52 protein-coding genes, 1 tRNA gene and 2 pseudogenes (2 of these 55 running past the window's edge) are annotated in these 57,671 nt (G+C 71.7%); 18 read left to right on the forward strand and 37 right to left on the reverse strand.

From position 1 onward, the window contains the following. Positions 1–618, reverse strand: partial view of a recombinase family protein gene (locus IW248_RS20690; protein WP_196928318.1) — the start only. 1,023 nt of this gene lie to the left of the window's left edge; 618 of the gene's 1,641 nt are visible here — the first part of the coding sequence; it begins with the start codon at positions 616–618; its stop codon lies beyond the left edge, outside the window. Between the two features lie 33 nt (positions 619–651). On the opposite strand from IW248_RS20690, the pseudogene IW248_RS20695 reads away from it, so the two are divergent. The 3 genes and pseudogenes from IW248_RS20695 to IW248_RS20705 form a co-directional block, all read left to right on the forward strand. Then, positions 652–729 (forward strand): annotated as a pseudogene (locus tag IW248_RS20695) (peptide-methionine (S)-S-oxide reductase MsrA); the annotation flags it as partial. Between the two features lie 372 nt (positions 730–1,101). Continuing rightward, a complete protein-coding gene (locus tag IW248_RS20700) occupies positions 1,102–2,031 on the forward strand; it encodes a ribonuclease Z (protein WP_196928319.1) in 930 nt (309 codons plus the stop codon). Next, positions 2,028–2,543, forward strand: a complete 516-nt coding sequence (locus IW248_RS20705; RefSeq protein WP_196928320.1) for a GNAT family N-acetyltransferase — start codon at positions 2,028–2,030, stop codon at positions 2,541–2,543. Before IW248_RS20700 ends, IW248_RS20705 begins: the two co-directional genes overlap by 4 nt. Positions 2,544–2,561: 18 nt before the next feature. On the opposite strand, the gene IW248_RS20710 is transcribed toward IW248_RS20705, so the two are convergent. Both IW248_RS20710 and IW248_RS20715 read right to left on the reverse strand, forming a co-directional pair. Further along, the gene (locus IW248_RS20710) at positions 2,562–3,932 is read right to left on the reverse strand and encodes a cystathionine beta-synthase (protein WP_196928321.1); all 1,371 of its coding nucleotides are present in this window, start codon (positions 3,930–3,932) and stop codon (positions 2,562–2,564) included. A 72-nt stretch (positions 3,933–4,004) separates the two neighbouring features. After that, a complete protein-coding gene (locus tag IW248_RS20715; RefSeq protein WP_091394216.1) occupies positions 4,005–4,361 on the reverse strand; it encodes a YkvA family protein in 357 nt (118 codons plus the stop codon). A gap of 150 nt (positions 4,362–4,511) precedes the next feature. Here IW248_RS20715 and IW248_RS20720 point away from each other — a divergent pair. The 3 genes and pseudogenes from IW248_RS20720 to IW248_RS20730 all read left to right on the forward strand — a co-directional run. Continuing rightward, positions 4,512–5,575, forward strand: a pseudogene (locus IW248_RS20720) (SGNH/GDSL hydrolase family protein); the annotation flags it as partial. Further along, a complete protein-coding gene (locus tag IW248_RS20725; RefSeq protein WP_196928323.1) occupies positions 5,561–6,373 on the forward strand; it encodes an SGNH/GDSL hydrolase family protein in 813 nt (270 codons plus the stop codon). The pseudogene IW248_RS20720 and the gene IW248_RS20725, both read left to right, overlap by 15 nt. Positions 6,374–6,452: 79 nt before the next feature. Further along, on the forward strand, positions 6,453–7,715 hold the full coding sequence (locus IW248_RS20730) for an acetyl-CoA C-acetyltransferase (RefSeq protein ID WP_196928324.1): 1,263 nt from the start codon (positions 6,453–6,455) through the stop codon (positions 7,713–7,715). Positions 7,716–7,717: 2 nt separating this feature from the next. Here IW248_RS20730 and IW248_RS20735 read toward each other — a convergent pair whose 3' ends face one another. From IW248_RS20735 to IW248_RS20750, 4 genes are all read right to left on the reverse strand, one after another. Continuing rightward, positions 7,718–8,038: a hypothetical protein gene (locus tag IW248_RS20735; RefSeq protein WP_196928325.1), complete on the reverse strand. Its 321-nt coding sequence runs from the start codon at positions 8,036–8,038 to the stop codon at positions 7,718–7,720. Between the two features lie 47 nt (positions 8,039–8,085). Continuing rightward, positions 8,086–8,844 (reverse strand): Bax inhibitor-1/YccA family protein, encoded by a 759-nt coding sequence (locus IW248_RS20740; protein WP_196928326.1) that lies wholly within the window; start codon positions 8,842–8,844, stop codon positions 8,086–8,088. A gap of 151 nt (positions 8,845–8,995) precedes the next feature. Continuing rightward, positions 8,996–9,811, reverse strand: coding sequence for a Bax inhibitor-1/YccA family protein (locus IW248_RS20745; RefSeq protein WP_124818044.1), 816 nt, complete (start codon positions 9,809–9,811; stop codon positions 8,996–8,998). A 106-nt stretch (positions 9,812–9,917) separates the two neighbouring features. Next, positions 9,918–9,998: transfer RNA gene (locus IW248_RS20750), tRNA-Leu, on the reverse strand. Positions 9,999–10,099: 101 nt separating this feature from the next. Here IW248_RS20750 and IW248_RS20755 point away from each other — a divergent pair. Beyond that, complete coding sequence (locus tag IW248_RS20755) at positions 10,100–11,959, forward strand: hypothetical protein (RefSeq protein WP_196928327.1); 1,860 nt, start codon at positions 10,100–10,102, stop codon at positions 11,957–11,959. 115 nt (positions 11,960–12,074) lie between these two features. On the opposite strand, the gene IW248_RS20760 is transcribed toward IW248_RS20755, so the two are convergent. The 13 genes from IW248_RS20760 to IW248_RS20820 all read right to left on the reverse strand — a co-directional run bounded on the left by IW248_RS20760 (position 12,075) and on the right by IW248_RS20820 (position 23,767). Then, complete coding sequence (locus IW248_RS20760) at positions 12,075–13,406, reverse strand: NAD(P)/FAD-dependent oxidoreductase (RefSeq protein ID WP_196928328.1); 1,332 nt, start codon at positions 13,404–13,406, stop codon at positions 12,075–12,077. Positions 13,407–13,508: 102 nt separating this feature from the next. Further along, positions 13,509–14,069, reverse strand: coding sequence for a hypothetical protein (locus IW248_RS33565; protein ID WP_196928329.1), 561 nt, complete (start codon positions 14,067–14,069; stop codon positions 13,509–13,511). Further along, complete coding sequence (locus tag IW248_RS20770) at positions 14,066–15,508, reverse strand: DUF58 domain-containing protein (RefSeq protein ID WP_196928330.1); 1,443 nt, start codon at positions 15,506–15,508, stop codon at positions 14,066–14,068. The genes IW248_RS33565 and IW248_RS20770 overlap by 4 nt, the downstream gene beginning before the upstream one ends. Continuing rightward, the gene (locus IW248_RS20775) at positions 15,508–16,515 is read right to left on the reverse strand and encodes an AAA family ATPase (protein WP_124818052.1); all 1,008 of its coding nucleotides are present in this window, start codon (positions 16,513–16,515) and stop codon (positions 15,508–15,510) included. Before IW248_RS20775 ends, IW248_RS20770 begins: the two co-directional genes overlap by 1 nt. Further along, on the reverse strand, positions 16,515–17,099 hold the full coding sequence (locus IW248_RS20780; RefSeq protein ID WP_196928331.1) for a hypothetical protein: 585 nt from the start codon (positions 17,097–17,099) through the stop codon (positions 16,515–16,517). Before IW248_RS20780 ends, IW248_RS20775 begins: the two co-directional genes overlap by 1 nt. Continuing rightward, positions 17,096–17,881, reverse strand: coding sequence for a DUF4129 domain-containing protein (locus IW248_RS20785; protein WP_196928332.1), 786 nt, complete (start codon positions 17,879–17,881; stop codon positions 17,096–17,098). Before IW248_RS20785 ends, IW248_RS20780 begins: the two co-directional genes overlap by 4 nt. Before the next feature lie 22 nt (positions 17,882–17,903). Beyond that, entirely contained in the window at positions 17,904–18,644 is a 741-nt protein-coding gene (locus IW248_RS20790; RefSeq protein ID WP_269155090.1) for a uracil-DNA glycosylase, read from the reverse strand. Beyond that, positions 18,637–19,323 (reverse strand): dienelactone hydrolase family protein, encoded by a 687-nt coding sequence (locus tag IW248_RS20795; protein ID WP_196928333.1) that lies wholly within the window; start codon positions 19,321–19,323, stop codon positions 18,637–18,639. Before IW248_RS20795 ends, IW248_RS20790 begins: the two co-directional genes overlap by 8 nt. Positions 19,324–19,523: 200 nt before the next feature. Beyond that, a complete protein-coding gene (locus tag IW248_RS20800; protein WP_307788107.1) occupies positions 19,524–20,159 on the reverse strand; it encodes an LppU/SCO3897 family protein in 636 nt (211 codons plus the stop codon). Between the two features lie 127 nt (positions 20,160–20,286). Then, entirely contained in the window at positions 20,287–21,294 is a 1,008-nt protein-coding gene (locus IW248_RS20805; protein WP_196928334.1) for an HAAS signaling domain-containing protein, read from the reverse strand. Continuing rightward, positions 21,291–21,623, reverse strand: a complete 333-nt coding sequence (locus tag IW248_RS20810; protein WP_088986312.1) for a PadR family transcriptional regulator — start codon at positions 21,621–21,623, stop codon at positions 21,291–21,293. The genes IW248_RS20805 and IW248_RS20810 overlap by 4 nt, the downstream gene beginning before the upstream one ends. Before the next feature lie 71 nt (positions 21,624–21,694). After that, positions 21,695–22,639: a Ppx/GppA phosphatase family protein gene (locus tag IW248_RS20815; RefSeq protein ID WP_196930291.1), complete on the reverse strand. Its 945-nt coding sequence runs from the start codon at positions 22,637–22,639 to the stop codon at positions 21,695–21,697. 120 nt (positions 22,640–22,759) lie between these two features. Continuing rightward, positions 22,760–23,767, reverse strand: coding sequence for an ArsR/SmtB family transcription factor (locus IW248_RS20820; protein WP_196928335.1), 1,008 nt, complete (start codon positions 23,765–23,767; stop codon positions 22,760–22,762). A gap of 109 nt (positions 23,768–23,876) precedes the next feature. Between IW248_RS20820 and IW248_RS20825 the strand changes: the two genes are divergently transcribed. Next, positions 23,877–24,755 carry a CE1 family esterase gene (locus tag IW248_RS20825; RefSeq protein WP_307788109.1) on the forward strand — a complete coding sequence of 293 codons (879 nt, stop codon included), beginning with the start codon at positions 23,877–23,879 and terminating at the stop codon, positions 24,753–24,755. Here the strand turns inward: IW248_RS20825 and IW248_RS20830 are convergent, their stop codons facing one another. Genes IW248_RS20830 through eno form a run of 4 tightly spaced genes read right to left on the reverse strand, consistent with a single transcriptional unit; the run spans position 24,756 to position 27,835 of the window. Further along, complete coding sequence (locus tag IW248_RS20830) at positions 24,756–25,253, reverse strand: amino-acid N-acetyltransferase (RefSeq protein WP_196930292.1); 498 nt, start codon at positions 25,251–25,253, stop codon at positions 24,756–24,758. It lies immediately after the preceding gene. Between the two features lie 35 nt (positions 25,254–25,288). Further along, complete coding sequence (locus tag IW248_RS20835) at positions 25,289–25,846, reverse strand: DUF501 domain-containing protein (RefSeq protein WP_196928337.1); 558 nt, start codon at positions 25,844–25,846, stop codon at positions 25,289–25,291. Positions 25,847–25,880: 34 nt separating this feature from the next. Then, positions 25,881–26,519, reverse strand: coding sequence for an FtsB family cell division protein (locus IW248_RS20840; RefSeq protein WP_196930293.1), 639 nt, complete (start codon positions 26,517–26,519; stop codon positions 25,881–25,883). A gap of 32 nt (positions 26,520–26,551) precedes the next feature. After that, the gene (eno, locus tag IW248_RS20845; protein ID WP_196928338.1) at positions 26,552–27,835 is read right to left on the reverse strand and encodes a phosphopyruvate hydratase; all 1,284 of its coding nucleotides are present in this window, start codon (positions 27,833–27,835) and stop codon (positions 26,552–26,554) included. A gap of 213 nt (positions 27,836–28,048) precedes the next feature. On the opposite strand from eno, the gene IW248_RS20850 reads away from it, so the two are divergent. Beyond that, positions 28,049–28,741 carry a hypothetical protein gene (locus IW248_RS20850; RefSeq protein WP_196928339.1) on the forward strand — a complete coding sequence of 231 codons (693 nt, stop codon included), beginning with the start codon at positions 28,049–28,051 and terminating at the stop codon, positions 28,739–28,741. Between the two features lie 46 nt (positions 28,742–28,787). Here the strand turns inward: IW248_RS20850 and IW248_RS20855 are convergent, their stop codons facing one another. From IW248_RS20855 to mfd, 4 genes are all read right to left on the reverse strand, one after another. Continuing rightward, positions 28,788–30,407, reverse strand: a complete 1,620-nt coding sequence (locus IW248_RS20855; protein WP_196928340.1) for a DUF885 domain-containing protein — start codon at positions 30,405–30,407, stop codon at positions 28,788–28,790. 109 nt (positions 30,408–30,516) lie between these two features. Continuing rightward, on the reverse strand, positions 30,517–31,497 hold the full coding sequence (locus tag IW248_RS20860; protein WP_196928341.1) for a nucleoside triphosphate pyrophosphohydrolase: 981 nt from the start codon (positions 31,495–31,497) through the stop codon (positions 30,517–30,519). 2 nt (positions 31,498–31,499) lie between these two features. Beyond that, positions 31,500–32,306, reverse strand: a complete 807-nt coding sequence (locus tag IW248_RS20865; protein WP_196928342.1) for a SurA N-terminal domain-containing protein — start codon at positions 32,304–32,306, stop codon at positions 31,500–31,502. Positions 32,307–32,369: 63 nt separating this feature from the next. Beyond that, positions 32,370–35,999 carry a transcription-repair coupling factor gene (gene mfd, locus IW248_RS20870; RefSeq protein ID WP_196928343.1) on the reverse strand — a complete coding sequence of 1,210 codons (3,630 nt, stop codon included), beginning with the start codon at positions 35,997–35,999 and terminating at the stop codon, positions 32,370–32,372. A gap of 304 nt (positions 36,000–36,303) precedes the next feature. On the opposite strand from mfd, the gene IW248_RS20875 reads away from it, so the two are divergent. From IW248_RS20875 to ppc, 3 genes are all read left to right on the forward strand, one after another. After that, positions 36,304–37,218, forward strand: a complete 915-nt coding sequence (locus IW248_RS20875; RefSeq protein ID WP_196928344.1) for a cyclase family protein — start codon at positions 36,304–36,306, stop codon at positions 37,216–37,218. A 115-nt stretch (positions 37,219–37,333) separates the two neighbouring features. After that, positions 37,334–38,365: a hypothetical protein gene (locus IW248_RS20880; protein ID WP_196928345.1), complete on the forward strand. Its 1,032-nt coding sequence runs from the start codon at positions 37,334–37,336 to the stop codon at positions 38,363–38,365. 129 nt (positions 38,366–38,494) lie between these two features. Beyond that, positions 38,495–41,281, forward strand: coding sequence for a phosphoenolpyruvate carboxylase (gene ppc / locus IW248_RS20885; protein ID WP_196928346.1), 2,787 nt, complete (start codon positions 38,495–38,497; stop codon positions 41,279–41,281). A 68-nt stretch (positions 41,282–41,349) separates the two neighbouring features. Here ppc and IW248_RS20890 read toward each other — a convergent pair whose 3' ends face one another. Beyond that, entirely contained in the window at positions 41,350–42,177 is an 828-nt protein-coding gene (locus IW248_RS20890) for a hypothetical protein (protein ID WP_196928347.1), read from the reverse strand. A gap of 54 nt (positions 42,178–42,231) precedes the next feature. Between IW248_RS20890 and IW248_RS20895 the strand changes: the two genes are divergently transcribed. Both IW248_RS20895 and IW248_RS20900 read left to right on the forward strand, forming a co-directional pair. Next, positions 42,232–43,392, forward strand: coding sequence for a DNA recombination protein RmuC (locus IW248_RS20895; protein WP_196928348.1), 1,161 nt, complete (start codon positions 42,232–42,234; stop codon positions 43,390–43,392). Positions 43,393–43,540: 148 nt separating this feature from the next. Continuing rightward, complete coding sequence (locus IW248_RS20900) at positions 43,541–46,837, forward strand: S8 family serine peptidase (protein ID WP_196928349.1); 3,297 nt, start codon at positions 43,541–43,543, stop codon at positions 46,835–46,837. A gap of 69 nt (positions 46,838–46,906) precedes the next feature. On the opposite strand, the gene IW248_RS20905 is transcribed toward IW248_RS20900, so the two are convergent. Both IW248_RS20905 and IW248_RS20910 read right to left on the reverse strand, forming a co-directional pair. Next, positions 46,907–47,341: a hypothetical protein gene (locus tag IW248_RS20905; protein ID WP_196928350.1), complete on the reverse strand. Its 435-nt coding sequence runs from the start codon at positions 47,339–47,341 to the stop codon at positions 46,907–46,909. 40 nt (positions 47,342–47,381) lie between these two features. Beyond that, positions 47,382–48,368: a 4-hydroxy-3-methylbut-2-enyl diphosphate reductase gene (locus IW248_RS20910; RefSeq protein ID WP_196928351.1), complete on the reverse strand. Its 987-nt coding sequence runs from the start codon at positions 48,366–48,368 to the stop codon at positions 47,382–47,384. Positions 48,369–48,577: 209 nt separating this feature from the next. Between IW248_RS20910 and xseA the strand changes: the two genes are divergently transcribed. Together xseA and IW248_RS20920 are read left to right on the forward strand one after the other, a co-directional pair. Beyond that, positions 48,578–49,804, forward strand: coding sequence for an exodeoxyribonuclease VII large subunit (xseA, locus tag IW248_RS20915; protein ID WP_196930294.1), 1,227 nt, complete (start codon positions 48,578–48,580; stop codon positions 49,802–49,804). A gap of 45 nt (positions 49,805–49,849) precedes the next feature. Next, positions 49,850–50,071, forward strand: a complete 222-nt coding sequence (locus IW248_RS20920) for an exodeoxyribonuclease VII small subunit (RefSeq protein ID WP_196928352.1) — start codon at positions 49,850–49,852, stop codon at positions 50,069–50,071. A gap of 48 nt (positions 50,072–50,119) precedes the next feature. Here the strand turns inward: IW248_RS20920 and IW248_RS20925 are convergent, their stop codons facing one another. After that, positions 50,120–50,965, reverse strand: a complete 846-nt coding sequence (locus IW248_RS20925; protein WP_124819564.1) for a hypothetical protein — start codon at positions 50,963–50,965, stop codon at positions 50,120–50,122. A gap of 206 nt (positions 50,966–51,171) precedes the next feature. Further along, positions 51,172–51,819, reverse strand: coding sequence for a DUF4245 domain-containing protein (locus IW248_RS20930; protein WP_196928353.1), 648 nt, complete (start codon positions 51,817–51,819; stop codon positions 51,172–51,174). Between the two features lie 159 nt (positions 51,820–51,978). Here IW248_RS20930 and glpX point away from each other — a divergent pair, with 159 nt between their 5' ends. Then, entirely contained in the window at positions 51,979–53,010 is a 1,032-nt protein-coding gene (gene glpX / locus IW248_RS20935) for a class II fructose-bisphosphatase (protein WP_091394313.1), read from the forward strand. Then, positions 53,007–53,978 carry a DMT family transporter gene (locus IW248_RS20940; RefSeq protein WP_307788111.1) on the forward strand — a complete coding sequence of 324 codons (972 nt, stop codon included), beginning with the start codon at positions 53,007–53,009 and terminating at the stop codon, positions 53,976–53,978. Before glpX ends, IW248_RS20940 begins: the two co-directional genes overlap by 4 nt. Before the next feature lie 18 nt (positions 53,979–53,996). Here the strand turns inward: IW248_RS20940 and IW248_RS20945 are convergent, their stop codons facing one another. The 4 genes from IW248_RS20945 to IW248_RS20960 all read right to left on the reverse strand — a co-directional run. Next, a complete protein-coding gene (locus IW248_RS20945; RefSeq protein WP_196928354.1) occupies positions 53,997–55,628 on the reverse strand; it encodes a hypothetical protein in 1,632 nt (543 codons plus the stop codon). Positions 55,629–55,693: 65 nt separating this feature from the next. Then, on the reverse strand, positions 55,694–56,662 hold the full coding sequence (locus IW248_RS20950) for an NAD(P)/FAD-dependent oxidoreductase (protein WP_124819570.1): 969 nt from the start codon (positions 56,660–56,662) through the stop codon (positions 55,694–55,696). Positions 56,663–56,768: 106 nt separating this feature from the next. After that, positions 56,769–57,422, reverse strand: a complete 654-nt coding sequence (locus IW248_RS20955) for a rhomboid family intramembrane serine protease (protein ID WP_124819572.1) — start codon at positions 57,420–57,422, stop codon at positions 56,769–56,771. A gap of 106 nt (positions 57,423–57,528) precedes the next feature. Next, a protein-coding gene (locus tag IW248_RS20960) for an aggregation-promoting factor C-terminal-like domain-containing protein (protein ID WP_124819575.1) crosses the window boundary here: on the reverse strand, positions 57,529–57,671 show its final stretch. It continues 535 nt past the right edge of the window; 143 of the gene's 678 nt are visible here — the last part of the coding sequence; its start codon lies beyond the right edge, outside the window; its stop codon occupies positions 57,529–57,531.

Below are 57,671 nucleotides of genomic sequence, written 5' to 3' on the forward strand. Positions count from 1 at the left end.
GAGCAGGACGGCGCGTGTTGCTACCCGCATTGTGCGGGCCTCGGCCTGGTCGACCACCAGGGCGCGCACGGCCACCGGGTCGCCATCGGGGGTCCGGGCCATCCGCTCAACGGTGGTAAATCCGTACGGCGCGTGCCCGACGTGACCACCGGCCGATCGGGCGAGCGCCTTTGCGGCTTTCACGGCGGCCGACTTGTTTTTGCTTTCGTTGTGCGCGGCGTCCATGCGCAACAGCAGATGGATTAGATCCATCGTGTTATCCGGGCCGAATGTGCCTTCCGTGATGCTGACAATCGTCAGACCACCGGCGAGCAGCGGCAGCCATTCGGCAAGCGCGATGCGCGGGTCTTGACGCGTCAGGCGGGACACGTAGAAGACGTACAGATGGGTGATCTCGCCAGCCTTGATCGCCGCTACCATCTGGTCGTACGCCTCACGCACAACGCCCGCTTGAAACCCTGACCGGTCGATGTCCTCGAACGTTCGGAGGGTCGCGCCGGGGTGGTCATGGTGGGCGCGTTCGGCGGTCGCGGTGCGCTGGGTGGCCGGGGAGGCTTCCGACTTGTTCGCGCGGGCGGACGACTGGCGGACGTACGCGGCGGGGCGAGCGGTGATCATGGGTCCACAGTAGTACACCGCTCGCTTGGGATCAAGAACCCGAACGGGTACTGCAACCACGGCCCGAACGGGCTGAGCTGCCCGGTCGGCGTGGCCCGGGTCGGCGGCTGACCAAGACGCACCACCCGCACACGCGTGATGCCCGGCCACCCCAGGAGGTGGTCGGGCATTCCCGTTCGGCCCTGTGATCGAAATCCGTTGCCGAGCCCGACGAGAACTCGATAACGTGGCCGTACACGTGAAAGGAGGTGGTCCAGACTTGTATAGCAATCGGACTCGTGAGGTGGCTGTCAGCTAGCCGCTGTCCTCGACAGTGATCGGCCCGCCGCGAGGTGGGCAAAAAGCACCATCGTCGAGACCGTGTGGCAGCGGTGCGGCGAATCCACGACAGCCACCCGACCCCCGGGGTGCCGGCCAAGTCCAGCCGGCCCGCGCACCTGCGCGGAGCGCCCCGGGGGTCGCTCCATATCCGCGGGAGTGGCGATGTCCATGCGCGAGCTGGTGGTGCTGGGGACGGCCAGCCAGGCGCCGACCCGCCAGCGCAACCACAACGGGTACGTGCTGCGCTGGGACGACGAGGTGATCCTCTTCGACCCGGGCGAGGGCAGCCAGCGTCAGCTCCTGCACACCACTGTCACCGCCACCGACCTGACCCGGATCTGCGTCACCCACTTCCACGGCGACCACTGCCTCGGCCTTCCCGGCACCATCCAGCGGCTCTCCCTGGATCGGGTGGCGCACCCGGTCGCCGTGCACTTCCCCGCCGGCGGCGCCGAATACTTCGCCCGGCTGCGGCACGCCACCTCCTTCTACGAGACCGCCGAGCTGCGGGTCGAGCCCATCGAGGCCGACGGGCAGCGGATCGCCCTACGCTGCGGCACGCTGGAGGCACGCCGGCTCCGGCACCCCATCGAGACGTACGGCTACCGGCTGGTCGAGCCGGACGGGCATCGGATGCTTCCGGAGAGGCTGGCCGCGTACGGCATCGCCGGGCCGGCCGTCGGCGAGCTGATCCGCGTCGGGCACCTGGACCTCGACGGACACCGCGTCACCCGGGCCGAGGTGAGCGTGCCCCGGCCGGGGCAGCGGTTCGCGTTCGTGATGGACACCGGCCTCTGCGACGGGGTGTACGCCCTCGCCGAGCACGCGGACCTGCTGGTCATCGAGTCGACGTTCCTGGAGTCGGAGGCCGCGCTCGCCGCCGAGGTCGGCCACCTGACCGCGGCGCAGGCCGCCCGGGTGGCGACCGAGTCCGGGGTACGCCGACTCGTGCTCACCCACTTCTCCCAGCGCTACCCCGACCCGCGCCGGTTCCACGACGAGGCGCGCGCGCACTTCGACGGCGAACTGATCATCGCCGAGGATCTGACCACGGTGCAGCTTCCGCCGCGCCGGGTAGCCTCGGCCGAGTGACCGTCACGCTCCGCCCCGCAACCGAAGGCGACCTGATGGCGGTGGGTGCCCTGCACCAGCGCTCCCGGGTCGCCGCGTACTCCGCCTTCCTGCCGGCCGAGGCGCTGGCCGACCCGAGCCCGGAGGCGATGGGGCGGTACTGGGTCGAGCGGTGGATCTGGGAGCGGGACACCCACCGGATGACAGTGGCCGAGCGGGCCGGGGCGTTGGTCGGGTTCAGCCACCTGGGCCCGGACGACGAGGACGACCCGGCCACCGGGCTGCTCAACGCGATCCACCTCGACCCGGGTGAGCAGGGCCGGGGCACCGGCCGGGCGCTGATGGTCGACGCGCTGGACGCCATGCGGGCGCAGGGCTGGCGGCGTGGCGTGCTCTGGGTGCTGCGCGACAACGCGCACGCCCGCGCCTTCTACGAGCGTGGTGGCTGGACCCCGACCGGAGCGGAGCGTGAGGAGCACATCGGTACCGCCCTCACGCCCCAACTCCGCTACACCCGGCTGCTGGCTGCCTGAACGAGGCCTCCGGCAGGCTCAGTGGGCGCCCAGGTGGGCCAGGAGGTCCTGGCGGGTGAGGACGCCCTTGGGCTTGCCGTCGACCAGCACCAGGGCGGCGTCGGACTTCTCCAGCATGCCCACCGCCTCGCTCACCGGCTGACCGCCACCGATCATCGGCAGCGGGTCGCCCATGTGCCGCTCGATCGTGTCGTGCAGGTGGGCCTGACCGGTGAACAGCGCGTCGAGCAGGTCCCGCTCGGCGATCGAACCGGCGACCTCACCTGTCACCACGGGCGGCTCGGCCTTGAGCACCGGCAGCTGCGAGACGCCGTACTCGCGCATGTAGTCGATCGCGTCGCGCACGGTTTCGGTCGGGTGCACGTGCACCAGCTCGGGCAGCCCGCCCGGCTTGCTGGCCAGCGCGTCGGCCACCGTCGGCTCGGCGCCGGAGTTGTCGAGGAAGCCGTACCGGGCCATCCACGAGTCGTTGAAGATCTTCGAGAGGTAGCCTCGGCCGCCGTCGGGCAGCAGCACGACAACCACGTCGTCCGGGCCGGCCCGGCGAGCGACCTCCAGGGCGGCGACCACCGCCATCCCGCAGGAACCGCCGACCAGCAGCCCCTCCTCGCGGGCCAGCCGCCGGGTCATCTCGAAGGACGCCTTGTCGGAGACCTCCACGATCTCGTCGGCGACACCCCGGTCGTACGTCTCCGGCCAGAAGTCCTCGCCGACGCCCTCCACCAGGTACGGCCGGCCGGTGCCACCGGAGTAGACCGAGCCCTCCGGGTCGGCCCCGATGATCCGCACCCGGCCCTCGGAGGCCTCCTTGAGGTACTGGCCCATGCCGGAGATGGTGCCGCCGGTGCCGACGCCGGTCACGAAGTGGGTGAGCTCGCCGTCGGTCTGCTTCCACAGCTCCGGGCCGGTCGTCTCGTAGTGCGAGCGCGGGTTGGCCGGGTTGCTGTACTGGTTGGGCTTCCAGGCTCCGGGGATCTCCCGGGTCAGCCGGTCGGAGACGTTGTAGTACGAGCGCGGGTCCTCCGGGGCGACGGCGGTCGGGCAGACCACCACCTCGGCGCCGTACGCCCGGAGCACGTCCTGCTTGTCCTGGCTGACCTTGTCGGGGCAGACGAAGACACACCGGTAGCCCTTGAGCTGGGCCACCAGGGCCAGCCCCACGCCGGTGTTGCCGCTGGTCGGCTCGACGATGGTGCCGCCGGGCTTGAGCAGGCCGGCGGCCTCGGCGTCCTCCACCATCCGCAGCGCGATCCGGTCCTTCACCGAGCCGCCGGGGTTGACGTACTCCACCTTGGCCAGCACGGTGGCCTGGATGCCCCTGGTGACGTTACGCAGACGCACCAGCGGGGTGTTGCCGATCATGTCGACGACGTTGTCGTAGTACTGCACGGTGTGCCCTTCGTTGCGGCGCCGGCGGTGGCGGCCGGGAAGACGTTTCCTCGTCGCCCAGCGTACGTGTCGTCAGGGCACCAGCCCTCCGGGGATGACGGAGCTGCGACGGGCCTCCCACTCCAGGAACCGATCGGTCTCGGCGAGCACGCTGCCGGCCAACCACGTGATCATGACCGCGTCGTCGGCCAGCCCGAAGATCGCTAGCGGGATCTCCGGGAGCAGGTCGATCGGCGAGACGATGTACGCCGTCGCCGCGGTCATCAGGGCCAGCCGAAGGCCGCCGTCGTACTCCCCCTTGGTCGTGGCTCGAATCATCCGGGGCAGCGCGGCCAACCGCGTGCCGATCGACGGCCCGTTGCGCGCTCCGGCCGCCAGGGCCCGCGCCAGGGCCGTGAACGCCGCGCTGCGCTTCAGTGTCTTACCCATCGTCGCGCTCCTCTCCGCCGGATCAGCGTGGCGGGTCGGCGCAAGTCGGCCGGCCTCTGGAACCCAGGTACCCCGTCGCGTCGGTTTCCAGGCACCCGTGTGCCGTCACGACGACAGCGGGGTGTCGGGGCAGCGCGATAATGTCGCGGTATGGGGGTGGCACTTTCCGTCGTACCCGGTAGTGAGCGCTGGCGGCAGGCCCGGCGGTTCGCCCTGCTGGCTGCCATCGGGACGGGCGCCACGGCGGCGGCCGCGGTGGCGACCGGCGGCGTGCTGGTCGGCCAGGCCCGGCAGGCTCGACGGACCATCCCGATGGCCGAGGCGCCGCCACCCCGCTGCGACGGCATGTACGGCGCGAAGTTCCCCGGTCCGGCGCTCACCATGGTCGTGCTCGGCGACTCGTCGGCGGCCGGCTACGGGGTGCACCGCCGCCGGGAGACGCCCGGGGCGTTGCTCGCCACCGGCCTGTCCCGTCGACTGCACCGGCCGGTGCGGCTGCACCGCTTCGCTGTGGTCGGCGCCATCTCGGCGGCGCTGCGCCACCAGGTGGAGGCGGCGCTGGAGTGCCGACCCGACATCGCGGTGATCCTCATCGGCGGCAACGACATCACCAACCGCACCCCGCGCGGCCTGGCGGTGCGCTACCTGGTCGAGGCGGTGCACACCCTGCGCGACGCGGGGTGCGAGGTGGTCGTCGGCACCTGCCCCGACCTGGGCGCGATCCGCCCGATCCAGCCACCTCTGCGCTGGCTGGCGCACCGCTGGAGCCGTCAGCTCGCCGCCGCCCAGACGGTGGCCGTGGTCGAGGCGGGCGGCTGGACGGTCTCCCTCGGTGACCTGCTCGGCCCCCGGTTCGCGGCCGAGCCCACCCGGATGTTCGCCTGGGACCGGTTCCATCCCTCCGCCGAGGGGTACGCGATGGCCGCCGCCGCGCTCCTGCCGACGATGCTCTCCGCCCTCGGCGCGACCCCGGAACGACGGGCCACACCGACGCGCGGCGACGGCGTACGGTCGCTCCCGGAGGCCGCGCAGGAGGCGGCTCGACACGCCGGCACCGAGGTCAGCGGCGTCCAGGTCCGGGGCCGCGACCGAGGGCCGGCCGGCCGGTGGGCGCAGCTGCGCCGACGTGCGTTCTTCGGTGTCGGCGCGGTGCCGCAGCACGGGTCCGCCGCGGACACCTCGACAGTGGAGGGACTGGCATGAACGAGCGCAGCGCGCGGAGCGTGACCTCCGGCCTCGCCGGCCGACTGGGCCGGGCGGCGGCGTTGTCGCTGCTCGCCGGCACCGTCGGGGGCGCCGCCGTCCTCGCCGGTGAGGCGTTCGTCGCCCGGCACCGACGTTACGCGCAACCGGAGCTGGGCCTGGCCCTGCGCGCCACGATCGGTCGGGCGGGCGCTCCTCCGCTGCGACTGGTGCTGCTGGGCGACTCGTCGGCACTGGGCGTGGGCGTCGACCGCCTGGAGGACACCATCGGCGGGCAGCTGGCCAACCTGCTCGCCGAGGGCCCGACCGGCCGCCGGGTGCACCTGTCCAGCGTCGGCGTCTCCGGGTCCCGCTCGACGGACCTCGCCACCCAGGTGGCCCGGGCCCTGCTCGGTGACCGGCCCGACGTGGCGTTGATCCTGATCGGGGCGAACGACGCCACGGGGCTGCGCGGCCCCTCCGACGCGGCTGCCTATCTCGGCGCGGCGGTGCACCGGCTGCGCGAGGCGCGCGTCGAGGTGGTGGTGGGCACCTGCCCCGACCTCGGCGCGGTGCGTGCCATCGCGCCTCCGCTGCGCCAGGTGGTCGGCTGGTCCGGGCGTCGGGTGGCCCGCGCGCAGACCACTGCCGTGCTGGAGGCGGGTGGCTCGGTCGTCGACCTGGCCACCGAGACCGGGCCGGTGTTCCGGGCCGACGCGGGGACGCTCTGCCCGGACGGCTTCCACCCCTCCGCCGACGGCTACCGGGTGTGGGCGCACGCGCTGCTGCCCGCCATCGTCGCCGCGGCGGCGGCCACGACCCGGCGCTAGATCGCCCCCGGCCACGGGTGACATTTCCCGCCGTGCCGGCTTCTTCCGCGCCATGTTACTGGCGGGTTAACGTTGGCCCATGCCGATTGAGTCGTCCCGCGACGCCGTCATCGTCGCCACCGCCCGCTCCCCCATCGGCCGGGCGCACAAGGGGTCCCTGCGCGACGTCCGCTCCGACGACCTCGCCGCGACAATCGTCCAGGCCGCGCTGGACAAGATCCCCGCGCTGGATCCGACCACGATCGACGACCTCTACCTCGGGTGCGGCCTGCCCGGCGGCGAGCAGGGCTTCAACATGGCCCGGGTGGTGTCCACCCTCCTCGGTCTCGACACTGTCCCCGGCGCCACGCTGACCCGTTACTGCGCCTCGTCGTTGCAGACCACCCGGATGGCGATGCACGCGATCCGGGCCGGCGAGGGCGACGTGTTCGTCTCCGCCGGTGTGGAGATGGTCTCCCGCTACGCCCGGGGCAGCTCCGACGGGCTGCCGCCCGAGGCGCAGGCCCTGGTCGGCGGCGGCTGGGAGAACCCGCGCTTCGGCTCGGCCGACGAGCGCTCGAAGCGCCGCGCGCAGGGCGGCGCCGAGGTGTGGACCGACCCGCGCGACGCCGGTGAGCTGCCCGACATCTACCTGAGCATGGGGCAGACCGCGGAGAACCTGGCCCAGGTGTACGACGTCACCCGCGCCGACATGGACGAGTTCGGCGTACGCAGCCAGAACCTCGCCGAGAAGGCCATCGCCGACGGCTTCTGGGCCCGGGAGATCACCCCGGTGACCACGCCGGACGGCACCGTGGTGAGCACCGACGACGGGCCACGGGCCGGCGTCACACTCGACGCGGTCGCCGGCCTGAAGCCGGTGTTCCGCCCGGACGGCCGGATCACCGCCGGCAACTGCTGCCCGCTCAACGACGGCGCAGCAGCCGTGGTGGTGATGAGCGCCCAGCGGGCCGAGGAACTCGGGCTCACCCCGCTGGCCCGGATCGTCTCGACAGGTGTGACCGCCCTGTCGCCGGAGATCATGGGTCTCGGGCCGGTCGAGGCGTCCCGGCAGGCGCTGCGCCGAGCCGGCATGACCATCGACGACGTCGACCTCGTCGAGATCAACGAGGCGTTCGCCGCGCAGGTCATCCCCTCCTACCGCCAGCTGGGCATCCCGGAGGAGAAGTTGAACGTGATGGGCGGCGCCATCGCGGTCGGCCACCCGTTCGGCATGACCGGCGCCCGGATCACCGGCACCCTGCTGAACGCACTGCAGTGGCACGACAAGACCATTGGTCTGGAGACCATGTGCGTGGGCGGTGGCCAGGGCATGGCCATGGTGCTCGAACGGTTGAACTGACCTCAGAGCGCGCTGCGGGTCGCCGTCACCTCGGCGGCGGCCCGGGTCAGCGCCTCGGCTCCCGGGTCGGCGGCCAGCAGGTCCGCAGTGACCACCCGCAGCTGATCGGGCAGGGCCAGGTCGTTGTCGAGCCGGGGCACCACCCGCCGGGGTGCCGCCTCGGCGTCGGCGGCCAGGTTGGCGATCTCCTGCACCAGGCGGTGCACCAGGTCGGCGCGGGACACGTTGCCGGCGGTCGCGACCGCCGCCCACCGCGGCTGCTGCCAGTGCGCGATCTGACGGATCAGCAACTGCACGGCCTTGTCCAACTCCGCTGCGCTCATCGCCGCCAAGTCTACGGCCGACACCGCGCCCCGCCGGGTCGGGCCGGTCAGCGGCGCAGGTAGCTGAGCAGCCTGAGCAGCTGCCAGTAGAGGAAGACCAACCCGGTGAGCAGGCCGAACGCACTCAACCACGCGTACCGACGGGCTCGACCGTCGCGCACCGAGCGCTCGACGAGATCGAAGTCGAGGATGAAGCTGAACGCCCCGGCGATGATGGCCACCACCGAGAAGGCGTACGGCAGCCAGCCGACCTCCCCGCTGACGCTGTAGACCGCCAGGCCCGGTCGCCCGGTGATCAGGTACGACACCAGATTGACCACGCTGAGCACGGCGATGCCGAGCAGGGTGCCGATCACCAGGCGGGCCAGCCGGGGCGTCGCCCGGATCACCCGGGCTCGATAGAGCGCCGCCATGCCGAGGAAGACGCCGAAGGTGCCGGCCACCGCCTGCACAACGATGCCCGGATAGACCTGCTCGAAGGTGCGGCTCGCCACCCCCAGCAGCAGTCCCTGGAGGATGGCGTAGCCGACGATCGGCACCGGGTTGGTGATCCCCCGCAACGAGATGACCAGGACCAGCGCGATCGAGGCGAGCGCGCTGCCGGCCAGCGCGGCGCCCAACCACACGGCGTCGGGAATCACCGCCCAGGACACCGCCGCCGCCACGCCGGTCACGAGCAGCAACCCGACGGTACGCACCACCACGTCGTCGACTGTCATCGGCTCGACGTCACGGGCGCCGAGCACCCGGGCCTCCACCCGGCTCGTCTCGTCCAGCCGGTTGAGCACCGGGTTGTTGCTGCGCACCGCCGCCTCCTTCGCCCGCGTACCCCCAAAGGGCTTGGTCCTCGCAGTCACTCTGCCCCGGGCGGACCGGCGGCGGCGGGCAAACGGCGCGGACGACGGCGCCCGCCCTCACCGGAGTGGGGACGGGCGCCGGTCGGCAGTGCGGACGAGGTCAGTCGTCGCCCTGGAAGTAGCTCAGCAGGCGCAGGATCTCGATGTAGAGCCAGACCAGGCTGACCAGGATGCCGAACGCGGCCACCCAGGAGTAGCGCTGCGGCAGGCCCATCCGGACGCCGTCCTCGATCTCCTTGAAGCTGAGCACGAAGCTCAGCGAGGCGACCACGATGCAGACCAGGCTGAAGCCGATGGCCAGCGGGCTGCCGTCACGCAGACCCGTGTTGACGCCGAACAGCGCCAGCACCAGGTTGATCATCATGACCGCGAAGAGGCCGACCATCGCTGCGATCATGCCCTTGACGAACGCCGGGGTAGCCCGGATGACCTTCGCCCGGTAGAGCATCGCCATCAGGAAGAAGATGCCGAAGCTGGCCACGGCGGCCTGAAGCACGATGCCGTCGTAGCGCGTCTCGAACGCCTTGCTGACCATGCCGACGAAGACACCCTCGACGACCGCGTACGCGATGACGAGCGCCGGGTTTGCCATCCGGGAGAACGAAATGATCAAGCCGAGGACCAGGCCGACCACCGCCGCGCCGATCCAGGCTGGCCCGACCAGCGCGTCGGGGACGAGCACCCAGGCTGCCGCGGCGGTGATGCCGAGGATGCCGAGCAGAGTGACGGTCTTGACGACGACGTCGTCGATCGTCATGGGCGCCACGGTCGGCGGCGCGGCCGGGTAATCGGCCTGGGACGGGTACTGCTGGGGAATGCCGGGCTGTCCGTACGGCCCGGCCGGGGCGTACCCGGCGGAGCGCTCCCGCTCGGCCGCTTGGCCGAGCCGGGCGAGCACCGGGTTCGAGGTCTTCACTGTCTGGCCTCCCTCAGGGGGTCGTTTGCACGTGAACGTGCCCTCCAAGAGTAGACGGCGCAGCCAAGTCCCGGAGATCACGAGTGAGAATGTGTGCGCGGACCGGTGCCCGGGGCGGGGGTCGAACCCGCACGCCTTTCGGCAGCCGCTTTTAAGGCGGCCGTGTCTGCCTTTCCACCACCCGGGCGAGTGGCACCGGCGCGCCGACACGCCTGGTGCAGTGTCACCGTAGCCGGTCTGCGGCGACCCGGCGTACCCCGCCGGCCTGGCCACATTAGGGTCGATGCCGTGAGCAGCGCAGCCCCCACGGCCCCCGACGCCGCGCCCGAGCAGGCATTCCGCCTCGCCGATCGGGTCAACCGCCGACCCCGGGCCACCCGGCTGCTGGCCGCCGTCCGCCGTCACCGGGCGGACCTGCTGGCCGCGCTGATCTTCGCGGTGCTGGCCGGCTGGCTCACTCACGGGCTGTGGCCCGACCCGGGCGGCCGCATCCTGGCGCTCAACCCGGAGGACCAGACCCTCTACGAGTGGTTCCTGGCGGTGGACGCCCGCGCGCTGCTCGGCGACTTCGATCTGCTCACCGACCGGCTCAACGCTCCCGACGGCGTCAACCTGATGGCCAACACCACTGTGATCGCACTCGGTGTCCTCTTCGCGCCGGTCACCCTGTCGCTGGGCGCGCCGGTCACCTTCGCGCTGCTCGCCGCCGCCAACCTCGCCGGCACCGCCCTCGCCTGGTACCTGCTGTTCCACCGGACGCTGCACGCCCGCCGGCTGGCCGCCGCGCTCGGCGGCGGGCTGTGCGGATTCGGGCCCGGCATGGTCTCGCAGACCAACAGCCACCTGCACATGACCGCCCAGTGGCTGGTGCCGGTGATCGTCTGGTTGGTGGTCCGGCTGCTGCGGGCGTCCGACCCGGGGCCCGGGACACCCGACGAGACCGGCCGTACCCGAACCACCGGGCCGGATCGTCGACGGCAGTTCACCTCCGCGGCGGGGCTGGCCGGCGTGGTCACCGCGCAGGTCTTCATCGGCGAGGAGGTGCTCTTCCTCGCCGCGATCACCCTGCTGGTGATGGCGATCGGCTACGCCGTGGCGGACCGGGACCTGGCCCGACGGGCGCTCCCCGGCTTCGCCGGCGGGTTGGCGATCGCCGCCGGGCTCGCCCTGCTGGTGCTCGGCTATCCGCTGTGGTTCCAGTTCGCCGGACCGCAGGGAGTCGCCGACGGAATGTTCACCCCGGCCTACTTCTCGGCCGACCTGAGCAGTTGGTGGACGCTCTCCCCGCTGTCGGTGGCCGGCAGCGACGAATCCGCCCGGCTGACCACCGGCCCCGCCGAGTACAACACGTTCCTCGGCTGGCCACTGCTGCTGGTCGCCGCGGTCTGCGCCATCTGGGCCGGGCGACGCCGGCTGGTCTTCGCCTGCGTCATGGCGGGTCTGGTGATGGGGGCGCTCTCGCTCGGGCCGGAGGTGGTGCTCGGCGGCACCCGCACGGCGATCCCCGGCCCGTACGCCCTGATCGGAGGGCTGCCGGTGGTGGACGGGGCGTTGCCGATGCGGTTCGCGCTGGCGTTGCTGCCGATCGTCGCGACGCTGCTGGTGCTCGCGGTCGACCGGGCCCTGCGCAGCTCCGGCCGGGCGCGGCGGCTGGTGCCACTGGCCGTCGGCGTGGCGCTGCTGCCGATCTTCCCGGCCTCCCTGCCGACCGCCGGACGACCGCCCGTGCCGGAATTCGTCACCGGCGGCCACTGGCGGCAGTGCGTGCCGCCGGGAGGGGTGTTGGTGCCGGTGCCGCTGCCCACCCCGAAGGAGCCCTGGCCGATGCGCTGGGCGACCGCCGCCGACGCCGGTTTCCGGCTGCCGGAAGGCTTCTTCATCGGCCCGTACGGGAGGGGCGGCACCGCGGCGATGGGCACCTTCAAGCAACCCACCTCCGCGCTACTGGCGGATGTCGCCCGGCGTGGCGACCAACCGGCAATCGGCGACGAGCAACGCCGCCAGGCCGCCCGCGACGCGGACTTCTGGGGCGCCTCCTGCGTGGCGCTCACCGACGACGCCCCCCACGCGGAAAGCCTGCGCACAACCCTGGAACAGCTCTACGGCCCGGCGACCCGAATAGCCGACGCCTGGACCTGGCGGGTCTAGCTGACCCCAACCCCAAAACCCCGCCGATCTTGCACTTACTGCTCGGACAAGACGCACCAAAAGGCGCATCACGACGTCCGAAAGTGCAAGATCGACGGGGTCAGCGGGTCTGGGGTCAGACGCGGGGCGCGCCTACCGGCTGGGATGCCTCGGCGAACTCCTCGCGCGGGTCGTGCAGCTGACCCAGGGCGACCACCTCACGCTTGAGGAAGAACGCCAACGACCAGTCCACCACCACGCGGACCTTGCGGTTGAACGACGGGATCCGGCTCATGTGGTACGTCCGGTGCATCACCCAGGCCGGCCAACCGGTCATCTTGATCCCGTACACCTGGGCCACGCCCTTGTGCAGGCCGAGACTCGCGACGCTGCCGACGTGCTTGTGCTTGTAGTTCACCGGCTCCCGGCCACGGATCACGGCCGTGATGTTGTCGGCCATCCGGGCTGCCTGGCGCACCGCGTGCTGAGCGCTCGGCGAGCAGAAGTTGCCCGGCTCCTTGGTCAGGTCCGGCACGGCGGCGCAGTCGCCGGCGCTCCAGGCACCCTCGACCACCCGGTCGCCGTCGACCACCTGGAGCGTGGGCAGGCAGGTGATCCGCCGACGGTCGTCGCGTGGGAAGTCGGTCGAGTCCAGCATCGGCGACGGCTTCACACCGGCCGTCCAGACGATCGTGTCGGAGCGGAAGCTGTCACCGTCGGAGAGCTTGACCAGCCCGTCGACGCAGGACTCGAGCCGGGTGTCCAGCCGGATGTCCATGTTCCGCTTCATCAGCTGCTGCACGGTGTAGGCACCCATGTCCCGGTCGACCTCGGGCAGCACCCGCTGGGTGGCCTCGACCAGCACCCAGCGGACCTCGTCCTGCTTGAGCTCCGGGTAGTAACGCAGGGCGTCGCGAGCCATGTCCTCCATCTCGGCGAGCGCCTCGATGCCGGCGTACCCACCGCCGACGAAGGTGAAGGTCAGCGCCGAACGGCGGACGTCCGGATCCGGCGTGGCGGCCGCCACGTCGAGCCGATCCAGCACATGGTTGCGCAGGTAGATCGCCTCACCGATGGTCTTGAAACCGATGCCCTGCTCATGCAGGCCGGGGATCGGCAGGGTGCGGGAGACCGAACCCGGGGCCACGATCACGTGGTCGTAGGTGATCTCCCGGGCCGGGCCACTGATCGGCTGCACGGTGGCCACCTTGCGGGCGTGCTCGATGCGCGTGACCGTGCCGGCCACCATCTTGCACTTGCGCAACTCCCGCCGCAGAGGCACCACGGAGTGCCGCGGGGAGATGTTGCCCGCCGCCGCCTCGGGCAGGAACGGCTGGTAGGTCATGTGCGGCTGGGGATCCACCACCATGACCTCAGCCTCACGGGAGCTGAGCTTCTTCGACAGGCGCAGCGCCGCGTACAGACCGACGTGCCCGGCACCCACCACAAGGATCCGCTTCGGATTCACGTTGTCTATCTTTCCCCGGCCGGCTCAGGTAATCCCGCTCGCGGCCCCCATCTGTGACGGAGCACAACCCGTGTGACCTGGGTAACCCTCTGGTCGCGCTTGTCACCGACGTCGCAGCAGCCACCCCAGCAACGCTGCCGTCCCCACCGCCACCAGCAGCCCCAGCACCGTCACCCACTGGTGTCCGGCCCCGCCGCCCGTCCCCGCCGCCTGCAACAACACGACACCGAGCACGGCGGCACCCAACAACACGGCGGCCGACCGCAGCAACCAACGAGTGATCAACTCGGGGTCCACCACCGCGTCGTAGGGCAACAGCGCGGCCAGCGCGCAGAGGGTGTGACCCAGATAGAGCAGGGCCGCGACGGCGAGCAGCCGCCACAGGGCGACCGGACGGCCGTACCCGTCGGTGGCGAGCAGCCAACCGCCGACCGTGACCAACGCCGTGAACGTCGCCCAGAGCCGGCGCGGCCCGAACGCGGGCAACAGGGCCGCCACCGCCAGGAAGAGGATCGGCCGACCGGAAAGCACCTCCGCGGGGAACGCCAGCGCGAACCCGGCAAACACGACGACGAAGATCGTGGCCCGAACCAACAGCGGGGCCGCGCTGATGCGGGCGGCGGCGTACTGCGCCGCCCGAACCCGCTCCACGAAAACGCTCACCGGCCACCCACCCGTGGGGCCGTCGCCAACCGCGCCACGTCCCGCAGCACCTGGTCCAGGCTGCCGGCGCCGGCCCAGCGCACCACCGGTACGCCGTGCTCCCGGAGCTGCCCGATCATGACCTCCCGATCCAGGCGCCACAGTCCGTACGCCACCTCGGCCCAACCCCGGTCCTTCGGCGACGCCAGGTCGGTCGGCAACGTGTCGACAGCCACCACGAACCGCCCGCCGCGGGCCAACCGGGCGAGCATCTGCGCCGACCGTTCGTCCAGCAGCGGGGTGAGCACCACCACCAACGCGTCCGAGGAGAGCAACTGCGGGCCGAAAACCTGGTCGTACGGCTCGTGCGCGGACGCGTGGACCCGGACGTCGAGCAGCCACTCCAGGACGGTCAGGTACTGCCGCCGCCCAGCGGCCGGCCGGAGCCGGCGGGCGGCCGGCCCGTACTCCAGCAGGGAAACCCGGTCGCCACGGTGCAGGTAGTGCTCGGCGATCGCGGCGGTGGCCCGGACTGTGGTGTCCAGCACCGAGGCGGCGCCGCCCACCCCACCGGAGCGGCCCGCCTCGGCGAGCACGTCGAGCAACACCACCACCTCGGCGTCGCGGTCGGACAGGGTGGCGGCCACGTGCAGCTGCCGGGCCCGCAACGAGACCCGCCAGTCGATCCGGCGCAGCCGGTCCCCGGGGGCGAAGACGCGTACGCCGGCCAACTCGCCGCCCTCTCCGGGTCGGCGGGAGTGGTGCGCCCCGACCAGGCCGGCGGCGCGGGGCATCGCCTCGACCGCCTCGAACGGCTCGGTACGCGGGTACACCCGCAGCCGGACCGGCTCGGTGATCACCGCTCGGGAGACCAGCAGACCGCCCGCCGTGGCGACCCGGGCACCGGCGGGGCCGATCGGATGCCGGCCCCAGCGCAGGGCCCTGCCGGCCAACTGCAGGTCCACCGCGGCACCGATCGGCACCGAGGTCACGAACGGCCGGTCCGCGACGGAACGGCGCCCGCCGTTGCCCTGCGCCGTCGCACCTGTCGCCGGGACGGCGCTCGGCTCCCCGTCGTCGACGGCCTCGTCACTGGCGAAGCCGGCCCGGTCGATCCGTAACCACGGCGACACTCGGGAACGCATCACCACCAGGTCGTAGTCGACAGTGTCCGGGTTGCCGACGCTCACCGCCGCCGTCACGTCACCACCCTCGACCAGCGGCCCGTCGTCACCCTGGCTGATCCACACCTGCGGCAGCGCCGTGGGCCGTCGGCGCAGCGCGTACGCGGTGCCCAGCGCGAACGGGGCGGCGAGCACGATCAGGTCCACCCGACCCAGCAGCACGCCGGCCACCAGCAGCAGGCCGGCGAGCAGCACCGCGCGGCCGAGCGCCGGGGTGGGCGCCCAGCCGGCAGCCGGTTCCGCTTCGGTGGCCCTCGGCACTGTCGGTCCGGTCATCAGTGCCGGGGCCCGCCGGCGGCGTAGCTGGGCAGCGCGCCACTGGCCGGGGCGGGAGTCGCCTCCAGCACCTCGCTCACCACGAACGCCGGATCGACCCGGCGCAACCACATCTCCGGGCGCAGGGTGATCCGGTGCGCCAGGGCGGGCGCCGCCACCGACTTGACGTCCTCCGGCACCACGTAGTCCCGTCCGCCGAACACCGCGCGTACGCGGGCCAGCAGCAGCAGCGCCAGCGAACCGCGCGGCGAGGCGCCGACCAGCACCGACGGGTGCTCCCGGGTGGCCGCGGTGAGCGACACGATGTAGCGGCCGATGGAGTCCTCCACCACCACGTCCTCCAGGGCGGCCTGCATGGCCCGCAGCGTCGCCGCGTCGACCACCGGCTTGATGTCCGCCTCCTCCCGGCGACGGCTCATCCGACGGCGCAGCACCTCCCACTCCTCTTCGTGCTGCGGGTAACCGAACGAGACCCGCAGGAGGAACCGGTCCAGCTGCGCCTCGGGCAGCGGGTAGGTGCCCTCGTACTCGATGGGGTTGGCGGTGGCCAGCACGTGGAACGGCTCGTCCAGCTTGTAGGTCACACCCTCCACCGAGACCTGCTTCTCCTGCATCGCCTCCAGCAACGCGGACTGGGTCTTCGGCGGCGTCCGGTTGATCTCGTCGGCGAGGAGCAGGTTGGTGAAGACCGGGCCGGCTCGGAAGGTGAAGTCGCCGTTGCGCTGGTCGTACAGGAACGAGCCGGTGACGTCGGCGGGGAGCAGGTCGGGGGTGAACTGCAACCGACGGAAATCCAACCCGAGGGCCTGGGCGAACGAGCGGGCGGTGAGCGTCTTACCGAGCCCCGGCAGGTCCTCCAGGAGCACGTGCCCGCCCGCGAGGATGCCGGCGAGGACCAGCTCCAACGCGTCCCGTTTGCCGACCACGACGGTGCCGACCGCGTCCAGGACCGCCCGAGCCAGGTGCCCGACCTCGGCGGGGGCAATGCTCCGGTCCACGTCGTTCATCAAACACTCTCCAGTTCGGCGACGATCACCGCGAGGTCGCGCGGCGACGGGGTGCGGCGAGGCGGGGTCTCCAGGAACGTCCACAGGTGCTCACCCAGCAGGACACGAGCGCGGGCGGGATCCGACTCACGGGTGACGCCGTGTTTCAGACGCATCCGCTCGTCGGCCAGTTCACCGATCCGGGGCAGGACCACCTCGGTGAAACGTTCGGTTCGGTTCGAGGACCAGTCCAGGGGGCGTTCCCACTGGTTGATCGCGCCACGCAGCGCGTCCCGGGCATCCCAGTTGTAGCTGCCGTCCTCCTCGCCCGCGCCGGCCTGGCGAGCCGGCGGCGGCGGTGGTGGCGGCGCGAGCAGGGCGGTGACCCGGCGCACCGCCAGCACGGCGAGCACCCCGGCGATCAGTACGGGCAGCGAGACCTGGAGGCCCACCGCGCGCAGGCCGACGAGCAGGACCGCGACCAGCGCGGCCGCCCACGCGAGCGAGCGCAGCACCGGACGCCACCGGGAGTCGCGCGCCTTCGGACCGGCCGGCGCCCCCTCCTCCTCGAACGCGAGCAGATCGTCGATGCTGGTGCTGCTCATGAGGTCACCACCGCGGTGAGCTCTCCGCGCAGCCGGCCGAGCGCGGTGCGGGCCTGGTCGCGGGTGCGTTCGCCAACCGGGTGGGTGGCATACCGGGCCTCCCGGTAGACGTGCGCGAACTCGGCCAGTACGTCGGTGCTGGCGATGGCCGGCACACCCGCCGCCGGGTCGCCCTGCAACAGCCGGCTGACCAGGTCGGTGGGGGTGTCGCCGGCGAGCCTCGGCACACCGGCCGCGGCGGCGGTCTCCTCCAGGCGCACCCAGCAGGCGATTACCGCCACCCGGGGGTCGGTGTCCCGGTCGTCGAGCTCCACGAGGCCGGCGTCGAGGGCGGCGACCACTTCGCGGGCGGTGCCCTCGGCGGTACGACGGGCCCGCTGCGCCGGTAGTGCCCGGGTGGTGCGGCGCAGCGCACCTCGGATCAGGATCCAACTGAGGTAGCCGAGTGCGGCGAGGATGGCCAGCCCGAGGAGGACCACCGCCGCCGTGCCGACCCACTGCGGGATGTGTGCCTGGGTGGCCTCAGCGGCGTCGCGTGGCTCGATCGGGATGGACGGTGACGGCTCGACGGTCGGGTACTCGGGAACCCAGGGAACGTTGTCCGCGGCCGGCGGGATCCGGCTGGCCCCGATCGACGAGTGAGCGGACGCCAGCGCGGCACCGGCGAGCAGGACGGCGACCGCGCCGACCGGCCACCAGCGGCGGAGCAGGCCGAGCACCGGAGGCAGCACACCCGGCTCGGCGGATGGTACCGGCGTGGGCGGGCGTGTTCCGTCTGTCATCGCCACCACCCCACGCGTCGTCTCAGTCCACTCCGGCCAGCTGTTTAGCCTGGCCGAAGACGTCGTCCAACATCACTGGTGTCAACCGCCCGGTGAAGGTGTTCTGCTGACTGACGTGGTAGCAGCCCAGCAAGTCCGGAGCGTCCGTGCCGGACCAGTGTGCCCCATGACCGAACGCCGGTCGCGGGCTGGGCGGGCGCTGCCCGTACACCGCTCGGAGCACCGGCCACCACGCGGCCCAGGCGAACGCGCCAAGCGCGACCACGACCCGCAGCGTGGGCCGGATCAGCGTGACCTCACGGTGCAGCCAGGGTGCGCAGGTGTCCCGTTCCACAGGGGTCGGCTTGTTGTCCGGAGGCGCACACCGGACGGCCGAGAAGATCCGTAGGTCCCGCACTGTGAGCCCGTCGTCGTCGGCGACGCTGGTGGGCTGGTTGGCCAGCCCGGCCCGGTGCAGCGCGGCGAACAGCACGTCACCCGACCGGTCGCCGGTGAAGATCCGGCCGGTGCGGTTGCCGCCGTGCGCGGCGGGCGCCAGCCCGAGGATTGCGATCCGCGCGTCACCGGTGCCGAAGCCCGGCACCGGTCGTCCCCAGTACTCCTGGTCGCGGAAGGCGGCCCGGCGGGTGCGGGCGACCTCCTCCCGCCACTGGACCAGCCGTGGGCAGGCGAAACAGTCGCTCACCGCCGCGTCGAGGTCGGCCAGGTCGGTCGCCCGCGCTGCGCGGGCGACCACCTGTTCGGGGGTACGGGTCTCAGCCAAGCTTGGCCCGGAAGAGTTCCAGGGTGCGGGCCCAGGCGCTGGCGGCGGCACGCTGGTCGAATGCCTCCGGCCGGTCGTCGTTGAAGAAGGCGTGCGAGGTGCCCGGGTAGTCGTAGAGGTGGCAGTCGCCGCCGGCCTCCTCGATGGCCCGGCGAGCGGTTTGTACGCCCTCGTCGGCCGACGTGCCGTCCTCTTCGGAGCAGTGGATGACCGCTGCCTTGCCGGCGTAGTCGGCCCAGTCGGGGCGCATCGACTCCCAGGGCAGCACCGGATAGAAACCGGCGGTGGCGACGATCCGCTCGGAGATGGTGGCCGACCAGAGGGCGAGGCTGCCACCTGCGCAGAAGCCCACGGCACCGACCTTACCGGTGACCTCGGGCCGCCCGGCGAGATAGTCGGCCGCTCCGGCGATGTCCTTCGCCGCCTCGTCCATCCGCATCGCCAGCAGGAGCCGCTGCGCCTCGTCCGGCTCGCTGGTTGTCTCACCGTGGTAAAAGTCCGGGGCGAGGGCCACGAAACCGGCCTCGGCGAACCGGTCCGCCACCGAGCGGATGTGCGGGACCAGACCCCACCATTCCTGAATGACGATGACGGCGGGGCTGGCCGTGCCGCTGGCGGGTATCGCGAGATACCCCTCGCTCGTGCCCCCGTTGCCGCGGTAGCTCACCATTTCGCCCATGGGCCGTCCTCCTAGCGGTCAGTCATCGTTGGCTGGTCGCCCAGTGGTCCTACGTGCCGGTAGCCTGCCACGCCACGGGGGCCGTCGGGAAGACGCCGGAACAGTGGCATTCACCTCCTGTTCGCCTCCTGATGACTCCGGGTACGCCGACGGCGGCGGGGTCCGCTCCCGCCGCCGTCGATGCCGAGCTATCGCTGTGGTCAGACCTTCTTGGTCAGGCAGAGCACGTAGCCCGTCTTGCCCGGCTCGATGCTGGAGAAGATGTACCCCTCCTGGCCCTCCGTGAAGAACTGGGTGCAGGTGGTGTCGGCCTTGGCCTGAGCCTCGCTCTGGCCGTCCACCCGACCGACCACGTTGTACGCCGCGTCGGTGGAGGTGCACTCGACGACCTTGGCACCGTCGACCTCCTCCTGCTCGGTGCCGGTGACCTCGGGCAGTTCGGCGATGCAGTCGCCGGTCTTGGCGTCCGCGGTCTCGTCCTTGTTGAAGAAGTTGCCGATCGCCGAGGCGACGCCGAACTTCAGGCCGGCGACGACGACGATGGCGAGGATCGCACCGATGATGCCGAGGGCCTTCTTCGAACCGGACTTCTCCGCCTTCGGCTCGGCCGGCTGCGGCGTCTCGACGGCCGGCTGCGACTCGGCCTGCTGCGGTGCGGCCGCCTGCGGCGCGGCCTGCTGCGGCGTCTCGGAGGCCGACTCCGGTGCGGCCGCCTGCGGCGTCTCGGAGGCCGACTCCGGCTTGGCCTGCTGCGGCACGGCCGCCTGCGGCGTCTCGACGACCGGCTCAGGGGTTTCGGCGTCGGGCGCGGGGGGCGGTGCGACCTGCTCTGGCACGGGGGTTCCTTCCGAGGGGTTGATGAGCAGACGACACCGTAACGATCATTGATTTCCGGTGCCGTCCCGCTCGCCTCGTCCGTTCAGCTATTTCCCAGCCGCACCCGCATGATCCAGTTCACACCCCTCAGCGGGTCGGGGTGGGGGTTGGCGTTTCGCTCGGCGGCAGACCGGTGACCGTACCGGTCGGCAGCGGCGTTCCGGTCGGCTCGGGCGTTCCGCTCGGGTCCGGCGTGCCGCTCGGCTCCGGCGTGCTGCTCGGTGGCGTGGGTGGGAGGGGCGCGCCCGGTGCGCGGGGCACGAAGGGGGCCTGCTCCGGGCAGTACGGGTACGCCCGCAGTGCCGAATCCTTGTAAGCGCCGTCCAAGCAGTCCGGGTAGCCGAGCCGGATCGGATTGCCGTTCTGGTCGAAGAGCCGGGCGTTCTCCACCAGGCGGCCCTCGCTGTCGTAGACGAAGACGTCCCGGACCCTGTCGTACTGGCTGTCGACCGAGGTCTGGTCGTAGCCGTAGTCGCCGTAGCGCATCCGGTCCTCGGCCTGCACGAGTGCGGCGAGCGCGAAGACCACCAGCACCGCGCTGCTCACCTGCACGACCGAGCGCGGCCAGCGGGTCAGCTGGGCCGAACGGCGACCGATCCAGATGGAGCCGAGCACGAAACCGATCAGCATGATCAGGCCGGCGAGCAGCTCACCGCCGAGCCTCGGTAGCGGCCCGAAGTCGCCACCGGTGGTGGCGACGGTGACCAGCATCGCCGCCAGATAGCCGCGCAGCACCCACCAGGCCGGGCGCAGCAGTCGGAGGAAGTCGCTGGCCGTCGCGTACCCCAGGGGTGGGCCGAGACGGGTGTCCATCGCGCGTAGCCGGCCGCGGACCCCTGCCATCGCGCTCGCCACCCGCTGGTCGAGGTTGCGCCCGCCGCCCGGCGCGGCGCCGGCCGCGGCGCGCAGCTCGGCGGCGTACGTCTCGGGCTCGCCCAGCCGCTCGACCAGGGTGCCCTCGGACTCGGCGGCGACCTCGGTGAGGTGGTCGGCCAGGTCCTCGGTCAGCTCGTCGCGTTGCGTGGTCGGCAGGTCGGCCAGAGCGGCCCGGACCCTCGCCACGTAGTCGGTGATCTCCTGCTCCGTGACGGTCATGCCGCCAGCCCCCGATCGTCGAGCAGAGTGTCCATGGTGGTGGCGAACGAGCGCCAGAGCTTGCCGGAGCGGGTCAGCTGGTCGCGCCCCGCGGCGTTGAGTGAGTAGTACTTGCGGTGCGGCCCGGATTCGCTCGGCACGACGTAGGTGGTGAGCAGGCCGGCGGCGAAGAGGCGGCGCAGCGTCCCGTAGACCGAGGCATCTCCGACCTCCTCCAGGCCGGCCTCGCGAAGCCGGCGCAGGATGTCGTAACCGTAACCGTCCTCCTCTCGGAGCACGGCCAGGACGGCCAGATCGAGCACGCCCTTCAGCAACTGTGTGGTGTCCACGCATTGCACACTACTGCGTAATGCGAAGTAGCGTCAACGATCACGCCCGACAGGCGAGTTGATCAAGCCTGCTAGCGCGCCGCGGATGGCTGGAGACTCCAGGCGATGCCGTCGAGGATGTCGTGCTCCGACGCGACCACCGACGGCATCCCGGCCCGCTCCATGATCACGCGAAGCACCAGTGCTCCCGCGCCGATCACGTCGGCTCGGCCTGGGTGCATCACCGGGTTCGCCAACCGCTGTGCACGGGTCTGACCCAGCAGCTCCGCGGTCACCCGGGCGACCTCCTCGTACGACACCCGGGCGTGGTGGATGCGCTCCGGGTCGTACTCCCGCAGGCCCTGCGCGAGAGCGACAACTGTGGTGACCGACCCGGCGAGGCCGACCAGGGTGGCCGCCTCACGACCGGGCACCACGGCGAGCGCCCGGTCCACCACTGCCGCGATGTCGGCCTGCGCCGCCGCGACCTGCTCGGACGTGGGCGGGTCACCGGGCAGGTGCCGCTCTGTCATCCGGACACAGCCGATGTCCACCGAGATCGCCGACCGCACCCCGGCGGCCCGGTCACCGACCACGAACTCGGTGGAGCCACCACCGATGTCGACGACCAGGAAGGGCTCCCTCGCGTCGGCGGGAAGCCCGCGCACCGCGCCGGTGAACGACAGCCGGGCCTCCTCGTCGCCGCTGACCACCTCGGGCGCGACACCGAGGGTGGCCCGCACCATCTCGGTGAAGTCGGCGGCGTTCGCGGCATCCCGGGAGGCCGAGGTGGCACACATCCGTACGCGCTGCGCACCCAGCTTCTCGATGTCGGCGGCGTACGACGCCAATGCGACCCGGGTCCGCTCGATCGCCTCCGGCGCCAGTCGGCCGGTGCGGTCCACGCCCTGCCCCAACCGGACGATCTCCATCCGCCGGGTCAGGTCGGTCAGCGGCGCCTGCGGCCCGGTCGAGGCGTCGGGCAGGTCGGCGACCAGGAGTCGGATCGAGTTGGTCCCGCAGTCGATGGCCGCCACACGCGTCGTCACCCCGCAACCCTACGACAGCGCACCGGCGGTGCCCGCCTGGTGGGCCGAGCAGGCGGCAGCCAGCCTGGCGGGCCCGGTCGCCCTACTGAGCCCGATGACTACCAGGCATCAAAATGACTCAGGGGCATCACGCTCAACAGGACGACCGGCACCCAACAGCTCCGCGCCGAGCACGGTCAGGTGATGTCGGACGGCCCCGCCCTCCCGTTCGCTGGCCACCAGACCGGCGGCCCGCAGGGCGGTGGCGTGCTCGGAGGCCGAGGAGAGACTGACCCCGGAGGCCCGGGACAACAGGGTGGTGGTCAACCCGCCGTCGGCCGCCAGTCGGCGCAGCACCAACGCCCGGGTGACGCCGAGCAGCCGACCGAGGGCATCGTCGTCGGCGGGGGCGTCGCGGGCGGGCATCACCACCGGGTAGACGAGCAGGATCGGATAACCCTGCTCGACCAGCACCCGGGGGCGCGGCCCGGCCAACGGTGAGGGCAACAGGATGACCCCGTGACCGGTGCCGGGGAGATCACCGTCCCACCACGTCCGTATCTCCAGCACCGGCTCCCGCCACCGGATCCCCGGGTGCAGACCCGCGAAGAGGGCGGCCAGGCCGTGCCGCGCCAGCCGCTGGCTGGCAGACGTCACCTGCTGACGGTACGCGGACAGCAGCTCGGCCCAGTGCGGTTCGAGCACCGTGTCGAACCAGGTCTGCACGGCCCCGCCGAACAGGTCCAGCACCTCCGGGTCGGCCGCCGCGAAGCGCCGCCGCAGCAGGCTGGCCGGCGTGTCCGCGTACGCCATGGTGACCTCGGCGCGGACCCGCCGTGCCGGGGTGGCCCGAATCGCCTCCAGACCGGCCTCCACCGACTCCAGGCCGGCGAAGGGCGTGACGAAGTCCGGCAGACGCCCCCGGTCGGGCAGCAGGTGCCGCAGGATCGCGGTGGCGGCCTGGGCGGCAGCCGTGCCCTCGGCCGCCACCGCCCGCTCGGCCAGGGTCGGTGCCATCGCCGCGACCGTGGGATCGCGCAGCCACTGACCGGCCAGCAGCGCGATCCCGACCGGGTGCAACCGATCGGCGAACCGCACCCGACACAGGTCGGCCGACCCGAGTTGGAGGCGAAGCATGGCAACAGCCTGCCTGCCTTCGCCCAGGACCGAAAGGGTTGATTCGCCGCCGGATGATCTCCAGTGTGGACCCAGGGGTCGACGGGGGGTGGCCGGCGTGCGGCAAACGGTGGCAGTGTTAACGGGGCTCTGCCTCATCGTCGTGGCCGCGGCCTGTGGTGAGCGGGGGCAGCCCTCGTCGGCCCCGCCAGCCACACCGTCCGCGTCGAGCGAACGACCGGCGGCGGGCGACCACCAGCTCACCCTGCGACACAACGGGCTCGACCGCACCTACCTGCTGCACGCGCCACCGGGGTACGACCCGGGCAGGCCCTCCGCGCTGGTGCTCGCGCTGCACTTCTATCCCGGCAGCGGAACCTCGATGTGGGAGTTGGCGGGCCTGGACGCCAAGGCCGACAAGGACAACACGCTGGTGGCCTACCCCGACGGGCAGGGCGGCGGTTTCAACGCGCTGATCTGCTGCGGCAAGGCGGACGACGTCGGCTTCCTCAACGCCCTCACCGACCATCTGGTGCAGACCTGGCACGCGGACCCGAACCGGGTGTTCCTCACCGGCATCTCGAACGGCGGCGACATGAGCTTCCGGGCGGCGGTGGAGAGCACTGGCACGTTCGCCGCGATCGGGGTGGTCAGCGGTGGTTACAGCGGACATTTGACCACCCCCGACAGCTACGTGCCGAAGAGCCCGGTCTCCGTGATCACCTTCATCGGCGGCCAGGACCGGTACGCCTCGACCTTCCAGGACGGAATGCGGACCTGGCAGCAGCGGCTCAACTGCCGCCCGAGCCCGAAGGCGTCCGGGGTGCCGGGTGTGACGCACACGGTGGCGGGCTGCGCCGACGGCAGCGAGGTCAGCGTCTACACGCTCGCCGACATGGGCCACAGCTGGCCGGGAGCGACAACGGGTCAACTCGCCGCGTCCTCCGCGGGATTGTCCGCCACCGACCTGATGTGGGAGTTCTTCGCCGCCCACCCCCGCAAGGGCTGATCAGAGCCGCAGCAGCATCCGGGTGTTGCCAAGCGTGTTCGGCTTGACCCGCTCCAGGTCCAGGAACTCCGCGACACCCTCGTCGTACGAGCGCAGCAGCTGCTCGTAGACGGGCTGCGGCACCGGAGCGCCGTCGATCTCGCGGAAGCCGAACGAGCCGAAGAACCTGGTCTCGAAGGTGAGCACGAAGATCCGCGCCACACCCAACTCCCGGGCCGCGTCGATCAGCTCGCCGACCAGTTGGTGACCGATCCGACGGCCCCGGCAGGACGGGTCCACTGCCACCGTGCGGATCTCGGCCAGGTCCTCCCACATGACGTGCAGCGCGCCGCAGCCCACCACCACGTCGTCCTCGGCCCGGACCGCGACCCGGAACTCCTGCACGTCCTCGAAGAGGGTGACGGTGGCCTTGCTCAACAGCCTCCGGTCGTCGGTGTAGGTGTCGACGAGTCGCCGGATGCCCCGCACATCCCCGGTGCGGGCCCGCCGTACGAGGATCTGACTCTCGGGCGCCTCGGACCCGGTCTGGGCGTTCACTCGCCCGCCGGCACGTCCACGCAGGGCCCCGCCGACCACCAGGGCTCGACCAGCTCCAACGTCTCGTCGCCGAACGGGTTCACGCCGGGGCCGGCGCCCAGCGCATGACCCAGGTGCACGTGCAGGCACTTCACCCGGCCCGGCATCCCGCCGGCCGAGATGCCGGCGATCTCCGGGACCTCGCCGACCGCCTCCCGGCGGGTGAGGTAGTCCTCGTGCGCCGCACGGTAGTTAGCGGCCAACTCCGGGTCCGTCGTCAGCCGGTCCGCCATTTCCTTCATCAGCCCCGCCGACTCCAGTCGGCTGCACGCCGCGGTGGCCCGGGGGCAGGTCAGGTAGTAGAGGGTCGGGAACGGGGTGCCGTCGGCGAGGCGGGGGGTCGTCTCCACCACGTCCGGCAGGCCGCACGGGCAACGGTGGGCAACCGCCCGGGTGCCCCGGGGCGTGCGGCCGAGCTGCGCGGCCACCGCCGCCAGATCGGCTTCGGTGGCTGGCTCCCGCTGCGGCAGGGGAACGGAGTCCGCCGCCGGCTCCGACGGTGGTACGACAGTCACGGTGCCCATCTCTCCTGGTGTGCTGGTCGGTGGCTCACTTGCCCGGCTGCTGGTTGTCCGCCGCCTGCACGCTCGACCAGAGCGTGTCGTACCAGGTCGCCGGCCCGGGCGGGGCGGCCGAACCGGCCGACTTCCCAGCGTCCCGGGCGGCGCCCTCCGGGTCGTGCAGCACCACCATCATCTTCTCGCCCGGGCGGCCCATGAAGAACCGTTCCCGAGCCTGCGTCTCGATGAACGCCTTGTCCTGCCACTTCGCGGCCCTCTCGGCGAGCTTCGCGATCTCCCGCTCCTGCACCGCCTGGGCGGCCTCCATCCGCTCGATGTTGGCCTGCTGGTCCAGGTAGACCCGGACCGGGTAGGTGTAGGCCAGCGCGAGCGCGATCAGGACCGCGAACAGCACGGTGGCCCGGCCGGTGAAGCGACGGGGGTGGGGTGCGGCGAGCCGCTTCACGGCGCCACCGGCGGCGGTACGCCGAGCGGCGGCCGGACGATTGGCGGAACGCACACCTTCGGCGCCCCGGGCAGCACCCGGCGCGCGACCGGCGGCGCGTGGCTCGGCGCGTACACCGGCCTCCCGGACCGATCCCCGAGTGGCGCGCCCGCCGCCCGGCCGACCGGACTGACCCGGCCGACGAGCGGGACGCTGACCACCCGGTGTGCGGCGCTGCTGCATCGTCACACCCCTCCCCCGAGGCTTCGTGCGTCTCAGGCCGAACGGTAGCGCGGGAACGCGCCAGCGCCGGCGTAGCGCGCCGCGTCGGCCAGCTCCTCCTCGATCCGGAGCAGCTGGTTGTACTTGGCGACGCGGTCCGAGCGGGCCGGCGCGCCGGTCTTGATCTGGCCGCAGCCGGTGGCCACCGCCAGGTCGGCGATGGTGGTGTCCTCGGTCTCGCCGGAGCGGTGGCTCATCATGCACTTGAAGCCGGCCCGGTGGGCCAGGTCCACCGCGTCCAGGGTCTCGGTCAACGAGCCGATCTGGTTGACCTTGACCAGGACCGCGTTCGCCGACTTCTCCGCGATGCCACGGGCGATGCGCTGCGGGTTGGTCACGAACAGGTCGTCACCGACGATCTGCACCCGGTCGCCGATCGAGGCGGTCAGCGTCTGCCAACCGCTCCAGTCGTCCTCGGCCAGCGGGTCTTCGATCGACACGATCGGGTACTCGTCGGCGAGCTTCGTGTAGTAGGTGCTCATGTCCTCGGCGGACTTCGCAGCGCCCTCGAAGGTGTAGCTGCCGTTGTCGAAGAATTCGGTGGCCGCCACGTCGAGCGCGAACACGATGTCGGTGCCGAGCCGGTAACCGGCCTTCTCGACCGCCTCGGCGATCAGGTCCAGGGCCGCCGCGTTCGTCGGCAGGTTCGGCGCGAAGCCACCCTCGTCGCCGAGCCCGGTGGAGAGGCCCTTCTTCTTCAGCACCGACTTCAGCGCGTGGTAGACCTCCGCGCCCGAGCGCAGCGCCTCACGGAACGTGGGCGCGCCGATCGGCGCGATCATGAATTCCTGGATGTCGACGTTCGAGTCGGCGTGCGCGCCACCGTTGAGGATGTTCATCATCGGCACGGGCAGGAGGTGCGCGTTCGGGCCGCCCAGGTAGCGGAAGAGGCTCAGCTCGGCGCTGCCGGCAGCGGCCTTCGCCACCGCCAGGGAGACCCCGAGGATGGCGTTCGCGCCCAGCTCCGACTTGCTGTCGGTGCCGTCGATGTCGAGCATCTTCTGGTCGATCAGCCGCTGCTCGCTGGCCTCGTACCCGATGATCTGGTCGACGATCTTGTCTTCGACGTTGGAGACCGCCTTCTCCACGCCCTTGCCCTGGTAGCGGTCGTCGTCACCGTCGCGCAGCTCGATCGCCTCGAAGGCGCCGGTGGAGGCGCCGGAGGGCACGGCGGCGCGGGCTACCGTGCCGTCGTCCAGACCGACCTCGACCTCGACCGTCGGGTTGCCCCGCGAGTCGAGAATCTCCCGGGCGACGATTCCCTCGATGGTTGCCACTAAGTCGCTCCTCGTTGTTGTGATCCGGTCCGTGGGTGGGCCGCGACGGTGCGGCTGAGGCAGGTGTTGAACGCAGCGTATCGGGCGACGCGAACGGGCACGGCGTCGCCCGCGCACCCGGGTCCCCCCGCGCTGACGGACATTCCCGGATTTCCGGGCGTCAACCGGCAACGGGTTTGCGCTGCACGGACCAGATCCACCAGGCTGGTCGCCATGCCCGCCGCCTCGACCACCCTCCGCATGCTCGCCGTGTCGGTCATCGCGTCGCTCACGGTCACCGGCTGTCAGACATTCGAGGACGCCGGAGTCGCCATGGGCCGCTCCGAACTCGTCAACGACCTCGCCGCCCGGCTCGATCGAGCACTGGAGTTGACCTACTCGGCCGACTACCAACTGCCCGGCGGCCAGCGCGCCGCGATCGTGCAGGCACAGGACCCGGCGCGATCCACGTACACCTACCCGGGCGGGCAACTCACCGTCACCCCGGACGCCATCACACGCTGCACGACGACCGGCGCCCGCCCGGAGTGCACGCTGATCGCCCCGCCCACCCCGGGCAGCAAGCCCACTGTGACGCTGTTCGGCGAGGCCAACCGCCAGGGCCTCGTCACGCCGCCGGTGGTGGTCGGGCTGCTCACCGCCGCCGCGCTCGACCCGCAGGCGGTCATCAAGCAGAGTGACACCACGGTCGCCGGGCACCACGCCGCCTGCGTGGCGGTGGAAAGCTCGTCCGGCGACTTCACCGCCTGCGTCACCACCGAGGGCGTGCTCGGCAGCTTCACCGGGCCGGTCGACGGCAAGCCGATGGAGTTGGCACTGAGCGACTACTCCGCGACTGTCGACGAGAAGGCCTTCGACCCGCCCGACGGCGCCGGCGTCGTCGACCGCCGCCCCGGCGGTTCGTGACCGACCGCCCCGGCGAGACCGCCCGCCGCTGCCCCGACTGCGACCTTCAGAGACCCAGCAGGGTGCGCAGGTGGCGCGGGGGCGGGCAGTCGTGGGCGAGCATCGCGTCGTGCCAGTCGCGGACCGACACCCCGTCCGGGCGGGCAGCGGCGATCTCGGCCACCTCGCTGTACCCGACGAAGTAGGTGGAGAGCTGGGTGGAGGTGAGTTGCGCGCGCCGCCACTTGCCGGCCGCCTCCCCCTCCTCCTGGAAGCCGCGCCCGGTCATCAACGCCATCGCCTCGGCCTCGGGCAGGTCCTCGGCGTGCACCAACTGGTCGAGCAGCGCGTTGATGGTCATCCGTAGTTGCATCTTGAGCTGCTGCAACCGCACCGGCAGACCACCGAAGCCGAGCCCCGTCATCACCTCCTCCGCGTAGACCGCCCAGCCCTCGATGAACGGGCCGGACTCGGCCAGCGCGCGAACCCGCGTGCCACCGACGTAGCGGCGGGCGTGGGCGAGCTGGAGGAAGTGCCCCGGCATCGCCTCGTGCACCGTCAGGTTGCGGATCATATGGTCGTTGTATTCGCGGTAGAACGACTCGACCCGCTGCGCCGACCAGTCCGACGGGGTGGGCGCGATGCAGTAGAAGGTCGGCAGGACGGCGGTCTCCAGCGGGCCGGGCGCGTCGCAGTACGCCACCGCGACCCCCCTGGCGAACTCCGGCATCTCCTGGATCACGCACCTGTCGTCGACAAGGCTCACCAGGTCGTGTGCGCGGACGAAGTCGGTCGCCTCGTCCAGGGTCACCCCGGCCAGCTCGACGATCGTCGCGTCGTTCGGGTGCTCGGCCGCGAGCAGGTCCAGCGCCCGGCGTACCGTCGCGTCGTCGGCCGGGCCGCCGACCAGCTCGACGGCCGCCTCGCGGATCTCCGCGGTGATCCGGTCCAGGTTGGCCCAGGCGCGCCGTTGGATCTCGGCGGCGCCCAGCTCGGTGTCGAGGGTGTGCCAGAGCCGGGCCTCCCAACGGCGCCGGCCCAGTCGCGGGTCACGGCCGGGGCCCGCGTCGGCGGCCAGGCCGACGCGCAGCCAGGCGACGAACTCGTCCAGCGCGGCGATCGCTGCGGTGGCCGCCGGCTCGACCCGGTCGAGGTGGCTCGGCGCCTGGGCGAGCAGCGCCGGCAGCTCGTCGCGGATCAGCGCGGCCGTCCCGGTGAACTGCCCGACCGCCGTCTCCGCGTGGATCCGCGGCATGTCCCGCAGCGTCGCGCGGGCGGTGGCGAGGGCGTCCGGTACGGCGGCGAGCCGGCCGGCCAGTTGGGTCAGCCGCACCTCCGCGGGGGCGTACGGGCGGGCCAGCAGCGGGTGCAGCAGCGGGCCGGGGTTGTGCCGCAGCGGATCCCACTCGTGCGACCGGATCTCGGTCAGCTCGAACAGCTCCCGATCCACGAATGAGGTGAGCAGCGCGTGGTCGACCTGCTCCTCGACGTCGAGCGAGTCCGGGTCCAGTTCGGACAGCGCGTTGGCCGCGTCGGAGAGCATCGCCCGATCGGCGGTCAACCCGTCGGCGGACAGGTCCGGCAGCCGGTCGTCGAACCGGTGGTCCCCGGCGGCCGTGGCCACCCCCGGCCGCGACTCCAGCAATGCCTCGACGACCCGCTCAGCCAGCACCCCAAACGCTTCCACCCGCCCACCCTACCGACCGCCCACCGTCACCACGGCCGGGTTGAGGCCACTCCGTCGATCATGAAGTTATTGCCATCCACCTCGGCGTGTCGGGGCAATAACTTCATGATCACCGGGGAGGTGGGGGTTCGGCGGCGCGGATCGACTGGGCTTGGGACAGGGTGGTTTGGCGGAGGGCTGACTCGGGGTCCATGCCTGCCTTGTGGGCTGCGGCCACCGCTGCCAAGAGGTCGGCGCCCAGTTTCGCTTCGGCGTCCGCCTGGGCTTCTGGTACTGGAAGTGGGACCTTGATGCCGGCCCGGGCGGCGCGGTCCAGGATCTGCGTTGCCAGGGCCAGCGCGGGCTGGCTCAGGGCCACCCCGTCCAGCACCGATTGGCGTGCCTTCTCGGCGCGCTTGATCCGCTCCCAGTTCTCGGTGATCTCCTCCAGGGTGCCCACCTCGGCACCGGCGAAGACGTGCGGATTACGCCGGATCATCTTGTCGACCAGGCCACCGGCCACGTCGTCGATGCTCCACCGCTCATCCTCGGGCAACTCCTCGGCGAGCCGCGCGTGCAGCACCACCTGCAACAGGACGTCGCCCAACTCCTCGCGCAGCGCGTCGGTGTCGTCGGCGCTGATCGCGTCGTACGCCTCGTAGCTCTCCTCCAGCAGGTAACCGGCGAGGCTGCGGTGCGTCTGCGCCCGCTTCCACGGGTCGCCACCCGGAGAGGCCAGTCGATCCAGCACGGCCACCGCGTCGAGCAGCCGGGCACCCGGTGGATCCCACGAGCCGTACATCAACTCCATCTCGGCCAACCCCGGCTGCCGGGCCAGCCGCAGACCCAACTCCCGGGCCAGTGCCTCGTCACCCGCCGGGCCGGCCAGCCACACCACAGTGCCGTGCGACGCCACCACGTCCAGCAACGGCTGCGTCGCCGGGCCGTCCACCACAGTGACCTCGGCGCCCGCCTGGCGCACGGCCATGACCAACTCGCTGTCCGCGCCGGTCAGCACCGGGTGCTGGCGTACGACGTCCCAGGCCGCGGAGGTCAACAGGCCGGCCGGCAGCCGGGGTGAGGTGACCAGGAGGACGATCCGTGCCGTCATGCTCAGCTGGCCGTGCCCTCGTCCGGTGCTGGGCCCTCGCCACTCGGGGCGTCGCTCGACGGCAGCGGCTCCGGGGTGGAGATGTCCGTGACCGGGCCGGCCTCGTTGATGTACGGCAGTGAGTAGAAGACCAGCGACTGGCCGGTGCTCACCACCGACGGCACGCCGACCGCCCGGTAGCGCGGGTTGATCGTGACGTCGATCCGGCTCGCCTCGTCCTCCAGCGCGGTGCTGAGGGCGGTGGCGCTGCGGACGAAGCCGCCGTCACCGAACGCCTGACGGACGTCGGCCACTGACATGCCGCCCTTGATCGCCCCGGTCTTCGCCAGCGCGTCGTAGACGGCCATCAGCGAATCGTCGCTCAGCTCGGCCGGCGGGAGCTGCTGGTTGAGCACCTGGAGCAGGTCGATCCACTCACCCCAGAGCTTGGCGTACTCGGTGGTCGCCGGCAGCCGCAGGTTCTGCTCAAGCTGCTGCGGGGTGACCTCGTCGGGCACCTGGATGTTCTTCGCCGCGGCGACCCGCTTGCCGAGATCCATGCTGACCAGCAGGTTGACCACGTCCTGACGGGTCACCGCGGCGCGCAACTGCTCCGCCGACGGCGTCGCCCCCGCCTGGCCAGCCTCCTGCCGGACCGCGTCGCCGTACTTCGCCTGCGCGTCGTCGTAGATCGCGTCGACCCGGTCCACCGAATAGGTGGTGTCACCGACATACGCGGCGACGTTCGGTGCGGACTTGCCGCAGGCGGCGAGGGAGAGGACACCCAGGGCCGCGACGCTGGCGGCGGCGATCACACGGCGAGCACGCATACCCGTCACTCTCTCATGCCCTCTCCCAGGCTGTGACGGCCCCCACCGCACCGCGGACCCACCTCAGCCCGCCGCGACGGCCAGTGGGGCGGGGGCACCGAGCACATCGGAGAGCAGTTGCGCGCACCACTGGAGCAGCGCCTGATCACGCAGCGGCTCGCCGCCGATCCGACGGGTGGCCGGTCGGGGCACACTGACCTGGTCGGTGGCCTGCTTGTAGACGGCATCCGGGTGGTAGCGCTTGAGCCGCAACTGCTTCGAGTCCGGTAGGGGCAGCGGGCCGAACCGCACGTGCTTGCCCTGCATGGACACGTCGCTCAGGCCGTAGCGGCGGGCCAGCAGGCGGAACCGGGCAACCTCCACCAGGTTCTGCACCGGCGCCGGCGGCTCGCCGTACCTGTCGGTCATCTCGGCGATCACCTCGCCCAACCGCTCCTCGTCGCGCGCCTCGGCGAGCTTGCGGTACATCTCCAGGCGCAGCCGCTCCACGCTCACGTAGTCGTGTGGCAGGTGCGCGTCGACCGGCAGGTCGATCTTGACGTCGGCCTCCTCCTCCGACCGCTCACCCTTGAACGCGGAGACCGCCTCGCCGACCATCCGCACGTACAGGTCGAAGCCGACGCCCTCGATGTGCCCGGACTGCTCGCCACCGAGCAGGTTGCCGGCGCCCCGGATCTCCAGGTCCTTCATCGCCACGTACATGCCCGCACCCAACTCGGTGTGCTGGGCGATGGTCGCCAACCGCTCGTGGGCGTGCTCGGTGAGCGGCTTCTCCGGCGGGTAGAGGAAGTAGGCGTACGCCCGCTCCCGGCCCCGGCCGACCCGGCCACGGATCTGGTGCAGCTGGGCCAGGCCGAGCAGGTCGGCCCGCTCCACGATCAGCGTGTTGGCGTTCGGGATGTCGATGCCCGACTCGACGATCGTGGTGCAGACCAGGACGTCGAACTCCTTCTCCCAGAAGCCGACCATGACCTTCTCCAGGGCGTCCTCGCCCATCTGGCCGTGCGCCACCGCGACCCGCGCCTCGGGCACCAGCTCCCGTAGCCGCCGTGCCGCCCGGTCGATCGACTCGACCCGGTTGTGCAGGTAGAAGACCTGCCCGTCGCGGAGCAGCTCACGGTGGATGGACGCGGCCACCTGCCTGTCGTCCTGCGCGCCGACGAAGGTGAGCACCGGGTGCCGCTCCTCCGGCGGGGTGGCGATGGTGGACATCTCCCGGATGCCGGTGATCGCCATCTCCAGGGTGCGCGGGATCGGGGTGGCCGACATGCTGAGCACGTCGACCGAGGCGCGCAGCGTCTTCAGGTGCTCCTTGTGCTCGACACCGAAGCGCTGCTCCTCGTCGACGACCACCAGACCCAGCTGCTTGAACCGGGTCGCCGTCTGCAACAGCCGATGGGTGCCGATGACGATGTCGACGGTGCCGTCGGCGACCATCTCCAGCGTCCGCTCGGTCTCCTTCGCCGTCTGGAACCGCGACAGCTGCCGGATCTGCACCGGGAACTGGCTCATCCGCTCGGCGAACGTGTTGTAGTGCTGCTGCACCAGCAGGGTGGTCGGCACCAGCACCGCCACCTGCTTACCGTCCTGTACCGCCTTGAACGCCGCCCGAACCGCGATCTCGGTCTTGCCGTAGCCGACATCACCGCAGATCAGCCGGTCCATCGGGACGGTCTGCTCCATGTCCCGCTTGACCTCGTCGATCGCGGCGAGCTGATCCGGCGTCTCCTGCCAGGGGAAGGCGTCCTCCAGCTCACGCTGCCACGGGGTGTCCGGGCCGAACGAGTGCCCCTTCGACGCCTTGCGCGCGGCGTAGAGCTGGATGAGCTGCGCGGCGATCTCCCGGACCGCCTTGCGGGCCCGGGCCTTGGACTTCTGCCAGTCCGAGCCGCCCATCTTGTGCAGGGTCGGCTGCTCGCCGCCCACGTAGCGGGAGAGCTGGTCGAGCTGGTCGGTCGGGACGAACAACCGGTCGCCGGGCTGGCCCCGCTTGCTGGCCGCGTACTCGATGACCAGGTATTCCCGGCTGGCGCCGTTGACTGTGCGCTGCACCAACTCGACGTAGCGGCCGATGCCGTGCTGCTCGTGCACCACGTGGTCGCCGGCCTTCAACTCCAGCGGGTCGATCGTGTTGCGCCGCCGGCTCGGCATCTTGCGCATGTCCCGCGTCGAGGTGCCCCGACCACCTGTCACGTCATTGCCGGTGAGCAGCACGAAACGGGACGCCTCGTCGACGAACCCGCTGCTCAGCGCGCCACAGGTGACCACCAGCTCGCCGGGGACGGGCGCGGTCGGCACCTCCTCGGTCAACCGGGCGCCCAGGCCGGCGTCGCGCAGCACCTCCACCGCCCGCTGGGCGGGACCGTGCCCCTCGAAGACCAACGCGATCGACCAGCCCTCGCCGGCCCAGCGCTTGAGGTCCTCGACGACCCGCGAGGTGTCGCCGTGATAGAGCGGCGCCGGCTGGGCGGACAGGGTCACCGCGATGGCGTCGTCCGGAGTGACGGCGGCCTGCTCGGGCGCGTCCTCCCAGGGCTGCCGCGCCTCGGCCGTCTCCCCCTCTACAAGCCCGAACGGGGACAGCGTCCACCACGGCTGGCCGAGCTTGCCCGCGGCGGCGCGCACCTCGCCGAGGGTGCGGAAGGCGGCGGCGCCGACGTCCACCGGGGCCTGGCCGCCGACTGCGGCGGCGGCCCAGCTGGCCTGCAAGAACTCCTCCGAGGTACGCACCAGGTCGTGCGCCCTCGTGCGGATCCGCTCCGGGTCGCAGAGCAGGACGTGGGTGCCGGCCGGCATGGCGTCCAGCAGCAGCTCCAACGAGTCGGGGCCGACCAGCACCGGGGCCAGCGACTCCATCCCCTCCACCGGGATGCCCTCGGCCAGCTTGTCGAGGATTTCGCCCAGCTCGGGGTGCTGCTCGGCGAGCGCGGCGGCCCGGTCACGGACCGACGGGGTGAGCAGCAACTCCCGACACGGCGGCGCCCAGAGCAGCGGAACCTGCTCGATGGTCCGCTGGTCGGCGACGGCGAAGGTGCGGATCTCCTCCACCTCGTCGCCCCAGAACTCGACCCGGGACGGGTGCTCGTCGGTGGGCGGGAAGACGTCCAGGATGCCGCCGCGCACCGCGAACTCGCCGCGCTTGGTGACCAGGTCGACCCGGGCGTACGCCATGTCGACCAGGCGGTGGGCGACCTCTTCCAGGTCGGCCTCCTCGCCGGCGGCGAGCTGCACCGGCTCCAGATCGCCGAGCCCCTTCAGCTGCGGTTGAAGCAGCGAACGGACCGGGGCCACGACCACCCGCAGTGGCCCGGTGCCGCCGTGCGCGTCGGTCGCCTCCGGGTGCGCCAGGCGACGCAGCACGGCCAGCCGCCGGCCAACCGTGTCCGAGCGTGGGGACAGCCGCTCGTGCGGCAGCGTCTCCCAGGAGGGGAAGACCACAACCTGCTCGGCCGGCAGCAACCCGCCCAGCGCGGCGGCCAGGTCGTCGGCCTCCCGGGTGGTGGCGGTCACCGCCAGGACCGGTCGCCCGGCCCCGTCGTTGTCCGCGGCGACCGCCGCGACGGCGAACGGGCGCAGCGCCGCCGGGGCGGTGATGTCGAGGCCGTCGACCTGGGCGGCACCGGAGCGCGCCAGGTCACGCGCCCGGGTCAGCCCGGGGTCGGCCAGGGCGGCGGTGAACAGACCGGTGAGCAAGGGAAACCTTTCGGGGAGTCGACGCACACGACGGCGGCCCCTCGTCCAGCCGGACGGGGGGTGCACGACAACAAGCCTAGCCCCGTCGACCGACAGCCACCCCCTTCCGCCGAGGTCCGCGCCACGCCGCGTCGCGTCGCACCGCGCGCCAAGATCGCGCTCGAACCAGGATGTAGTGGTCTCATCGCCGCACCGATGCCACTGGATCCTGGATATTGCGCGATCTTGGGACCGAGCCCGACGCCACCAGCCGGGAGTGCGGGGGATCTTGACCGACTGACGGCGGGCGTGGTCGGGTTTCGGCATGGGTGAGCAGTGGCGGGCACAGTTCGACGCGGAGGTGAGCTTCGCCAACGGCGGCGGGCTGCGTACCGAGGGGTTCCGGCTGGACATCCCCGGTCGGGAGATCACCGACGACGACCTCGCGGCGTTGTTCGTCCGGCACCTCGGGCTGCTGATGGTCGCCGACGTACGGATCAGCGCCAAGACGATCATCGCGGAGCCACACAAGGGCGGTCGGGGTGTCGCGGTCGACGGCTCCGGCGCCGATCGGCGGCTGGTCGAGCTGAGCCACGTGATCAACGATGGGATGACCAGCCTGCCGGGTTGGCCGGGGCCCCGGATCACCGAGTGGCTGACCTTCGCGGCATCCCGCGAGCGGTACGCCCCGGGCACCGAGTTCCACGTGGCCCGAATCGACATGATCGCCAACACCGGCACGTACCTGGACACGCCCGCCCACCGCTGGGCCGGCCGGGACGACCTGACCGGGATGTCACTGGACCGTCTCGCCGACCTACCGGGGGTGGTGGTCAGGGTGCCGGCCGGCATCCGCGCGGTGGACCGGCTGATGCTGGCCCCGTACGAGGTGGCCGGCCGGGCGGTGCTGCTGCACACCGGGTGGGATGCGCACTTCGGCACCGAACGGTACGGCGCTCCGGAAGCGCCGTACCTGACCGGGGACGCCGCCCAGGCGCTCGTCGACGCGGGGGCGGCAGTGGTCGGCATCGACTCGATCAACATCGACGACATGAGCCCGGCGGCCGCCGGCGTACGCCCCGCGCACAGCACGCTGCTCGCCGCCGGCATCCCGATCGTGGAGCACCTGACCGGCCTGGACGCGTTGCCGCCGAGCGGGTTCCGGTTCACCGCTGCCCCGCCGATGGTGGCCGGCATGGGCACCTTCCCGGTCCGCGCCTTCGCCGTCGTCAACCCCTGACGCCACCCGCGAGGCCATCGACGCACGGCCGGCGGCCAGTCTCTGCCGCACCGTGGGGACGCGCGGCCAACTGGTTCCACCCTGCGGTCCGCAAAACGGACCATAGGCTGACAACGTGGACAAGGAATCGCACCGCACAGCTCGCGACTGGGCGCCGCGCAGCATCGGACTGCTCCTCGGCACCCTCGTGCTGGCCACGGCGTTCATCGCGGCCTACGTCGGCGCGTTGCACCAGCCCACACCCCGCGACGTGCCGATCGGCGTCGTCTCCGGCGACCAACGCGCCCGGGCGACGCTCGACGCCGTGCGCGGCCAGACCAACATCCTCAAACCCATCGAGTACGACGACCCGGGCGCCGCCGAGCACGGGCTGCTCAGCCGCGCGGTGTACGCCGTGCTCAGCACCGGACCCGACAACGGTCTGCTCCTCACCGTGGCGAGCGCCTCCGGCCCCTCCGCCACCAGCGCGATCAAGGAGGTCCTCGGCACCGCCACCAGCCGCACCGGCACCCCGCTACAGATCGTCGACAAGGTGCCGGTCCCCTCGGCCGACCCGCGCGGGGTGGTGCCCTTCTACCTGAACGTCGGGTACGTGCTCGGCGGCTACCTCGCCTCGACAGTGCTCGGGATCTCCGCCGGCACCACCCCCCGTACGGCGCGACGGGCCGGACTGCGCATCGCCGCCCTGGCTGTCTACAGCGTGCTGCTCGGCATCGCCGGCGCGGTAGTGGTCGGACCCGTCCTGGACATCTGGCACCACGACGTACCGACGATCGCCGCCATCGGCGCGCTTGCCGTCTTCGCCGCCGCGATGGTCGCCAGCGCCATCCAGGGTTGGCTCGGCGTCGCGGGCACCGCGCTCGTCATCCTGCTGCTGGTGGTGCTCGGCAACCCGGGCTCCGGCGGCATCTACGCGCCCGAGTTCCTGCCCGGGGTGCTGCGCGGCATGCACAGGTGGAACATCCCCGGGCTCGCCAACGACCTGACCAAGGCCGCTGTGTACTTCGACTGGCGGTCGGCCGGCTGGCCGGCTTGCGCCCTGGCGATCTGGGCGGTGCTCGGCGGGCTCGGGTTGGTCGGCGCGAGCCTGGTCCGCGGTCGCCGGGCCACCACCTCCGGCCCCTCGCCGGGCCGCCACGGTGGCTGAGATCACCCCCGAAAACACGCTCCCGGAGGCAGTGGATCACCAGGGGGCCCTCCGGACGACCCCTGCGCGCGGATACCATCCAGTAAGTCGGACAGCGCTGTCCTTCGTATCCACGTGAGGGAGCGCATCGTGACCGACCAGCACGACCATGACGGCCCGGACGCCGCACTGCGCGCCGACATTCGCCGACTCGGCACCCTGCTCGGCCAGACCCTGGCCCGCCAGGAGGGTCGCCCGCTTCTCGACCTCGTCGAGGAGATTCGCGCCCAGGTCCGCTCCGACGCCCCGGCGGCCGCCCAGCGCCTCGGCGGGCTCGACGTGACCACCGGCACCAAGCTGGCCCGCGCCTTCTCCACCTACTTCCACCTGGCCAACATCACCGAGCAGGTGCACCGTGCGCGGGATCTGCGCCGCCGCCGCGCGGTGCAGGGCGGCTGGCTGGACCAGGCCGCCAAGATGATCGCCGAGCGCGGGGTGCCGGCCGAGGAGATCGCCAACGCGGCTCGCCGGCTGGCGGTGCGACCGGTCTTCACCGCCCACCCGACCGAGGCGGCCCGCCGCTCGATCCTGTCCAAGTTGCGGGCGATCGCCGACGAGTTGGACACCGAGACCGCCAACGCGATCCTCTACGGGGCGAGCGACGAGGGCCCGGCCAACCGTCGGCTGGCCGAGTTGCTGGACCTGATGTGGCAGACCGACGAGCTGCGGCTCGACCGGCCGGACCCGACCGACGAGGCCCGCAACGCGATCTACTACCTGCGCGACCTGTACGCGGAGGCCGCCCCGCAGGTGCTCGACGACCTGGCCGACACGTTGCGCACGCTCGGCGTGGAGACCTCGCCGACGGCCCGGCCGTTGAGCTTCGGCACCTGGATCGGCGGCGACCGCGACGGCAACCCGTTCGTCACCCCCGCGGTCACCCGCGAGGTGCTGACCATCCAGCACGAGCACGGCATCGCGGCCACCGAGAAGGCGATGGACCACCTGATCAACGAGGTCTCGGTGTCCCGCCGACTGCGCGGGGTGTCCCTGGACCTCTCCGCCAGCCTCGCCGCCGACCTGGACGCCCTGCCCGAGGTGGCCCAGCGCTTCCGCCGGGTCAACGCGGAGGAGCCGTACCGGCTCAAGGCGCGCTGCGTGAAGGCGAAGCTCGCCAACAGCCGGCTGAGGTTGCGTCAGGGCACCGCGCACGTGCCCGGCCGGGACTACCAGGGCTCCGCCGAGCTGATCGCCGACCTGGACCTGCTGCGCGCCTCGCTGGCCCGCAACTCCGGGCAGCTCACCGCGGTCGGCCGGCTGGCCTCCACCATCCGTACGGTCTCCGCGTTCGGCCTGCACCTGGCCACCATGGACGTCCGGGAGCACGCCGAGGCGCACCACGCGGTGCTCGCGCAGCTCTACGAGGCGGTCGGCGAGGTCTCCGACTACCCGGCACTGACCCGGCTGGAACGCACCAAGCTGCTCGCCGACGAGCTGACCGGCCGCCGCCCTCTGTCGACAGTGGACACGGCGCTGTCCGAGCCGGCCCGCAAGACGTTCGACGTGTTCGGGACCATCCGGGAGGCACAGGACCGGTTCGGCGCCGAGGTGATCGAGTCGTACATCATCTCGATGACCCTGGGTGTCGACGACGTGCTGGCCGCCGTGGTGCTGGCCCGTGAGGCCGGCCTGGTGGACGTGCACAGCGGGCGGGCCCGGATCGGGTTCGTGCCGCTGCTGGAGACCCCGGCCGAGCTGAACTCCGGCGGCGAACTCCTCGACGAGCTGCTGTCGCTGCCCGCGTACCGCGCGCTGGTGACCGCCCGCGGCGACGTGCAGGAGGTCATGCTCGGCTACTCCGACTCGAACAAGGAGGCCGGGATCACCACCAGCCAGTGGTCGATCCACCGGGCGCAGCGCGCGCTGCGCGACGTGGCCGCCCGGCACGGCGTGCACCTGCGGCTGTTCCACGGCCGAGGCGGCACGGTCGGGCGTGGCGGCGGGCCGACGCACGAGGCGATCCTGGCGCAGCCGTACGGCACCATGGACGGCGCGATCAAGGTGACCGAGCAGGGCGAGGTGATCTCCGACAAGTACACCCTGCCCTCGCTGGCCCGGGAGAACCTGGAGCTCACCCTCGCCGCGGTGCTCCAGGCGACCCTGCTGCACACCGCTCCCCGGCAGCCGGCCGAGATGTTGGAACGCTGGGACGCGACGATGGACGTGGTCTCCGAGTCGGCGTTCCGGTCCTACCGGTCGCTCGTCGAGGACCCGGACCTGCCGGCGTACTTCTGGGCGTCCACCCCCACCGAACTGCTCGGCGCGCTGAACATCGGCTCCCGGCCGGCGAAGCGCCCGAACACCGGCGCCGGGCTGTCCGGGCTGCGGGCCATCCCGTGGGTGTTCGGCTGGACGCAGACCCGGCAGATCGTGCCGGGCTGGTTCGGCGTCGGCTCCGGGCTGGCCGCCGCCCGCGAGGCCGGGCTGGCGGACGTGCTGGCCGAGATGCACCGCAACTGGCACTTCTTCCGCACGTTCCTGTCGAACGTCGAGATGATGCTGACCAAGACGGACCTGAGCATCGCCCGCCGGTACGTCGAGACCCTGGTGCCGAAGAAGCTGCACCCGATCTTCGAGCAGATCGAGCAGGAGTACGAGCTGACCAAGCGGGAGGTGCTGGCGGTCACCGCCTCACCGGCCCTGCTGGAGAACTCGCCGGTGCTCCAGCGCACCCTGGCCGTCCGCGACACCTACCTGGAGCCGCTGCACCATCTCCAGGTGGCGCTGCTGCGGCAGTACCGGGAGTCGGGCGCCGCCGGGCGGGCGATCGCCACCGCACCGGGCGGCCGACGCGCGCCGAGCGACGGCACGGCCCTGGAGCGCGCGCTGCTCACCACCGTGAACGGCATCGCCGCCGGGATGCGCAACACCGGCTGATCATCAGGTACGGAAACGGGCCCCGGTCACTGCGACCGGGGCCCGTTCCGTATGCCTGCGAACGGCTGTCAGAAGTCGCCGCCGCCGAAATCCCCACCACCGAAGTCGCCGCCGCCGAAGCCGCCACCACCGAAGTCCCCACCGGCGTAGTCGCCGCCGCCGAAGTCCCCACCCTGGTCACCGCCGCCGAAGTCGCCACCCTGGTCGCCGCCGTCGCCACCGTCGCCGCCCTGGTCGACACCGTCACCGAAGCCCTCCTGGTAGCCGGCGTCGTAGCCGTACCCGGGGTCGGCGAAGGCGGGCGAGAAGAGCGCGTCGGCGATCAGGATGCCGCCGAGCACACCGGCGCCGGCACCCAACGCCGTCTTCCACCACGGCGTCGAATACCAGCCGGCGGGCACCGGTCGACCCTGATAACGCCCACCGGGGTAGTAGTAGGGCGTTTCCCGGCCGGGTTGCGGCCCGGCCCGGAAAGTCTGCCCCTGAACGTCGACCTCGCGCTCCTTGGTGAGCTGCCCCACGCCGTGGGCGGCGGCCAGGGTCGGCACCTCGGGGCCCGGATCGATGCCCAGCGCCGTACGCGCCGCCCGGATGTACGCCAGGCCCTCCAGCGCGGTCTCCCGGGCCAGCCCGAACTGGTGCGGCGTGGACGCCTGCTCCAGCTGGGAACCCGCCGCGTTGTACCGCTCACCGGCGTCGGCCAGCGCCTGGCGTACCGCTGGTTCGTCACCGTGCAGGTTCATCAACTGGCCGCCGAGGCGCTCGTACCACCGCTGCGCCTCCGCACGGGCGTCGCCGAGCTCGGTGCGACGGCGGGCACCGGCCTGGGCGCGGACGAGCGCGGCGGCGCCCAGCGCGCCGACCAGCACAACGGCGAGGCAGAGCACAAGTTCCATGTCATCGAACGTACCCCCGGGTCGCACGTCGTATCCGTCTGGCAAGCTCCGGTGATGGACGTCTCGACGCTGCTCCTGGTGATCGTGTGCCTCGGCGCCGGCGGGGCGGTGGGCTGGCTCGCGGCCCGATCCCGCTCGGCGGCCGACATCGCCCGCCTGGATGCCACCCTGGCCGCCACCCGGGAGGGCGAGGGTCGGCTGGAGCAGTCCATGCGGGCGTTGAGCTACGAGGCCACCGCGCAGTCCCAGGAGGCGGTGGCCCGGGCGGTCGCGCCGCTGCACGACACCCTGCGCCGCTACGAGCAGCGGGTGGCCGAGCTGGAGCACGACCGCGTCGACGCGTACGCCGAGCTGCGTGAGCAGGTCCGCTCGATGAACGCGGTCTCCGGGGAGCTGCGCACCGAGACCAAACAGTTGGTGGCGGCGCTGCGCGCACCGCAGGTGCGGGGCCGCTGGGGCGAGCACCAGCTGCGCCGAATCGTCGAGGCTGCCGGCATGCTGGAGCACTGCGACTTCTCCGAGCAGGTCACCGCCGCCACCGACCAGCAGGTCGTCCGACCGGATCTGGTGGTCCGACTGCACGGCGGTCGCTCGGTGGTGGTGGACGCCAAGGCACCGTTCGACGCGTACCTGACAGCCATGGAGGCCCGCGACGAACGCGGCCGGGACACCCACCTCGACGCGCACGCGCGGCACCTGCGGGGGCACGTCGACGCCCTGGCCGCCAAGTCGTACTGGTCGGCGTTCGACAACTCACCCGAGTTCGTGGTGCTGTTCGTCCCCGCCGACCCGTTCCTCGACGTCGCGCTCCAGCGAGACCCGACGCTGCTGGAGCACGCCTTCACCCGCAACGTGGTGCTCGCCACGCCGGCCACGCTCGTCGCCCTGCTCCGCACTGTCGCCTACTCCTGGCGGCAGGAGGCACTGGCCCGCAACGCGCTCGCCGTGCACACCCTCGCCCGGGAGCTGTACGGCCGACTCTCCACCCTGGGCGACCACGTGGGCAAGCTCGGGTCCTCGCTGGCCGGTGCGGTGACCGCCTACAACCGGGCGGTCGGCTCGCTGGAGGCCCGGGTGCTGGTCAGCGCCCGCAAGCTCGCCGAGTTGGGCGTCTCGGGCGACGAGTTGGCAACGCCGGCCCAGGTCGAGTTGACGCCCCGGCAGCCGCAGGCACCCGAGCTGGTCGATCCGACCGACGAGGTCTCGGCCCGCTAGCCATCTATGTGACAGTGCGTATGCCTGCATATCACGAAGTGGTCACAAGGAACTGGCCACTAGTGACAGTGCTCGCCGACACCCCGAAAGATTCTGCTCACCCGAGCGCCCTTCTCTGAGGGCCCTGTTCTCTGGAGGAAAAGAGAACGTGAGCAGACTCCCAAACCTGAGCAGGCGCACCTCAGCCGCGCTCTTCGCATCGGTCCTGGCGGCGAGCGCCGTGACCGCCATGGGTGGTGCCGCCACAGCGGCCGCCGCTCCAACGACCACAGCGGACACTTCCCCGGCCACCGCCGCCGAGACGCTGGGCGCGCACGACGCCAAACTGCTCAGTGAAGCCCGCGCCAAGAAGGCCCCGACCGTCACCCTGATCGTGGCCACCGCGAGCGGTGCGGCGGAGGACGTGGCCGACAGCCTCACCAAGCTCGGCGGCACCGTCAGCCAGCGGCAGGATCGGGTCGGCTTCGTGCTGGCCAAGGTCCCGACCGACCGGGTCCTCAAGGCGGCGCGACTGCCCGGCGTCTCGGCCGTCGACCTGGACGAGGTCATCCAACTGCCGGATCCGGCCCCGGAACGCACCCCCGCCGGCACCGCTGGCGCGCGGCAGGCGACCGTCGCAGCGCCGGGAGAGACCACCCAGGTCGACAACCCCTACATGCCGACGAACGAGACCGGCGCGGTGGCGTTCACCGCGGCCCACCCGGAGTGGGACGGCCGGGGCGTCACGATCGGCATCATGGACTCCGGTGTGGACCTGGCCCACCCGGCGTTGCAGCTGACCACCACCGGCGAGCGCAAGATCGTCGACTGGGTCACCGCGACCGATCCGCTGGAGGACAACACGTGGCGGCGGATGCAGGCCGAGGTCGCCGGCCCGTCGTTCGCGATCGCCGGCGGCACCTGGACGGCGCCGGCCGGGACGTACCGGTTCAACCTGTTCAGCGAGTCCGTCACCACCGCGAGCGACGCCCGCGGTGACGTCAACCGCGACGGCGACGTCACCGACACCTGGGGTGTGCTCTACGACCCGGCCACCAACAACATCCGGGTTGACACCAACCAGAACCTCAACTTCACCGACGACCCGATCATGCGGCCGTACAAGGAGAAGTACGACATCGGCTACTTCGGCACCGACAACGCGGCGACGCCGGTCGCCGAGCGGCAGCCCTTCGTCGTCGAGTTCCGCAAGAACGTGAACACCACGCCGATCGGGCTGCCGGGCACCTACGACTACGTCAACATCGGCATCGTCGAGAGCACCCACGGCACCCACGTCGCCGGCATCACCGCCGCCAACGACATGCTCGGCAACGGGGCCTTCGACGGTGCCGCACCCGGCGCCAAGCTGGTCTCCGCCCGCGCCTGCTCCTGGGGCGGCGGCTGCACCGCGGCGGCCCTCACCACCGGCATGATCGACCTGGTGGCCAACCGTGGCGTCGACATCGTCAACATGTCGATCGGTGGCCTTCCGGGCCTGAACGACGGCAACAACGCGAGGACGAACCTCTACAACGAACTGATCGAGACGTACGGCGTGCAGTTGGTCATCTCGGCCGGCAACTCCGGCCCGGGTCTCAACACCGTCGGCGACCCGTCCGTCGCCAGCAACGTGATCAGCGTCGCCGCCAACATCAGCAAGGACACCTGGCTGGCCAACTACGGCTCGGTCGTCAAGAAGAAGAACGCCCTGTTCAACTTCTCCTCCCGTGGCCCGCGCGAGGACGGCGGCTTCAAGCCGAACATCGCCGCCCCCGGCTCGGCCATCTCCACGGCACCGACCTGGCAGCTCGGCGCCCCGGTCCCCGAGGCCGGATACGCGCTGCCCCCGGGCTACGCGATGCTGAACGGCACCTCGATGGCGTCCCCGCAGACCGCCGGCGCGGGCGCGTTGCTGCTGTCGGCCGCCAAGGCCACCGACCGGGGCGTCAGCCCGGCGGCACTGCGGCGGGCACTGTTCAGCTCCGCCAAGCCGATCGCGGACGTGCCGACGTACGCCCAGGGCTACGGCATGGTCAACGTGCCGGGCGCCTGGCAGCTGCTGCGCCAGGGCGTCGAGACCCGGTCGTACGTCTCGGACGCGCCGGTCTGCAGCCCCCTGTCGGAGCAGCTGACCATCTGGAACGGTGTGAAGTTCGTGCCGAACCCGGGTCGGGGCACCGGCGTCTACAACCGCTGCACCTCGGCCGAGGGCGGCCACAAGGTCGGCCAGAGCAAGACCTACCCGGTCAAGCTCACCCGCACCAGCGGCCCGGCCGGCACCATCAAGCACGACGTCACGCTCCAGGGCAGCGACGGCACCTTCAAGGCACCGAAGACCGTCGCGTTGCCGCTCAACAAGGCCGTCACCATCAACGTCACAGCCAAGCCGGCCACCGAGGGCGCGCACGGCGCGATCGTGCGGATCGACGATCCGGCCACCAACGTTGTCGACTTCGAGGTGTCCACGGTGGTGGTGGCCTCGAACGACGTCAAGAAGCCCACCTTCTCGTACACCAACGAGGGCTCGGTCGACCGGAACGGCTTCACGTCGTACTTCGTCACCGTGCCGGAGGGCGCCAAGGCCCTCCAGGTGAACCTCTCCGGGATCGCCACCGGTTCGCAGACCCGGTTCATCGCGATCAACCCGTTGGGTGTGCCGGTGGAGGCCACCACCAGCACCGTCTGCTACACCAACTTCTCCGACGTCAACGTCTGCAAGCCGCAGGAGCGTGACTACCAGAACCCGCTTCCCGGGGTCTGGGAGATCGAGGTGGAGTCGCGGCGGACGTCCCCGGCTCTGAACAACCCGTTCAAGCTCCAGGCACGGGTGCAGGGTCTGACGGTCGAGCCCGCGCTGGTCGAGCTGCCCAGTGTCGAGGCCGGCGAGCCGACCCCGGTGAGCTGGAAGGTCACCAACGCATTCGGCCCGGTCTCGATCAGCGGCCGCAGCGGCGCGCTGACCGGTGTGCGCACCGAGCGTCCGACCATCACCGAGGGCGGCCCCAACCAGGAGTGGACCGTGGAGATTCCGGAGGGTACGTCGACGTTCACCGCCCGGATCGGCAACCCCGCCAACGCGGGCGCCGACCTGGACCTGTTCGTCTACCGGGGCACCACCGAGGTCGGTCGGGCCGCGGATGGCGACTCGGAGGAGGCGGTCACGCTGACCAACCCGCCCGCCGGCACCTACCGCGTCGTGGTGGAGCCGTACGGGGTCGACGGGCCGGGGACCAGCACCGCCTACGACTACTACGACGCGTTCGCGTCAGCGTCGCTGGGCACGATCACCGCTCCGGCCGTCGCGGTGCCGCTGATGCACGGCGAGTCGGCCACCATCACCGGCACGGTGACCGCGGTGGCCGTTCCGGCCGACGGGCGTCAGCTCTCCGGTGAACTGGCGATCGTCACCACCGAGGGCGCGATCGTGGGTCGCGGCAACGTGACCATCGGGGCCGTCAACTGATCCGCTCGTAACAGGCAGGAGCCCGTCCCCACGTCCGGGGGCGGGCTCCCGCGTGTCAGGGGTGAATGGTCAGGACCGGTGGGCGGCCGTGACGACGAACGGGGTGCCCTGCTGGCAGGTGGACATCATGCCGGGCTCCACCCGACCGGTGACCTCGACCCGCGCGCCCGGCCTCAGCACGTCACGCGGGCCGCCGAGCAGCAGGTAACCGTCGAGCAGTACGCAGTTGGGCTCAACGCCGCCCTGCAGGGTGCCGCTCAGGGTGGTGGCCCCGACGCCCGGCGGCGTGCTCGGACCGCCCGGCTTCGGAGACTTCACCCCGGACGGCGTGGTGGGGGCGATGGTCTCCGGCGAGGTGCTCGGGTCGGGCGTGGGCTGGCTGGTCACCGGCTGGGCTCCCGTCGGTGTCGGGGTGGGTGTGCCGCCCCCGCCACCCTGGCTGCCGCAGGCGCTCAGCGCCACGCAGAGGGCCAACGCGGGTACGGCGAGCCGAAGAGTCCTCATGCCGAATCTGACGTACGCCGACAGCGGTTCGTTCCCGTGCTCAACCGCGCGCCGCGGCGGCCTTCATGTCCCGCTTCAGCTCCTGCGGAAGCGAGAACGTGAGCCGCTCGTTGGCGGTAGTGATCTCCTCGACGTCGGCGAAGCCGCGCGCGGCGAGGTGGACCAGCACCTCCTGGACCAGGTCGTCCGGGACGCTCGCGCCCGAGGTCAGGCCGACCGTCGTGGCCCCCTCCAGCCAGCCGTCGTCGATCTCGTGCGCGAAGTCGACCAGGTGACCGGCGCGGGCGCCGGCGTCCAGGGCGACCTCGACCAGGCGGACCGAGTTGGAGGAGTTCGTGGAGCCGACCACGATCACCACGTCACAGTCGGCGGCGATCTCCTTGACCACGTGCTGCCGGTTGGAGGTGGCGTAGCAGATGTCGTCGCTCGGCGGGGACTGCAACAGCGGCAGCCGCTGCTTGAGCCGGGCCACCGTCTCCAGCGTCTCGTCGACCGAGAGCGTGGTCTGGGAGAGCCAGACCACCTTCTCCGGATCACGTACGGTGATCTTGTCGGCGCCGTCCGGGCCGTCCACCAGCTGGATGTGCGCGGGGGCCTCACCGGCGGTGCCGATGACCTCTTCGTGCCCCTCGTGGCCGATGAGCAGGATGTCGTAGTCCTCGGCCGCGAAGCGTCGCGCCTCGTGGTGCACCTTGGTGACCAGCGGACAGGTCGCGTCGATCGCCTTCAGCGAACGCTCCTTGGCCTGCTCGTAGACCTCCGGCGCCACCCCGTGCGCGGAGAAGATGACGGTGGCGCCCTCCGGCACCTCCTCGTTCTCCTCCACGAAGATCGCGCCCAGGGCCTCCAGGGTCTGCACCACGTGCTTGTTGTGCACGATCTGCTTGCGCACGTAGATCGGGGCGCCGTAGAGCTTCAGCGCCTCCTCCACGGTCTGCACCGCGCGGTCGACACCCGCGCAGTAGCCGCGGGGCTTGGCCAGGAGCACGCGCTTGCCGGTCCGGTGAGTCGCCTGAGCCTCAGTCACCACCCCATCGTACGTGCCACCCCACCACCCGCCACCGCCCACAACCCCCCGACCTCCTTTGCGTTGATCATGAAGTTATTGCTCCGACACGCCGACGCGGAGGGCAATAACTTCATGATCGACGGGCCAGGTGGGGGGAGGTCCGTGGGGAGGGTCCGTAGGGTGGGCGGGTGACCGGGGGTGGGCGGGTGACCGAGGGTGGGGCACGGGTGGGCAGCAGCGGGGGCAGCAGCGGGGCCAGCAGCGCTGAGGAGCCTTGGCCGGTACGGGTGGTCAGCCAGAAGGTGGGGGCCTGGATCGCCAAGCTGGGCTGGGTGTGGGTGGACGGGCAGGTGGCCCAGATCAGCCGTCGCCCCGGGGCCAGCACGGTCTTCCTCACCCTGCGTGACCCGTCGGCCGACCTGAGCCTGACCGTCACCACCAACCGGGACGTCCTGGACACCGGCGCGCCGGAGCTGCGCGAGGGTGCCCGCGTGGTGCTGCACGCCAAACCGGAGTTCTACGCCGCCCGGGGCACGCTGAGCCTGCGGGCCGACGAGATTCGCCAGGTGGGGCTCGGGGAGTTGCTGGCCCGACTGGAGAAGCTCAAGAAGCTGCTCGCCGCCGAAGGGCTCTTCGACCGTGCCCGCAAGCGTCGACTGCCGTTCCTACCCGGCCGGATCGGGCTGATCACCGGTCGCGCGTCGGCGGCGGAACGGGACGTGCTGACCAACGCCCGACGACGCTGGCCGGCGGTGGAGTTCCGGACGGTCAACGTGGCGGTGCAGGGCCCGTCCGCGGTGCCGCAGATCGTCGACGCGCTCAAGGTGCTGGACGCCGACCCGAGCATCGACGTGATCATCATCGCCCGGGGCGGCGGCGGCATCGAGGACCTGCTGCCCTTCTCCGACGAGGCGCTCTGCCGCGCGGTGTTCGGCTGTCGTACGCCGGTGGTCAGCGCGATCGGCCACGAGACGGACGCGCCACTGATCGACTACGTCGCCGACGTCCGCGCCTCCACACCTACCGACGCGGCGAAGCGGGTAGTTCCCGACCTCACCGAGGAGGTACGCCTCATCGGTCAGGCCCGGCACCGCCTCGAACGTGCGGTGCGCAACCTGGTCGACCGGGAGACGCACCGGCTCGACGGGCTGCGTTCCCGGCCGGTGCTGGCCCGGCCCCAGGTGATGGTGGAGCATCGGGCGACCGAGCTGACCGCGTTGCGTCAGCGGGCCGGCCGCTGCCTGGAGCATCGGCTCACCGCCGCCGAGGACGACCTGCGGCACACCCTCGCGCGGCTGCGCGCCCTCTCCCCCGCCGCCACCCTCGATCGGGGGTACGCGATCGTGCAGCGCGCGGACGGCCATGTGGTCCGCGCGGCGGCGGAGGTCGGCAAGGGCGACCCGCTGCGGGTACGACTGGCCGACGGCGAGCTGGCCGCGACTGTCGATGGCTGAGTGGCGACGCGGCGCGGCGGGGAGTGGTGTGCTGAGATGAACGCGATGACTGACGACACGAAGGCCGGGCCGGACGAGCGGCTCAGTTACGAGCAGGCCCGCGCCGAGCTGGCCTCGGTGGTGGAGCGGTTGGAGGCCGGCGGCACGTCCCTGGAGGAGTCGCTGGCGCTCTGGGAGCGCGGCGAGGCGCTGGCGGTGATCTGTCAACGCTGGCTGGACGGTGCGCGGGTGCGGATCGACGCCGCGCGCCAGGAGCCCGCTTCCTGAGACTGGAACCGCCGGGTGGGGCGGCCGGAGCCGCCCCACCCGGGTACGTCAGTTGAACAGGCTGTACAGCTCGGCTGGCGCCTCGACGACCTGGTCCGCCGGCGGCTTCTGCGCGGCGGTGGCGGCACCGTAGTCGGAGTACGTCATCTTGACCTCCTGGGCGGCGGTCTGCCCGGCGGCCGGCAGCTGCAGCACCAGCTCGCTCAGACGGCCCTGCGGGTCCACCTTCGCGGTGAACGGGACGGTCTTCGCCTGGGTGCCCAGCGCGGCGATCGTGGCGGCGTTCAACGAGCCCGCCTCGGCGGCCTTGGTGACGTCGATGGTGCCGGCGTACGCGCCGGTGCCGGTGCTGCGGACCTCGGTGATGCCCTGGGTGAGCACCGCGCTGCCGGCCGGGTCGACCTTCTCGAAGTCGAAGCCGAGGCTGCGGTTGCCCTTGATCCGGTTCTGGTCCAGGTGCTGGTACTTGCCGAGGTTGAGCTGCTTGATGGCGGGCAGGCTGTCGGCGGTCGGGCCGGTCAGCTCCAGCTTGACCCAGCTGTCCGGCTTGAAGTGGATCACGTCGAGCTTCATCGCCAGGTCGGACGAGGGGCCACCGATCGCGACCTTCATCGCCGCGCTCTGGCTCGGCTGGTGCACCAGCCCCTCCGCCGTCGAGCCGGCACCCGCGAGAGTGAACCGGAAGTTCCCGTTGCTGATCTCCTTGGTGGAGTCGAGCAGGGCCTGCTTGGCGTCGCCCGCCACCGGGGCGCCGGACGGGCTCGCCGTGCCGGACGCGGTCACCGTCGGCGACGGCGTCGATCCGGCGGTGCCGGTTCCGCTGGCGCAGGCGGCCAGGGCGGGCGTGATCAGAGCGGCGGCTACCAGGCCGGCGCCGAGTCGTCGAACAGTCATACGTGTCTCCCAAGGGGGTCACCCGACGACCTGGACGGCGCCGGAAACCGGGCGACGCAGCAGCACCGTCGGCTGCGTCGCGCGATCCGGGCCGAGCAGTGCGCCCGGATCACCCCTTCCTTCTTCCCTGTCGACGCGTCGGACAATCACACTTCGGCCTGGTTGCCCAGATTTGGCGCGAGGGGACCACCGATCACCGGGTCCGGTCAGCGCAGCGAGCCGGCCAGTTCGCGGAGTTCGTTGTCTCGGGCGTCGCCGATGACGATCACCGTGCGGGTCGGCTCCAGCAGGACCAGGGCCTGCTGGTTTCCCCGGGCCGTGTAGAGCTGCCAGGTGCGCCCGGCCAGCTCGGTGGGGCCCTGCGGCTGGCCCTGACTGGTCAGCTCGGCGGGGAGCAGACGATCCGCCGGGACGCTGCTCTGCAGCAGCTGGACGCCCCTCCCCTCCGGGGTGAGGTAGCCGAGTCGCAGGTTCGCACCGCCCTCGACGGTCTGGTAGCGGGCACTGACCGTCGTCCAGTCGGAGCCGAGCCCCTGCGGCTGGCTCACCGGAAAGACGTTCGCCGACCGGGCCTGCTCGATGGCGGGCGCCGGATCGACGGTCGTGGCCTGGTCACCGCCGAGGAATCCCCGGTAGAACGCCAGCAGGAGCGCGATCGGGACGAGCAGCACCAGCAGCGAGATCGCCATGTCCTTCGGCGATCGCTCGGACTTGCCGGCCACCACCGGCGGCGGTGGGGTCGGGTCGGTCGCGGCGGACTCGCCACCGTGGCCGGCGGGGACGTCGGCCGGCGGCTGACCGTCGGGCGGCGTGCGGTCGGCGGGTACGCGGTCGGCTGGCTGTGCTGGTTCCACCCCGCTATCTTCGCAGCCGCCCGACCGGCGGTATCCGGGCCATCACCGCCCCGCGCCGACGCCCGGTCGGCCATCGTGTGAGGATCAGCGACAAAGCCGGCAGTGGGGGCCTCCCCGCCGCCGGTCGTCCCCGCACCGTCGCGAGGAGGAGTAGCCGTCATGACGAACACCAGGACGCGGATCCCACAGGACCTCGACCGAAACCTTGCCCTCGACCTCGTCCGGGTCACCGAGGCCGCGGCGATGGCCGCCGGCCGGTGGGTCGGTCGGGGCGACAAGGAGGGCGGCGACGGGGCCGCTGTCGACGCGATGCGCAAGCTGATCAACTCGATCCAGATGCGCGGTGTGGTGGTGATCGGCGAGGGCGAGAAGGACAACGCCCCGATGCTCTTCAACGGCGAACACGTCGGCGACGGCACGGGCCCGGAGGTGGACGTCGCCGTCGACCCGGTGGACGGCACCACCCTGATGAGCAAGGGCATGCCGAACGCCGTGGCGGTGCTCGCCGTCTCCGAGCGCGGTGCGATGTTCGACCCCAGCGCCGTGTTCTACATGGAGAAGCTCGCCGTCGGGCCGGCGTACGCCGACGTGATCGACATCAACGCCGGTGTGGCGGAGAACCTGCGCCGGATCGCCAAGGTCAAGGGCACCGACGTCTCCGAGGTGACCGTCTGCGTGCTGGACCGGAGCCGCCACGACGACCTGGTCGCGCAGATCCGCCGGACCGGGGCGGGGATCCGGTTCATCTCCGACGGCGACATCGCGGGCTCCATCGCGGCGGCCCGGGGCGAGTCGGACGTCGACGTGCTGATGGGCATCGGCGGCACCCCGGAGGGCATCATCTCCGCGTGCGCGTTGAAGTGCATGGGCGGTGCGATGCAGGCCAAGCTCTGGCCGCGCGACGAGCAGGAGCGGGAGAAGGCGATCGCCGCCGGCCACGACCTGGACCGGGTGCTGGGCACCGATGATCTTGTCACGGGCGACAACTGCTTCTTCGTGGCGACCGGGGTCACCTCCGGTGACCTGCTGCGCGGAGTGCGCTACCGGGCGGGCGGCGCGTACACCCAGTCGATCGTGATGCGCTCGAAGAGCGGCACGATCCGGGTGATCGACTCATATCACCGGCTGGAGAAGCTGGCGCTCTACTCGGCTGTCGACTTCGATGGTCGTCCGCTGGCCGAGCAGGAGTGACAGCCGCCGACACGGCGACCCCGCAGACCCTGTCGGCCGCCCGCCGGATCAGCGGCGTCGCGCTGGCGTCGGCCTCCGGGGTCGCGGTGGCGGTGCAGTCGCGCATCAACGGCGAGCTGGGGGTACGCCTCGACGACGGTTTCGCCGCAGCGGTGGTGTCGTTCGGCATCGGCCTGCTGGTGCTGCTGGTGCTGGTGCCCGCGACCCCCGGCGGTCGGCGGGGGCTGGTCGCCGCGCGCCGGGCCCTGCGGACGGGCGCGCTGCGGCCGTGGCAGTGCCTCGGCGGGATGTGCGGGGCGTTCCTGGTGGCCACCCAGGGGCTCACCATCGGCACGTTGGGCGTGGCGGTCTTCACAGTTGCGGTGGTCGCCGGCCAGACCGGGAGCAGCCTCGCCGTGGACCGGGCCGGGATCGGGCCGACCGGCAGGCAGCCGATCACCCGGCAGCGGCTGGCCGGCGCGGTGCTCACCGTGCTGGCGGTCGGCCTCGCGGTCGGCGATCGACTCGGCGACCCGGGCGCGCTGGCGCTGGCCCTGCTGCCGCTGCTCGCCGGGGTGGGCATCGCCTGGCAGCAGGCCGTCAACGGCCGGGTCCGGGCGGCGGCCGACAGCGCGTTGACCGCCACGCTCGTCAACTTCGCCGTCGGCACGGTCACCCTCCTCGTCGCGTTCGCGATCGACATCGCCGTACGCGGCTGGCCCGGCGGCCACCTGCCGAGCGAGCCGTGGCTCTACCTGGGTGGCCCGATCGGCATCGTGTTCATCGCGATCGCCGCCGCGATCGTGCGGTTCACCGGTGTGCTGCTGCTCGGCCTGGCCACCATCGCCGGGCAGATCGTGGGCGCCGTCCTTCTGGACCTGATCCTCCCCACGGCGGCCTCGCACCCCGGTGTGAACACCCTGCTCGGGGCAGCGCTGACCATGGTGGCCGTGCTGATCGCCGCGCTGGCGCCACCCGCCCGCCGCTGACTCCCACCCGCGGGCCCCTCAGCGCGGCGGCAGCTGCGACGGGTACGGCGGGTCAGGCGCCGCCGGAGGGTAAGGCTGGTACGGCGGGCGCGGCGGGTACCGACGCTCGAACGCACGGGCCGGGTCGACAAGTCCGGCGATCCGGATTGCCAGCAACACTCCCGGCACCGTCCCCAACAGGGCGAGCGCGACAGCGAACCGGGTCTGCGGCGGAGTGCCGTACAGCCAACCGGTGAGTGGCACCCCGGACAGGAGCGCGGTGAGCAGGAACCCGGTCAGCGCCCATCCGATCCATCGCCGCAGTGCGCCCTGGTAGGACGCTCGGACCAGCAAGGCGGTCGCGGTCAGGACGCCCAGCGGCACAACGACGAACAGCAGGGCCAGGAACGTGCCGGTGTCGTCGTTGCGCTCCCAGACCGCGGCCAGCACGATCCCAGCGGACAGCATTGAGGCGCCACCGGCAAGCCCCCACCAGCGCGGACCGTCACCACGGCGGATCGCCAGGTGCCCGGCGAGCGCGGTGACCGTGCAGCCGAGGGTGAATGCGAGCGCGACAGCGAGAAGTAGATCCAGCTGACGTTGGCTCGGTCCGCCGCCCTCCAGGGCCGTCGGATCTTCCGTCGAGCCGAGATACTCGGCGCCCAGGAAGCCCTCCCGCTGCCACTCGCCGTCCGGCTGGCGGTGCAGGAAGCCGTCACGTCCGTTCGCGACCAGCACCTCGTGGCCTCCGCCGAGGGCGGGAAAGACGAGCAGCTCGCGGGAGGCGAAGTGCCGGCGGATGTCTCCCGGGTTCGCGGAGCGGCGGGCCAACTCCTCACGCCGCGCGTCCGACACCTCCCAGGCCACCTGCCAGGTCGCGCCCGCGTCGTCGCTCTGCTCCACCCGCAGGTGGTCGGCGACCGTCCGATAGCACCGCTGAGGCTCGGTCGGCACGCACGCCCGCCGTTGATCAAGATCCTGGCTGGACAGCAGCCGCTCCTCATCGAGGCTGGCCCGTCGCCAGGTGGTCGCACCGTCACGGATCGACCACCGGCCATCTCTGGCGCTCGCCGGCCAGGCAGTGATGTCGGTGCCGGAGCCGACCGAGATCGCCGGACGGCCGTCGAACAACGTCGCGCCGAGCGCGTAGGGGTAGTGGACAGCACTGGTGGCGGTCACCGCCAACACTGCCGGTGGCAGCACCACAAGCAGCCGGACCAGCCGGGCGATCCGTTGGCGCACCGGGCGACGACGCGCTCGCGTCCAACTCCACCAGGCCAGGCCGAGCGCCGGCAGGGTGAGCAGGTCGGTCCAGTCGGCCCGGACCAGCGACGGCCCGGCCAGCACGGTCCAGGCCGAGGAGGCGAGTTCGGCGGCGTACCCGCTGGATTTGACGACCGCGAACCCGGCGCCCACCGCGACCAGGCCGGCCAGCGCGGCGGACCGGGCCGGCAGCCGTGGCACCAGGAGGGTCAGCAGCACCGCGACCAGCGGTGGGGCGAGCACCAGGCCGGCGACGTCGCTCAGCTTGCCGGTCACCAGGCCGGGGAAGGCCGCCTTCAGCACGTGGTCGTTGACCGGCAGCAGGACCAGCGCGATCAGGGTGGCGGGGTGGCAGAACCAGGACAGCGTGGTGGGTGCGCCGTCCTGCGGTGTCGCGGAATCCGTCATCCCATCAGGATCCGGTCGACCCGTCTCGATCCGGACTCAGGCCGGCCTGGGTCCGATACCGACGGTCAGCCGGCGTCGGAGGAGTGCCCGGGGAAGAGGTGGGCGCTCGGGTCGATGGCCACCGCCGCGTTGTTGACCGCCGTCGCCGCCTCGCCGAAGCCGGTGGCGATCAACCGGACCTTGCCCGGGTACTCGGTGATGTCGCCCGCCGCGAAGACCCGGGGCAAGTTGGTGGCCATCGCGCTGTCCACCAGGATGTGGCGGCGGTCCAGCCGTAGACCCCACTCGGCGAGGGGGCCCAGGTCGGCGGTGAAGCCGAGGGCGGCCACCACGGTGTCCACCGGCAACGTCTCGGTCTCGCCACCGCGCACGGTCACCTCGGCGCCGGTCACCGTGCCGTCCCCGAGCAGCCGGGTGACCTCGGCGTTGACCACGACCCGCACCGGCAGGGAGAGCACCCGGGCGACCGTCGAGGCGTGAGCCCGGAACTTCTCCCGTCGGTGCACCAGGGTCACCGACCGGGCCAGTGGTTGCAGGGCCAGCGCCCAGTCGAAGGCGGAGTCGCCGCCACCGACGATCAGCACGTCCCGACCGGTCAGCTCGGTCGGCTCGGTCACGAAGTAGACGATCCCCGAGCCGGGGGCGCCGTCGGCGCACGGCAACGGCCGAGGGCTGAAGCTGCCGAGCCCGCCGGTGACCACGACCGCGCCGCAGCCGAGCTGCTCGCCACCGGCCAGGCCGAGCACCGGGCGGCCGTCGGCGTACGCGAGCTTCTCCGCCCGGGTGCCGAGCAGGTACTGCGGACCGAACGGGGCTGCCTGGGCCACCAGGTTGGCCACCAGGTCGCGGCCCTTGACCGCGGGGAAGCCAGCGACGTCGAGGATCAGCTTCTCCGGGTACATGGCGGTGACCTGGCCGCCCGGCTCGGGCAGGGCGTCGATCACCGCCACCGACAACCCCCGGAACCCGGCGTAGTACGCGGCGAAGAGGCCGGCCGGACCGGCCCCGATCACGGCGACATCGACCTCGCGCATGGCGTACCGTCGCTTTCCGCTTACGGATCAACGCGTGCTGATCCCGACCGTAGGCGGGCGGCGACGGTCGGGCAAGCATGTCCCAGAGGCGCGCCGGAGAATCGCCTCAGGGCAGGCTGAGCGTGGAACCCGAGTAGTCCGGGCCGTCGACGGCCGGTCGTCGCCGACGGAACAGGATCGCCGCCACCACCCCGCCGAGCAGGCCGAACAGGTGCCCCTGCCAGGAGATCCGCTCGTCGGTGGGGAGGATGCCGACCAGCTGCCAGCCGTAGAGCAGACCCACCAGGAGGAAGACCGCGAAGTTCCACCAGCTGCGCTCGATGATGCCCCGGGTGAGCAGGATGCCCAGGTAGCCGAAGATGACACCGCTGGCGCCGACCACCACCGAGTTGGGTGAACCGGTGAACCACACGCCGAGCCCGCTGACCAGGATGATGACCAGGGTCGACCAGAGGAACCGGCGGGTGCCGGCGGCGAGGACGAACGTGCCCAGCAGGATCAGCGGGATGCTGTTGCTGTAGAGGTGGTCGAAGCCGTGGTGCAGGAACGGGGAGAAGAAGACCCCGTCCAACCCGTCGATGCGTTGCGGGATGATGCCGGCGGTGGCGTCCAGGCCGAACGCGAGGCCCTGGTCGACCGCCTCGATGAGAAAGAGGAACGGGACCACCGCGCACATGGCGACGAACGCCCGGCCGAGCGCGGCGTAGAACGCCTCGGTGCCGAACCGGTACGGGTCGCCGCTTGACGGGTGCAGGGTCACTCCACAACTGCTATCAGCAAAAGCGGCCGACCGCCACTCACGTTCCGCCCGAATTACGCGCGAAGGCGGGGCGGTGGAGAGCCACCTGCCCCGCCTTCGAAAGCCGTCAGTAGTGGTTGTTGTTCTGGAAGTAGGTCCAGGCGCCGCAGGGCGTCTTGTACTTGCCCTTGACGTAGTTCAGCCCCCACGTGATCTGGGTTGCCGGGTTGGTCTGCCAGTCGGACGCCACGGAGCTCATCTTGTTGCCCG

The organism is Micromonospora ureilytica, assembly GCF_015751765.1.
Lineage (GTDB): Bacteria > Actinomycetota > Actinomycetes > Mycobacteriales > Micromonosporaceae > Micromonospora > Micromonospora ureilytica.

What these genes read in the sequence shown, in the direction of transcription:
- IW248_RS20700 (WP_196928319.1), top strand. Translation starts at nt 1,102, where the DNA reads ATGTCCATGCGCGAGCTGGTGGTGCTGGGGACGGCCAGCCAGGCGCCG.
- IW248_RS20715 (WP_091394216.1), bottom strand. Translation starts at nt 4,361, where the DNA reads ATGGGTAAGACACTGAAGCGCAGCGCGGCGTTCACGGCCCTGGCGCGG.
- IW248_RS20725 (WP_196928323.1), top strand. Translation starts at nt 5,561, where the DNA reads ATGAACGAGCGCAGCGCGCGGAGCGTGACCTCCGGCCTCGCCGGCCGA.
- IW248_RS20730 (WP_196928324.1), top strand. Translation starts at nt 6,453, where the DNA reads ATGCCGATTGAGTCGTCCCGCGACGCCGTCATCGTCGCCACCGCCCGC.
- IW248_RS20735 (WP_196928325.1), bottom strand. Translation starts at nt 8,038, where the DNA reads ATGAGCGCAGCGGAGTTGGACAAGGCCGTGCAGTTGCTGATCCGTCAG.
- IW248_RS20770 (WP_196928330.1), bottom strand. Translation starts at nt 15,508, where the DNA reads ATGACCGGACCGACAGTGCCGAGGGCCACCGAAGCGGAACCGGCTGCC.
- IW248_RS20775 (WP_124818052.1), bottom strand. Translation starts at nt 16,515, where the DNA reads ATGAACGACGTGGACCGGAGCATTGCCCCCGCCGAGGTCGGGCACCTG.
- IW248_RS20780 (WP_196928331.1), bottom strand. Translation starts at nt 17,099, where the DNA reads ATGAGCAGCACCAGCATCGACGATCTGCTCGCGTTCGAGGAGGAGGGG.
- IW248_RS20785 (WP_196928332.1), bottom strand. Translation starts at nt 17,881, where the DNA reads ATGACAGACGGAACACGCCCGCCCACGCCGGTACCATCCGCCGAGCCG.
- IW248_RS20795 (WP_196928333.1), bottom strand. Translation starts at nt 19,323, where the DNA reads ATGGGCGAAATGGTGAGCTACCGCGGCAACGGGGGCACGAGCGAGGGG.
- IW248_RS20805 (WP_196928334.1), bottom strand. Translation starts at nt 21,294, where the DNA reads ATGACCGTCACGGAGCAGGAGATCACCGACTACGTGGCGAGGGTCCGG.
- IW248_RS20820 (WP_196928335.1), bottom strand. Translation starts at nt 23,767, where the DNA reads ATGCTTCGCCTCCAACTCGGGTCGGCCGACCTGTGTCGGGTGCGGTTC.
- IW248_RS20840 (WP_196930293.1), bottom strand. Translation starts at nt 26,519, where the DNA reads ATGCAGCAGCGCCGCACACCGGGTGGTCAGCGTCCCGCTCGTCGGCCG.
- IW248_RS20850 (WP_196928339.1), top strand. Translation starts at nt 28,049, where the DNA reads ATGCCCGCCGCCTCGACCACCCTCCGCATGCTCGCCGTGTCGGTCATC.
- IW248_RS20860 (WP_196928341.1), bottom strand. Translation starts at nt 31,497, where the DNA reads ATGACGGCACGGATCGTCCTCCTGGTCACCTCACCCCGGCTGCCGGCC.
- IW248_RS20865 (WP_196928342.1), bottom strand. Translation starts at nt 32,306, where the DNA reads ATGCGTGCTCGCCGTGTGATCGCCGCCGCCAGCGTCGCGGCCCTGGGT.
- IW248_RS20875 (WP_196928344.1), top strand. Translation starts at nt 36,304, where the DNA reads ATGGGTGAGCAGTGGCGGGCACAGTTCGACGCGGAGGTGAGCTTCGCC.
- IW248_RS20890 (WP_196928347.1), bottom strand. Translation starts at nt 42,177, where the DNA reads ATGGAACTTGTGCTCTGCCTCGCCGTTGTGCTGGTCGGCGCGCTGGGC.
- IW248_RS20895 (WP_196928348.1), top strand. Translation starts at nt 42,232, where the DNA reads ATGGACGTCTCGACGCTGCTCCTGGTGATCGTGTGCCTCGGCGCCGGC.
- IW248_RS20905 (WP_196928350.1), bottom strand. Translation starts at nt 47,341, where the DNA reads ATGAGGACTCTTCGGCTCGCCGTACCCGCGTTGGCCCTCTGCGTGGCG.
- IW248_RS20920 (WP_196928352.1), top strand. Translation starts at nt 49,850, where the DNA reads ATGACTGACGACACGAAGGCCGGGCCGGACGAGCGGCTCAGTTACGAG.
- IW248_RS20925 (WP_124819564.1), bottom strand. Translation starts at nt 50,965, where the DNA reads ATGACTGTTCGACGACTCGGCGCCGGCCTGGTAGCCGCCGCTCTGATC.
- glpX (WP_091394313.1), top strand. Translation starts at nt 51,979, where the DNA reads ATGACGAACACCAGGACGCGGATCCCACAGGACCTCGACCGAAACCTT.
- IW248_RS20945 (WP_196928354.1), bottom strand. Translation starts at nt 55,628, where the DNA reads ATGACGGATTCCGCGACACCGCAGGACGGCGCACCCACCACGCTGTCC.
- IW248_RS20950 (WP_124819570.1), bottom strand. Translation starts at nt 56,662, where the DNA reads ATGCGCGAGGTCGATGTCGCCGTGATCGGGGCCGGTCCGGCCGGCCTC.